This is a genomic window from Yersinia sp. 22-579, assembly GCF_030433455.1.
Lineage (GTDB): Bacteria > Pseudomonadota > Gammaproteobacteria > Enterobacterales > Enterobacteriaceae > Yersinia > Yersinia enterocolitica.
The window spans coordinates 226,111-283,781 of sequence record NZ_JAUJTZ010000001.1 but is presented as its reverse complement, the minus strand read 5'-3'; the positions used below and the strand labels follow the sequence as shown (position 1 = coordinate 283,781).

Below are 57,671 nucleotides of genomic sequence, written 5' to 3'. Positions count from 1 at the left end.
ACTTTCGATATCGGCTCGTCCAGTTTGGCGCAAGGTAACTGTGGCCAGATGGCACAGCTTGAAATTGAAAAGTACACCGGACCAGTGCTGAAAAATACCGCTCACGCAGTTCCGGCTGGGGCTTAGTCTTTAGGTTGAATAACTGAGGGCAATATTATTATCGCCCTCATATTGCTGACAAATTAAACCAAGGGAAATCGTGCCGTTGGGGTCGTAACGGCGTAAGCCGTCGGAGCGCCCCTAGGTGCGGTAAACCCTTGGCTCACCGTGCTTTCTCGCCGAGCCAGTCATCGATTAAGGCGCAGTATCCGCTTCCAGTTTAATCAAATACACCAGCGCCTTTTCGCGCGTATCAAAACACATTTCCGGCAATGCTTGCAGGCTGGCACATACTGCCGGGCGAGATGGCAAATGGAAAATACCGCAGCGCATATTGTCATCCAAATGCAGGCAACGGGTATTGGCGGGCTTGCCGAATGGCATACCGGGGATCGGGCTGGAAATTGAAGGAGCAATACAGCAGGCACCGCAATCTGAGCGACAGTCCATCAGCAGGCTCCTGTAGGCTGGTGGAATAACAGCGGACAATAGCAACCCCCCTCGTTAACTACCAGCACTATCCTTGCTCAACAGCTCAATAACCGATCCAGCACACAGCTTCACCACCTAACTCGATCATTTTCAGTTTACTTTTTAACCTAAAAAGTGCTTATTCAGGCGATATTCAATTGCAACCGAACACCGAATCAAAACTAACCACTGACCAAACAATCCGTATAAGCATATTCATCTGTTTACAGCTCCACCGCCGCCATGTATCATTGAGCTAGTACGTAAGAACCAAAAAGAATAAATTCCCCAAATAACGGAGCAAAATTAAATGTCGATGGGTTTAGTCAAACCACTCTTACGCCCCTCCGTCCTCGGTGGCGCAATGATAGTCGCCGGTACCGCTGTGGGGGCAGGGATGTTCTCAATACCCATCGTAACGGCGGGAGTATGGTTCAGCGGCTCGGTTATGCTGCTGATTTATACGTGGGCCTGCATGCTGATTTCCGGTTTGATGATTCTGGAAGCCAATCTGAACTATCCGAGCGGAGCCAGTTTCCACACCATGGTGCAGGACCTGCTGGGTAAGGTGTGGTGCTCCATTAATGGTGTATCTATCACTTTTGTTCTTTATATTCTGACCTACGCCTATATTTCAGCCGGCGGCTCAATTATTACCCATACGCTGGAAAACACCGTTGGCATTGGTCAAACCGGAGCAGGCTTTATCTTTGCCGTTTTGGTGGCATTTATTGTCTGGTTATCCACCCGCGCCGTTGATCGCTTAAGCACCATATTGATCGGCGGAATGGTCATTACATTCGTCATGTCTGTCGGTGATATGTTTAGCCATGTGGAAAGCGCGGTTTTGTTCAATCAGACTGATAGCAATGCCAGTTATTTACCCTATGCATTAGCCGCACTACCCTACTTACTGACCTCCTTTGGCTACCACGGTAATGTGCCGGGGTTGGTGAAGTACTACCATAAAGATGGTAAAGCGGTGGTGCGCAGCTTGCTATACGGCACGTTGATAGCGTTGGTCATTTATATCCTGTGGCAGTATGCCATTCAGGGCAATATAGCCCGGGATGCATTCAAACAAGTTATTGCTGATGGCGGTAACATTGGTAGCCTGCTGAAACAGATGGATACCGTCTCTGCCAGTCAAGCCACCAGCCAACTGCTAAACGCCTTCTCTTATATGGCATTGGCCAGCTCATTCCTTGGGGTATCCCTTGGTTTGTTCGACTTTATTGCTGATTTCTTTAAATTCACCGATGACCGCGGCGGGCGTACCAAATCAGCACTCATCACTTTTGTTCCACCTACTGTCGGGGCGCTGCTGTTCCCGAATGGTTTTATTTACGCCATTGGTTTTGCTGGTTTAGCCGCCACCATTTGGGCGGTTATTGTCCCGGCATTGATGGCGCGCGCTAGTCGTAAACGCTTCCCACAAGCAAGTTATCGCGCACCGGGTGGGCGCTTTATGATTGGCTTTATTATCCTGTTTGGCCTGATCAATGCTGTGGCTCATATTGCAGCATTAATGGGTCTGTTGCCGGTGTATGCATAAGGCCGATTCTGTCACGAAAATCTTACTCTTTTTTGCGCTATCTCCTTGCCTGAATCACGCGGCACGAGTAACTTGTCGCAACTTATCTTCAATCCTGATTGGCGGTTAATAAATGGCAAGAGCTAACGAAATAAAACGCGGTATGGCGGTCAACCTCAACGGCAAATTACTGCTGGTGAAAGATATCGACGTGCAAAGCCCAAGTGCCCGTGGTGCGAGCACTTTATATAAAATGCGTTTTTCTGATGTGCGTACCGGTTTAAAAGTTGAAGAGCGTTTTAAAGGAGATGAAATCCTCGACACCATCACTTTGACTCGCCGCAGTGTGAATTTCTCTTATATCGATGGCGACGAATATGTCTTTATGGATGACGAAGATTTCACCCCATACAACTTCAAAAAAGAGCAGATTGAAGAAGAACTGTTGTTTATTCCTGAAGGTGGGATGCCAGGGATGCAAGTTCTGACAATGGATGGTCAATTGCTGGCGTTAGAATTGCCACAGACTGTTGATATGGAAATTGTTGAAACCGCGCCGAGCATTAAAGGTGCATCAGCCAGTGCCCGTAACAAACCGGCAGTAATGAGTACCGGTTTATCTATTCAGGTACCAGAATATATCAGCCCTGGCGAGAAAATCCGTATTCATATTGCAGAGCGCCGCTATATGGGCCGTGCAGACTAATACCCTTCATCTTTCAAATTATTAAGGGCCGGAATACCGGCCCTTAACTATTTTATACCCAAACTATGCCCTATAGATTTCAAGATGCAGGAAGGCGGCAAGCGAGATAATCCCGATGAGCTTACATAAGTAAGTGATTCGGGTTATTGAGAGCAGCCAACACACCTGCAGTTTGAAAGATGAAGGGCTATTTAAGCTCAGGGAAGAATGCGCGCTTAAGCGCCAACTCAACTCCGCGAACTTCTGCCAACCCTTTCAGCCGACCAATTGCGGAATAGCCCGGATTGGTTTTCTTATGTAAATCATCCAGCATTTGGTGGCCATGGTCTGGCCGCATCGGAATTGGACGCCTATCTCCCGCGGCCTGGCGACGTTGCTCTTCAGTTAAAATGGCTTTAACCACTGAGTACATATCAACATCACCTTGCAGGTGACCGCCTTCATGGAAGGTTTTTGGGTTCCCTTCGCGGCAAGTCGAACGCAAATGAGTGAAGTGAATACGATCGCCAAAAGTCTCGATCATCTTCACCAAGTCATTATCTGCACGGACACCATAAGAGCCGGTACACATAGTGAAACCATTATGGATGCTGTCAACGGTCTCTTTTAGCCACTGCATATCTTCAATGGTGGAAACAATACGCGGCAGACCAAGAATTGGGCGCGGTGGATCATCCGGGTGAACCGCCATACGCAGACCGACCTGTTCAGCAACCGGTATAATCGCACGCAGGAAATATGCCATATTTTCACGTAGTTGCGCTTTATCGATGCCATCATACTCGGCTAAGCGCGCACGGAATTGATCCAGCGTATAACCCTCTTCAGCGCCGGGTAGACCCGCAATGATATTGCCTGTCAACTTAGCAATATCAGCCTCGGTCATCGCGTCAAAGTAAGCTTTCGCCTGTGCTTGCTCTTCAGCGGTGTAATCCTTCTCCGCGCCGGGGCGTTTCAGGATATGCAGCTCGAAAGCAGCAAAGGCTATCTGGTCAAAGCGCAGTGCCTTGGAACCATCCGGCAATTGATATTCCAGATCGGTACGTGTCCAGTCCAATATCGGCATGAAGTTATAGCACACGATATCAATGCCGCATTCGGCAAGGTTACGCAGAGTTTGTTGATAGTTTTCAATATGTTGATCGTAATTACCGCTATGAGTTTTTATTTCCTCATGAATCGGTACACTTTCCACCACCGACCATACCAACCCTTTAGCCGCAATTTCAGCCTGACGCTGTTTGATTTCACTCACCGGCCAGACTTGACCATTCGGGATATGGTGTAATGCAGTCACTACTCCGGTCGCACCAGCCTGACGGACATCATCTAACGACACCGGATCATTTGGGCCATACCAACGCCATGTTTGTTCCATTTATTTTTACCTTCTACGTAAACTGTTCAGGTGCATACAATTTTGTTATACCGACTAATGCGGTTATCCCACGAATGCTTTTATACCGACAATGTTTTTATACGGACAATGTTGTTATACCGATTTCCAAGAGGTATCACTCAGCTTTATCCTTACTCTTTAAGCGCTGCGTGTCAAAAAGCAAAACCTCATTGGTTGATCCACTTCACGAATATAATCAATATTGGACTTACCAATTTTATTTTCTGTCATATGGCTTTACACTGCAAGCCGTTATTGTATGGCAACAAGCAAAAGAAAACGGTCAGTATGGTGTGGCTTTTTCCTATAGAAGCCAAACGAAACTGGTCTAACAACTTTTTATCTAACACCTTTTATCGCAATCCCCTTTGTTATATCCATGGGGTGAATGATTCTGGAGCCACGAATGAACACTATTGCCAACAGCCGCCTTCCCGACACCGTACAGCAGCCTGCTTATGATAGAACTGCACTGAAAAGCCGCATTGTTCACATCGGTTTTGGCGCATTTCACCGCGCTCATCAGGCGCTATTGACTGACAGGGTATTAAATAAACAGGGAGGCGACTGGGGAATCTGTGAAGTCAGCTTGTTTGGTGCTGATGTCTTGATTCAAAACTTGCGCCAACAAGACCACCTCTTCTCCGTATTGGAAAAAGGCGCGCAAAGCAATCAAGCCATTGTCGTTGGCTCGGTATGTGAATCGGTGCATGCCCGCTTAGACGGCGTTATGCAGGTGCTAGAAAAATTGGCCGAACCACAAGTGGCGATCGTGTCGCTGACTATTACGGAGAAAGGTTATTGCATTGAGCCGGGTACCGGCCAACTGGATCTGCAAAATGAATTTGTCCGCGCCGATCTCGCTATCCCTGATGCTCCCACTTCCGCCCCTGGTATTCTGGTTGAAGCGCTGCGATTACGGCGCTTGCGCGGACTGCCGCCGTTTACTGTGCTGTCATGCGATAACATTCCAGAAAATGGCCATGTGGTGAAAAACGCGGTACTTGGTCTGGCAACAGCCCGCGACCCAGAGTTGGCAAGCTGGATAGAACAGAATGTCACTTTCCCTAATACCATGGTCGATCGCATTGTTCCGGCTGCTACCCCAGAAACATTACAAGAAATAGCCGATACGTTAGGTGTGGCCGATGCTTGCGGTATTGCCTGTGAACCGTTTATTCAATGGGTGGTTGAAGACAAATTTGTAGCAGGTCGCCCTGACTGGCAAGTCGCTGGGGTACAGTTAGTTGATGATGTCTTGCCATTTGAAGAAATGAAGTTGCGCATGTTGAACGGTAGCCATTCTTACCTCTCCTATTTGGGGTATCTGGCCGGTTATCAGCATATTAATGACTGCATGGCAGACGAAAATTATCGACTGACTGCGCGTCGTCTGATGATGGCAGAACAAGCTCCAACATTGCGCGTCACCGGTATTGATCTGAATGCTTATGCTGACCAGTTGATTGAGCGTTATAGCAATCCATCATTGAAACACCGCACCTGGCAAATCGCTATGGACGGTAGCCAGAAATTGCCACAACGGATGCTGGATTCAGTGCGTTGGCATTTACAAAATGGCGGCCCATATCGTTGCCTGGCATTGGGTATCGCGGGTTGGATGCGTTATGTGAGCGGTGTAGATGATAACGGGCAACCTATTGATATTCGTGACCCAATGGTGGATAGCTTTAAAGCCTGCGTTGAGAATAGCGAAGATGGGGTTGCCAGAGTACAGAGTTTATTGTCATTAAAATCACTGTTTGGTGAATCCTTGCCACAACAATCCGAATTTGTTCAAGCTATAACAGAAGCTTATCTCAGCCTTCAGCAGTTTGGCGCGAAAGAAACGGTAAAACGTTTAGCTCAGCAGGATTAATTTAGTGAGCTAACAGGATGAGCCTCAAGAATGAGGCTCATTAAATCCAATCAGAACAGTGATCGCAGCCAACACCCCTGTAGCTTCAAGGCCGCAGGGTAAATTACTCTTCGAGTTGATATGGCGCAGACTCAAACAAATAACCATCAAAATCGGGATGGTTAGCATCCGAGATTTCAAGCAATTTCAATTTTACATTTTCCAAATGCTGCCACATGGCTTGCTTGGCTGCTTTGCTATCCCGGCGTAGCACCGCTTGCAGGATTTTTTGGTGATCTTCCATCCATTGCCAACGGTAACTGAAATCAAGGGTATGACTGTGCGCCCCCTGCCACATGGCGCTGGTTTTTCTCGCCTGCCATGCCTCTGCAACCATATTTGCCAATACACTATTTTGCGTCGATTGGGCCAGCAAGCAGTGAAACAGCTCATCTGCACTTTCATCCACAGCACCAGCATCTAAAGCGTTTTTTTCCTGCTCAATGGCCTGACGCATTTTGATGATGTCTGCTTTAGTCGCTTGCATAGCAGCAAAAGCAGCGACTTCACTTTCCAGTAATTGGCGAGCCTGCAATAGCTCAAATGGGCCATAGCCACTGTCGGCAGACACGACAGACTCCCCATTTACGAGCCTATCGGGAACATTCACCACATAGACGCCAGAGCCCTTGCGCACTTCCACTAATTTTTCCAGCTCCAGCATAATCAATGCTTCACGTACCACACTGCGGCTGACGCTGAAGTTTTCGGCAATATCACGCTCAGGTGGTAAACGATCACCTAAATTGTATTGCCCACTGATAATTGCTTCTCGCAGCTGACTGCCGACTTCCTGATATAACCGCATAACCTTATTTCCTGCATCAGGTATTAGCATTAAAAACGCTAAATTGGCCTGACCAAAGGGTGTCTGAATAACGATCAGTATATCATGTGGTCAAACTATTTCATTGCGGTCAAACAATTTCAATGAAGAAGAAAACATCCGAAAAACTAACACGGCTTATCAGTGTAATAAGCCGTGTTTATAGGATGATTAATTGAGTTTGTAGCATTAGAGGTAAGTAACGGTCAAAATTCCCAAACTACGTTGCGGATTCAACCATTCCAGATTTGAAGACGCCAACTGATTGGGTAACCGAGAAGTTAGAGACATATTACGCGAGAGTGTTTGTCGTTGAGTCAGTGTTTCACCATTGCGATAACAGCGGGTTGTTATCGTTTGATCAGAAAATGAGGTATCACATGGGCTTTCTACAATAGCTCCGGAAAATGTAATTGTTCCACTCACCGACAAGGTAGACTGTGCGCTACTTGCGGCAAAAGATATTGTCCATGAAAACAATATTGCTAATATAATCTGCATCCGATATTTGCTCATAACTACCTCGACTCTCATAACTGTCATTTTAAAGATAGAGGATTCCAGGCTGAGCAATGGAAATGATAGAGCATTTTTTATAGCGCTACTCTTTCAATAACTCACTAAAATCCCTCGATGAGACAAATTATATTTCCTATCTTGATATAACCATTAGGCGCCGTTCCTAAGTCCCCTAGGAAATACTCTGTGTTTTGGCTTTTTCCGTTTCAAAATAAGCCGACTCAGTGTTATATCCTCTACATATAACTACGGCACCAATGGCCTTAAACTTAATAGGGCATTAAAAAAAATTAATATCGGAGACTTCTGATGACAAAAACAAACTTGATTACCGGCTTTTTGGGATGTGGCAAAACCACCACCATTCGCCATTTATTGTCGCAAAAACCGGAACATGAAAAATGGGCGGTTCTGGTCAATGAATTCGGCGAGATCGGTATTGATGGAGCGCTATTGGCTGATAGTGGTGCGGTATTAAAAGAAATACCCGGTGGCTGCATGTGTTGTGTCAATGGATTACCCATGCAAGTCGGCTTGAATATGTTGTTACAACAAGCAAAACCAGATCGGTTACTGATTGAACCAACGGGGTTGGGACATCCAAAACAGATTCTGTCTTTATTAACCTCGGATATTTATCAACCGTGGATCTCGCTGCATGCCACTCTAACACTGTTGGATGCACGCCAGTTAAGTGAGCCTCGCTATACCGAGAATGAAAATTTTCGAGACCAATTGGCCGCAGCCGATGTTCTCGTGGCAAATAAACAAGATGCCTATAGCGAGATGGATTATGCGGTATTAAAGCAATGGCATGAAGAGCAGCCAGTATCACGCCCACTCTATTATGCTAAACAAGGGAAGATTGATATTGCTCTGCTGGATATACCGCACAGTAATAATGATGAATTACCCGACGGCGCACATCATCACAGCTCAACACGGCAAAAAGGGTTAGCTGCATTAAGCTTGAAAGGTAACGAACCTTGGCGTCGCGCCCTTAATCAAGGTCAAGGTTATCTGAGTTGTGGTTGGGTATTTAATGCCGATACCGTATTTGACACAGTACCATTATTGGAGTGGGTACGATTAAATCCGGTAGAACGTATAAAAGGCGTGATGCGCATTCCTGAGGGCACTCTGGTGGTTAACCGCCAAGGGCATGACTTGAAAATTGAAACTCGCCAGGTTCCCCCACTTGATAGCCGGATTGAACTCATTAGCACAACTGACCCTGACTGGAATTCATTACAGCATGAATTACTCGGGACTCGACTACGCAAAGGAGTATAATGCGCCCAAATTTATTTACTGCACCGTTGTTACACTGACAATTTATAGATTAAAGGCCATCGCATGACCCGTCGTAATTTGCCGACAATACTACTGCTCAATTTACTTGGAATAGCCCTGTTTTTCTCTTGGTATATTCCAGCAAACCACGGTTTTTGGTTTAAAATAGATTCAGCAGTATTCTTCTATTTTAACCAACATTTGCTGTCCAGCCCCCCATTTCTGCATTTGGTAGCGATCACCAACAATCGGGCCTTTGATGTTATTTCCCTGATTTGCATGGGGCTGCTTTATTTGTACTTCTATATGAAAGAGACCACCGCAGGTCGACGTCGGTTGATCGTCACGGGATTTGTTATGCTGCTAACAGCAGTTATCCTCAACCAACTCGGTCACTTACTGCCCGTTTCACATCCCAGTCCAACTCTGACCTTTGAAAATATTAACCGCGTCAGTGAATTAACCGGCATTCCGACCAAAGATGCATCAAGCGATAGCTTCCCCGGCGACCACGGTATGATGCTGATGATTTTTGCCTGTTTTATGCTGCGCTATTTTTCCCGAGGTGCCTTTGCTATCGCCCTGCTAATCGTGGTTCTCTTTTCCATGCCACGAATAATGATTGGCGCACATTGGCTTACTGATATTGCCGTCGGCTCGCTCTCAATTGTTTTGGTGGGAATGAGTTGGGTATTAATGACACCGCTCAGTGACAAAATCATTGATGTCATTAACCGAAATCTGCCGGGCTCAAAAAGTCGGTAACCCGCATTCTGCTTTATGATTGAGCAAAAAAGGCTGTTTTTTGCTCAATCTAAAATTAACGCTTTCACTCATTTATTATCACCAAACGGCTACAAATTCAGCTATCCGCTTTTAATATATAATATTACATTATGTAACATTAACATTTTGTAAAATTATGGGTATAAAAGCTCTCGCCTTTTATTAATCATTACGGTAATCTCAAAAACGTTTGTGCTCGGATACCGGCATTTCACCCTTATCCTGATTTATATTGTGCGTTCCTGCACATTTATTTGGTTAAGTGATTGTCTCATCTGACCACAATCAATAATCTCGATTCGTTTGGCATTTTGGTAGCGACATCCGTCGTAAGGACAGCAAGGGAAAACAACAACAATGGTCAAGTCTCAACCTATTATGAGATATATTCTGCGGGTCATTCCTGCAGTTGCAGCAGCGGTAATGTTATCCGCGTGTAGTTCACCACAGACTTCGAACTTACATAATACGCAAACTGAGATGCGTGCAGTTAATGACAAAGATGGGCTTTTACTGCAAGCCTCTCAGGATGAATTCGAAGCAATGGTGCGCAACGTTGACGTCAAGTCGAAGATTTTAGAACAGTATGCAGGGTGGAAAGGTGTTCGTTATCGTTTAGGCGGTAGCAGCAAACGTGGTATTGATTGTTCTGCGTTTGTACAAACGACTTTCCGTGAACAATTTGGTATGGATTTGCCACGCTCAACATCTGAGCAGCAGGATCTTGGCAAAAAAATCCAACGTACTAAGTTGCGTCCCGGTGATTTGGTACTGTTCCGAGCAGGATCGACAGGCCGCCACGTTGGTATCTATTTAGGTAACGATAAGTTTGTACATGCATCGACCAGCGTCGGTGTGACAATATCGAGCCTAAATGAAGATTATTGGAATAAGCGTTATCGTGATGGGCGACGAGTGCTAAGTAGCGGTTCGCGCAGCTAACTGATTTTTATTCCTGTTGTCCGAGATACCAAACGAAACGATGAAACGCTGCCTCGGCAGCGTTTTTTATTGCCGAAATCATTTTATTGCCAAAATATAGTTTTTGTAGTCCCTCTACCCACTCCTTGTAGGAAACGTCCTTTTTTTGATCAAGACACGTAATTCAAGAATTTTCTGTGTAAAATTCGCCCCGCTAAACCAAGAGTTTTCTGGCACTAAGACATATCAACCACCGATTATTCTTTCTAGAATAAAGTAGATTGCGTTACTAAGCTGAAAATTTGTTTTATGGATATGTATTTCTAAAATACGCCAATAGAAATTAAGTTCACTTACACCGCATATTTGATGCATTTACATGGCATCTTTGCTTTATATTGGATTGAATTTCAAATCGATAAGCTTATTAATGTCAATATTGCTCCCTAGCAAATCGGTAGCGCTGTGCTGCTAACTTACTTATACTCATAATACTTTATCGATCTTGCTGAGGAGCGGCGTAACATGGGTTCAAACAGTGCGTTCTCCCGCAATATTTTATCCAGACGTCATCTCGTTAAAAAAAGTGTCATCCTCGCGCTCTGTTTCTTTATTCTTTTTGCTGTTATTACGCTGTCATTACTTTATCGCAGTAGTGAGCGTAAATTAACATTGCAAAGTGACCATATTATCTCCTACTCGTCTCAGTTCCTGAGTGAACTCACAACGTCGATGTCTCAGCTTATCCCACTGAGTGCAAAAAATTGTGAACAGGCCAGTTCTGCGCTGCACTACCGCGCCGCATTTACGAATGGTGTTCGTGCTTTCTTATTGGTGCGGAATGATATCGCTTATTGTTCTTCGGCCACGGGCGAAATGAATGTACCTGTCAGCGCGCTATACCCTAAAATTAATGTCTCTCAGCCATTAGATTTTAAAATTCAGCAAGGTACACCGATGATGCCAGGCAAACCGGCAATAGGTGTATGGTTACGCGAAGCGGGCCGCGGAAATACCGGCGTATTGGCAACACTAGAACTGACTTTACATCCCTACCTATTGCTGAATTATTCGAATAACCAGGTCAACGGCTTAGCTATCATTATTGATGAACTGGCGGTTACCACCTTTGACGCTAAAGTCATTCCTATCAGCCAGCTACCAACTCGCGATGCACGTGAGATCCAGCTCCCCGGCTACCCAATTAAAATATTGATTTATCATACCAGCCTGACCGCAGATGATATCCGTATGACTTTGTTGGGCGGGTTGTTACTTGCAGGCTTAGTTGGCATTCTGGCTTATTATATTTTAATTGCCAGCCAAAGTGCAGAAGCTGAAATCTTACGTGGTATTCGGCGTGGCGAGTTCTTTGTTGAATACCAGCCCGCATTTCGGTCAGATGACCGTTCCATTTCTGGATTAGAAGCACTTATCCGTTGGCAGCATCCTATTGAAGGACGTATTTCCCCTGATCTTTTCATTCCCTATGCGGAAGCTCAACATCTGATTCAGCCTCTTACCCGGCATTTATTTGAATTAATCATAAAAGACAGCAAATTAATGGCAGCTCATGTTCCAGCTGGAGTTAAATTAGCCTTTAATATTTCACCTGTTCACCTTACTGATGATAACTTCCGCAAAGATGTCACTCAGATGTTACAACAATTAAATACCGATGTATTCTCACCAGTATTCGAGATTACCGAACGGGGCATGGTTGAAGAAGAATTGGCAATTGAGCAATTTGCCTGGTTGCGTTCTCAGGGGATACAAATCGCTGTTGATGATTTTGGTACCGGGCACAGTGCACTGATTTATTTAGAACGTTTTACATTAGACTTTATTAAAATCGATCGTGGTTTTGTCAGTACTATCGGTATTAATACTGTCGCTGCACCGGTATTAGATGCTGTATTAATGTTGGCGAACAAACTCAATATTGAAACCGTCGCAGAAGGTGTTGAAACCGAACAACAACTCCAGTATTTAGCGCAACATGGGGTCAACTACCTACAAGGATACCTACTCAGCAAGCCGCTATCTGTTGAGGATCTGGTCAAGTTTTGTCATAAAAAAACTTCGTAACAAAAACTCATTGGCTTAATGTTTGCTTTACCCTTGTAAACTGGTAATTTCATTTGAGATTATTACTACGCAAATAACAGCAGGAGATCACTACCAATATGTTGTTACGCCTATTTGCTGCCTTGGCGCTATCAGCCCTGAGTTTTGGTCTGCAAGCTGAAACTATTAAAGAAGGTAGCTCTTTTGCCATATTGGGCGAACCTAAGTACTCATCAGATTTTAGCCATTTTGATTATGTCAATCCAGCGGCCCCTAAAGGCGGAGATATCACGCTCTCTGCAATTGGCACCTTTGATAACTTCAACCGCTATGCACTGCGTGGCAACCCGGCTGTTCGCACTGAGCGTCTATATGATTCGCTGTTTAGTACCTCAGACGATGAAATTGGTAGCTATTACCCATTAATTGCCGAGTCAGCGCGTTTTGCTCCCGACTTTCACTGGATTGAAGTTGATATCAATCCTCGCGCCCGTTTTCATGATGGCAAGCCCATTACCGCCCAAGATGTGGCATTCACTTTCAATAAATTCATGACCGAAGGTGTGCCGCAATTTCGTATCGTTTATAAGGGCGTACAGGTAAAAGCCATTTCGCGCCTGACCGTGCGTTTTGAATTCCCGGAACCCAATAAAGATAAGATGCTGGGACTATTTGGTTTACCTGTAATGCCAGAGCATTTCTGGAAAGATCATAAACTCAGTGACCCACTGAGTCAGCCGCCGGTCAGCAGTGGCCCCTATCGTATTGGTAAATATAAGATGGGCCAATTTATTACCTATGAGCGAGTCAAAGACTACTGGGCAGCCAACTTGCCAGTCAATCGCGGGCAATATAATTTTGACACCATCCGTTATGATTATTATTTAGACGATAAAGTCGCATTGGAAGCTTTTAAAGCCGGTGCTTTTGATTTCCGTGAAGAAACTTCGCCCAAGAGTTGGGCTACCCAATATGTGGGCGGTAACTTTGCGAAAAACTATATAGTGAAACAAGATATCCTTGATAATTCGGCTCAAAATACCCGCTGGCTGGCGTTTAATGTCCAGCGCCCTATTTTTAGCGACCGGCGAGTTCGTGAAGCACTGACATTGGCATTTGATTTTGACTGGATGAATAAAGCATTTTATTTCGACAGTTATCAACGCACTAATAGCTTCTTCCAGAACACGGAATATGCGGCTAAAGGTTATCCTGACAGCGCTGAATTAGCCTGGCTGGCACCGCTAAAAGGCAAAATTCCACCGGAAGTATTCACTCAAATTTACCAGCCGCCACACACTGACGGCAGCGGTAATGCACGCGATAATCTATTAAAAGCGCGGGAATTATTGAGTGAAGCGGGCTGGGAAATCAAAAATCAGCAATTAGTGAACCGTAAAACTGGTAAACCTTTTGTCTTTGAGTTGTTGTTGCTCAGCGGCAGTAATTTCCAATATGTTCAACCGTTTAAGCATAATTTGCAGCGTTTGGGCATAACGATGAATATCCGTGAAGTGGATAGTTCTCAGTTTGTTAACCGCCTGCGCAGCCGGGATTACGATATGATCCCCACGGTTTATACGGCTTTCCCTTACCCTAGCCCGAATCTGCAAATCTTGTGGAGCTCGGCTTATATTGATTCCAGTTATAACGCTTCAGGTATTAAAGATCCGGCGATCGACCAATTGATTGAACAGATTATTAAACATCAGGAACAGCCAGAAGCGCTGTTATCTCTGGGCCGCGCTCTGGATCGCGTGTTGACCTGGAACTACTTGATGATCCCGATGTGGTATTCCAATCACGCTCGCTTTGCTTATTGGGATAAGTTCTCGATGCCCGCAGACAGACCCACTTATTCGCTCGGCTTTGATAGCTGGTGGTTTGATGTCAACAAGGCAGCTCGCCTGCCAACAGAACGTCATTAGGGGGCGATTGTGGGCGCATATCTGCTACGGCGACTATTGCTGGTTATCCCCACTCTGTGGGCAATTATTACTATTAACTTTTTTATTGTACAAATAGCCCCCGGTGGCCCGGTTGATCAGGCGATTGCCAACATCGAACTGGGCCATTCCAGCGGATATAGCGCCGGAGGCGGCGATAGCGGATTAGGTGGCGCTAAGGTTGGCCTGAATGCCGCACAAGTTGGTGATAGCAACTACCGCGGCTCACGCGGATTAGACCCGGAAGTTATTGCCGAGATTAAACAGCGCTTTGGCTTTGATAAACCACTGCATCAGCGCTATTTCGAGATGCTTTGGAGCTATGTACGTTTTGATTTTGGTGACAGCCTATTCCGTGGTGAATCCGTTATGTCATTGATTAAACATAGCCTGCCGGTATCTATCTCGCTGGGGTTATGGAGCACACTGATTATCTATCTGGTTTCAATTCCTTTGGGAATTAAAAAGGCGGTGCGTAGTGGCTCGGCTTTTGATACCTGGAGCAGTACCTTAATCATTATCGGCTATGCTATCCCTTCGTTTTTATTCGCCATTTTATTGATTGTGCTGTTTTCCGGCGGCAGTTATTTCGATCTGTTCCCGTTACGAGGGCTGGTGTCTAGCAACTGGGATACCCTACCGTGGTACGGCAAAATAACCGACTATTTGTGGCACATCACATTACCGGTTCTGGCCACCGTGATTGGCGGTTTTGCCACACTGACCATGCTGACCAAAAACTCGTTTTTGGACGAAATTCGTAAACAATATGTGGTTACTGCTCGCGCCAAAGGTTTACCCGAAGAAAAAATCCTTTATCGGCATGTGTTCCGCAATGCCATGCTGCTGGTGATTGCCGGCTTCCCTGCCACTTTTATTAGCATGTTTTTTACTGGGTCATTATTGATAGAAGTGATGTTTTCACTGAATGGCTTAGGGCTACTGGGCTATGAAGCCACTTTACAACGCGATTATCCGGTGATGTTTGGCACTCTTTATATTTTCACTCTGATTGGTTTATTGCTGAATATCCTCAGCGATATCACTTACACCCTGGTTGACCCACGGATTGATTTTGAGGGCCGCCAATGATCAAGCGACTAAGTGCAATTAATCAAGCCCGCTGGGCGCGGTTTCGCCAGAACCACCGTGGCTATTGGTCGCTGTGGATCTTTCTAACACTGTTTATTATTAGTTTGTTTGCCGAATTGATAGCCAACGACAAGCCGCTCTTGGTGAGCTATCAGGGTAAATTTTACATGCCCTTTATGGTCAACTACACCGAATCAACCTTTGGTGGCATTTTAACCACGGCAGCGGATTACCAAGATCCATATGTCATTGGCCGGATTAAAGATAATGGCTGGGCCATCTGGGCACCCATCCGCTTTAGCAACAACACCATTAATTTTGCAACAGACGTGCCTTTCCCCTCGCCACCGAGCCGCACTAATTTGCTCGGTACTGACAGCACTGGCGGCGATGTGTTGGCCAAGATCATTTACGGCTTTCGTATCTCACTGTTATTTGGCCTTACATTAACCCTGCTCTCCAGTGTGATTGGGATTTGTGCTGGGGCAGTTCAGGGCTATTACGGCGGAAAAATTGACTTGTTGGGGCAGCGATTTATTGAAGTCTGGTCTGGCATGCCAACCCTGTTTTTAATCATTTTACTGTCCAGCATTGTGCAGCCGAATTTCTGGTGGCTACTCGCCATTACCGTGATATTTGGCTGGATGGGGCTGGTTGGTGTGGTGCGAGCCGAGTTTCTGCGTACCCGAAATTATGACTATATACGTGCTGCAAGGGCGATGGGAGTGCGCGATCGCGTGATTATGTCGCGACATATGCTGCCCAATGCCATGGTTGCCACTCTGACCTTTCTGCCCTTTATTTTGTGCGGTTCGATAACTACCCTGACCTCACTGGATTTCCTTGGCTTTGGCTTGCCAATGGGCTCACCTTCACTCGGTGGGCTGTTATTGGAGGGTAAAAATAACCTTCAGGCTCCGTGGTTAGGAATAACGGCATTTCTGGTATTGGCGGTGCTGTTATCTCTGTTGATCTTTATCGGCGAAGCGGTGCGTGACGCCTTTGACCCAAGCAAGGTGTACTGATATGGCGACCTCCCCACTTCTGGATATTCAAAATCTCAGTATCGCCTTTCGCCAGGCAGGTGTTGAACACCAGGTCGTCAGCGAGTTGTCATTGCAAATAGATGCCGGTGAGACACTGGCTTTGGTCGGGGAGTCTGGTTCGGGTAAAAGTGTCACTGCCCTGTCGATATTGCGCCTGCTACCCTCACCACCCGTGGTGTACCCCAGTGGCGATATTCTGTTTGCCGGTAAATCGCTATTACATGCCGATGAACCGACATTGCGCGGCATTCGTGGTGATCAGATTTCCATGATTTTCCAGGAACCGATGGTGTCATTAAACCCGCTACACACCATTGAGAAGCAGCTATCTGAAGTGCTATCACTGCACCGCGGCATGCGTCCGGAAGCCGCCCGTACTGAGATTATCCAGTGCCTTGACCGGGTCGGTATTCGCAACGCCAAAGGCCGACTGGCTGATTTCCCACATCAGCTTTCCGGGGGTGAGCGCCAGCGCGTCATGATTGCTATGGCAGTCCTGACTAAGCCCAAATTACTGATTGCCGATGAACCCACGACGGCACTGGATGTTTCGGTGCAAGCCCAGATTTTGAGTTTGCTGAAAGAGTTAAAGCAAGAGATGGGCATGAGTTTACTGTTTATCACCCATAACCTGAATATCGTGCGCCGGTTGGCTGATAATGTGGCCGTGATGCGTGAGGGGCGCGTGGTTGAGCGCAATACTCGCCAGGCGCTGTTTAACTCACCACAGCATGCTTATACTCGCCAGTTATTGGATGCCGAACCACAGGGCGAACCACTACCACTCCAAACCGGCCTGCAACCCTTACTTGAAGTCAAAGGGCTGCAAGTGGCTTTCCCGATTAAACGTGGCTTGTTGCGCCGAACTGTCTCGCATCATTATGCTTTGAAAGATCTCAGTTTTGCTTTAAGGCCCGGTGAAAGCTTAGGTTTGGTGGGGGAATCCGGTTCAGGGAAAAGCACCACCGGGCTGGCATTACTGCGCTTATTGCCTTCCCAAGGTGAGATTTGGTTTGATGGTCAACCGTTGCATAATTTCTCGCCCAAACAGATGTTGCCTTATCGCAGCCGAATTCAGGTGGTGTTCCAGGACCCTTACTCGGCACTGAATCCACGCTTGAATATTCAGCAGATTATTGCTGAGGGGCTGGAAGTTCATCAGAAACTCAGTGCGGCGCATCGCGAGCTGCGTGTGATTAAGGCGATGGAAGAAGTTGGATTGGATCCGGTGAGCCGCTATCGCTACCCAACGGAGTTCTCTGGTGGACAGCGCCAGCGCATTGCTATTGCACGTGCATTAATCCTGCAACCTCAACTACTGATCCTCGACGAGCCTACCTCTTCTCTGGACAAATCGGTACAGGCACAAATTCTGGCTTTGCTGAAATCCCTTCAGCAGCGCTACCAACTCAGTTACCTGTTTATCAGCCATGACTTACAAGTCGTACGGTCACTGTGCCATCAAGTGATTGTGTTAAAACAGGGAGAGGTGGTGGAACAAGGGGACTGCCAGGCCATCTTTGCAGCGCCAAAACAGCAATATACCCAGCAATTATTGCAATTTGCTGACTAGTTTGGCGCACAGCAGGAATCAGGGCATACGAAAGCGCCAGCATAAATCACTGACGAAAGCTTAATCGCGAATCAGAAAGGATAAAGCGCAGTCATGGTCTCAGCAATAGCCACACCGACATCTTTCAGACGGCACATGGTCGCACTTTCATCCTGACGATGAACAAACAAGCAAGGCTCGCCTTCCCATTCCACAATGGCGGAGTCCACCTGTATCTCTTGTAGCGAAAGATGGAGCCGCTGCATGATAATTTGCGCATGTGTACCATCATGGCTCAGTAACTTCAGTCCCATGAGGTCATTGTTGCTATCGTCTATCGCGGCTAGTGGCATCGGTTCAACTTTGACGCCGATAAACCCAGATAACCAGCGGTAACTTTGCGGCAGACGATGTACTACCGAAAGTTGGATATTATTCACGTATTTTTCCTAGTCAAAAATAAAATTCAAAAATCACAAAAGCACCACAATGACTCACACTTACTAAAGTTATAGCCGCTAAGTTGTCATTGTGCTTGGTTCAAACCTCACCAAAACACACCTTTGATAACAATTTAGAAACTAAAAATCAACAATGCCATTTTTTGTGCTGTTTTTAACCTTTGGTCAGTCCCCCTTACCAAGCTTGAGACTGCCAGTTTGGGATTTAGATCCCATTTTTCGTTATATTTAACCCTTTATGGCGGCTATCTCAACCATTTTTCTTGCAAACCCATTACCTAATACCAGCCAATATTTTACATTTAACGAACAATTCATCGTCAAACAAACCTAATAAAGTAGATTTAATTAATTGATAAATATATAAATTCACTGATATCAACTTCTCTCTTACGAGCAAGAATAACAGGTAAAAATAACGTTATAACAATTTCATCTTTTTTGATACATCGCTCAAAAAGTTAACAATATGGTGCCAAGCACAACTATGCAATAAATAATGATATGCATGCTTATTATATTGATTGAGCGCAAGAGTTTTGCCTTTTTTAGAGGCAAATAGAGTGATATTTAATGATGTGAAAGGTAAAGCAAGGAGGAGGAACAAATAAGACTGAAATTGACAAATTGGTTACAAATAACAAACGTGAAGGGAGCCCCAAAGGCATTTACCCTTCACATTCTATTCAATCAGGCTATTTTACCGCACTTTTATTCTGCGGACGGCTGGCATACAGATACAACAGCATGGCGACAATAATACAAAATGCCATTGAACTGACCATCGGCCAGGCACTGCGGGAGGGGGCCATCGATAACAGCGTTCCCACTACCGCGCCAATACCAAAGCGCAAAGTACCGGCCAAAGAAGACGCCGTCCCAGCCATATGCGGGAAATCATCCAAAATGACTGCCATCGCATTTGAGGTAATCATCGCGATGCACCCGACATAAGCAGCAACACCCAACACCAGCGCCCAGAATCCTAACCCGGTGGCACAGACCACCAATAGCCAGATCCCCATGACAAATTGAACTAACATACCAAAACGGAACATCTTCAGCGCTCCGAAGCGGCGAACATTACGGCTGTTGATCAAGGTCATCAAGAATAAAAAGACAATATTCAGCGCGAAGTAATAGCCGAAGTTTTGCGGAGAAACTCCATTTAAATCAATATAAACAAACGGCCCAGCACTGAGGAATGAGAACATACCGGCAAAAGAGAAACCGCTGGCCAGCATGTAGCTCAGTACTCGTTTATGACGGAATAAAGCGCCAAAATTGCCAATAGTGGTGCGCAAATGAAACTTCTGCCGTTTCTGTTTCGGCAAGGTTTCTTTGATAAACAACGCGACCAATATCGCCCCCACCAACGCAGCACCCGCCATGCTCCAGAAGATGGCGTGCCAGCTAAACCACACTAACAAGGCACCCCCGATAATCGGTGCCAGCAATGGCGCGATAGTCATCACCAAGACCACAAAAGACATCATTCGTGAGAAATCATCTTTGGTGAACATATCTCGCATCAATGCATTAATCACCACACTGGCAGCAGCAGCTGACAAACCATGTAGGAAACGTAAATTAATCAGTTGCTCAACTGACTGCGCCATGGCACAAGCCATCCCCGCCAGAGCAAAGATAAGCGTGCCCCAGAAGATAACCGGCTTACGCCCGATGCTATCAGCCATTGGCCCATAGAACATTTGCCCGATGGCGAACCCCAGTACATAGGCACTTAGTGTCATCTGTACCGCACCACTTTCTACGCCAAACTCCTGCGCAATGATGGGCATACTGGGCAAATACATATCAATAGCCAGAGGCATCAGCATTGATAGCAAGCCCAAGATAAAGATCAAGCCAACGTGGGATGTCCGGTTCTTTGCTTCATTTGGATTACTGGCATGCACGTTCGACTACTCCTTCAATAACCTACCAACCTACCGCGGGTAATATCAACGGCAAAACAGTGTGGAAACAAAGGCTCCACACTGCAATAGAACATCAATTACAAGTGGGGAGCGCCAACACTGGCAATTTCTTCCGGTGTCAGTGGGCGATACTCACCAGGTGCCAAATCATCATCAAGTTTGATATCGCCAATGCGCTCACGGTGCAGTTCCAACACGCGATTACCCACGGCCGCAAACATACGTTTCACCTGATGGTAGCGCCCTTCACTGATGGTCAGCCGCACCAACTGTGGTTCGATTACCTCAAGTTGAGCGGGTTTAGTCAGAGACTTCTCATTATGCAACTGCACGCCGTCGGTAAACTGCTGCGCGGTATCATCAGCAATCGGCTGTTCCAGCGTTACCAAATAGGTCTTTTCACAATGATGGCGTGGAGAGGTAATGCGGTGTGACCATTGACCGTCATCGGTCATAAGTACCAATCCGGTGGTATCGATATCCAACCGCCCAGCGGCATGAAGTTTGTATGCTACTGGTTCATCAAGGAAATACAGCACGGTCGGATGATCCGGGTCTTCTGTTGAACACACATAACCCTGCGGTTTGTTCAGCATAAAGTAACGTGGGCCAACCGTTTGTTGTAATGGGTTGCCGTCAAATCTCACGTCTTGTTCCGGTGTCAGCTTGATAGCACCACTTTTGACCACTTCGCCATCTATAGTGACGCGTTTTGCCCGCAGCTCGCGCGCAACTAACGCCCGGCTAACCCCTAATTGCTGAGATAAAAACTTGTCCAATCGCATTGAATCTACTTTGCCTATTCATAGAGTCGTGCCACCGAGGGGCACGATACCCGCACTCACACCTGCCAACGATGACAGAATGCTAATTATACGGTGTGAAATTAATAAAACAGTATAGCGGCGGTTGCCATATCATCCTAGGAACAGTTACGCAAAAAGCCGTTATTGAGAAACGACTTATCCGCGCGATCCCGCCTCTCGCACCAGCGGCCACACACAGGCATAATAATAGAAAGTCTTGAAGATCAATGGCACTTATACGTTGCAGGAAAGTGTTGCAAATGGTGAATGAGTTGAACAATTTGAAAATGATGATAAAAATCACCGGGCAGGCTTATTAATGGCCTTTACGTTACGCCCTTATCAACAAGAAGCGGTAGATGCGACCCTCGCTCATTTTCGCCGCCATGCCGAGCCTGCGTTGATCGTCTTGCCCACAGGGGCCGGTAAAAGTCTGGTTATTGCTGAATTAGCAAAATTGGCTCGTGGGCGCGTTTTAGTACTGGCGCATGTCAAAGAACTGGTAGCGCAGAATCACGCTAAATATTGTGCTTATGGTTTAGAGGCAGATGGTTTAGACGCCGATATTTTTGCCGCTGGCCTGCAACAACGCCAAAGTGAAGGGAAAGTAGTTTTTGGTAGCGTACAATCCGTGGCGCGAAACCTGTCTCTATTTGATAGCGCCTTTTCACTGTTGATAATTGATGAATGCCATCGAATCAGCGATGAAGATGACAGCCAATATCAGCAAATTATTCAGCATTTACGTACCACCAACCCACGCCTACGCTTACTGGGGCTGACTGCCACCCCCTACCGTTTGGGTAAAGGCTGGATCTATCAATTCCACTATCACGGTATTACCCGTGGTGATGAAAAATCCCTGTTCCGCGATTGTATTTATGAATTACCCCTGCGTTATATGATTAAGCACGGCTTTCTGGTACCACCGGAACGGCTGGATATGCCCGTCGTGCAATATGATTTCAGCCGCTTGACCAGCAATAGCGACGGTATGTTCCGTGAAGCGGATTTAGACCGCGAGCTTAAGCAGCAGCAAAGAATTACCCCTCATATTGTCAGTCAGATAATGGAATATGCCGCCCATCGACGGGGGGTGATGATTTTCGCCGCCACCGTTGAGCATGCTAAAGAGGTCTATGGGCTGTTGCCTAAAGGTGAGGCTGCGCTGGTCAGTGCCGGAACACCACCGGCCGAACGGGATGCGTTAATTACCGCGTTTAAACAGCAGCAATTGCGCTATTTGGTAAATGTCGCGGTGCTGACCACCGGTTTTGATGCCCCGCATGTCGATCTGATTGCCATTCTTCGCCCGACCGAGTCAGTCAGTTTGTATCAGCAAATTGTCGGGCGCGGGCTGCGGCTCTCTCCGGGCAAAGAAGATTGCCTGATTCTGGATTATGCTGGCAACCCCCATGACCTTTTCACCCCAGAAGTGGGCACCAGCAAACCCCACAGTGACAGCCAACCGGTGCAGGTCTTTTGCCCGGACTGCGGCTTTGCCAATATTTTCTGGGGGAAATGCACTGAGTCCGGCGAGATTATTGAACACTATGGCCGCCGCTGCCAGGGTTGGTTTGAAGATGATCAAGGTGCGCGGGCCCAATGTGATTACCGCTTCCGCTTCAAATCCTGCCCACATTGTGGTGCAGAAAATGATATTGCTGCTCGCCGCTGCCATCAGTGTCAGGAGGTGCTGGTCGATCCCGATGACATGCTCAAAGCCGCGTTGAAATTAAAAGATGCACTGGTACTGCGTTGTGGCGGGATGAGCCTGGAAGCAGGTCTGGATGCAAAAGGTGAGTGGCTAAAAATCACCTATTACGACGAAGAGGGTACCAATACCAGTGAGCGATTTCGCTTAACCACTGCCGCACAACGAATGGCATTCGAGCAAATTTTCCTTCGTCCGCACCAACGGGCTCCGGGTATTGCGCTTAAATGGCAAACTGCTGCAGATATTATCGCCCAGCAAGCGCTATTGCGTTATCCCGATTTTGTTGTCGCCCGCCGTCGTGGACAATGGTGGCAAATCAGGGAAAAGGTTTTTGATTATCAGGGCCGTTTTAGACGCGCTGATTCCCTCGCCTAAGCCGCATTTAGCCTGATAATTTCGCAGTTTCGTTTGCTGTCTGCTCAATACTTCGCTAGAATGTCGCCCGCTTTGCTGTGGGTTTACCCAATCAAAGCCGAGTATCGAACCTGTTGCTGGGTCGCCTGTAGCAGGGTAAATTTTCTTTAAGAGAAAACAAAATGATCACTATCAATGTAGAAGTACGTAACGACCAGGGTAAGGGTGCGAGCCGCCGCCTGCGTGCAGCAAATAAATTTCCGGCAATCATTTACGGTGGTTCAGAAGCAGCAATCTCTATTGCTCTTGACCATGACACCACCAAAAACCTTGAATTGAAACCGGGCTTTTATGATTCTGAACTGACTCTGGTTGTCGACGGTAAAGAAACCAAAGTTAAAGTACAGGCTGTTCAGCGTCACGCTTTCAAACCAAAACTGACTCATATCGACTTCGTTCGCGTTTAATCGCATCGCTGTCGATATTCGGGACGCCGAAATAAAAAACGCCGCTTATGCGGCGTTTTTTATTGGCGATTCAGACAGCTATCATTTACCTGAATTACGCTGTAGCTGGTCACGCAGATTCGGTGGCGTACCTTTAATGGTCAACGTGTCGGTTGCCGCATCCCAAAAAATACGCTCGCCCAATAACAACGCATCAAAATTAATACTCAACCCGCCGCCACTGCCGGCAAATTTGGTCAATTGACGCAACGTACCGCGATCCGCCGGGAAGCTCTCTTCCAATGCATAACCTTGTTCAACGGAGAATTGCTGAAAATCTTTCTCGCCCAACTTCGGCAACTCTTGCGCAAGTTCCTGCAAAGCAATTTCTTCACCGGCCTGCAACTGCTCATTACAGTAGCTATAAACCTGCTGGCGATATGCCTGACGTTCATTTTTACCCAGCTCGGCATCCGCGCAATAATCATCAACTGCCTGTAATAAACCACGGTTCTGCGCTTTAGTATCCAGGCCTTCACTAGCAGCCAGGAAATCCATAAAGAAGTCAGAAACCTTGCGCCCTACCCGCCCTTTCAGGAAGGTCAGATAACGGGTGGATTCCGGGTTGTTTTCCCATTCAGTTAAATCGATACGAGCCACAATATCAGCACGATTAATATCGAGATAATGGGTGGTACTCAGATCAAGTTGCTCATTAACCCGCATGCTATTGCAACTGCTCAGTACTGAAATCAGCAAATATTCCACTGCCAGATAGCGGTATTGGCAAAACAACACCACCCCCCCTTCGGCAAATGGATATTTGGCTAACTCATCACGCAAACGTCCAGTCGCTGCACGGCTAAAGCTGAGGAAGTCTTCATCACCCTTACGGCTTCGTTTCAGCGCATCAGCTAGCTCGCTTTGTTCATTAAACAATCCATAAGCTTTGCTTTTGGCACTGTAAACCCGATGCAGCTCGGCCATCATTTCTTCAACTACAGCATTGGCAGGTAACAATGAATCGCGCAACACCACATCAAGCGTTTGTTCATCACGTTTGACAAGCTGGTGTAAGGCTATCTGGTCAATATCCAGACTCATGATAAATACTCCTTTTGGCTAGTGGCGTATTCAATCACTGATGCCTGAGGGCTGCAACCCAAAAGCTATCCCGCCCCCCAATTAATGGCTAATGATTCTTAATGCTATAAAATAGCGGAAAAGCGCGTCTCTATACGGTAAGATATGGGACTTTGTCAGGTGTTGAGTTCAATTTTTATGCCACAATCATCCCGTTACAGTGACGAACACGTTGAACAATTGCTGTCTGAATTGGTCAGCGTACTGGAAAAACACCGTACCCCAACCGATCTTTCTTTGATGGTTTTGGGGAATATGGTAACAAATCTGATCAATACCAGCATTGCCCCCGCGCAACGCAAAGTATTGGCTCGTTCTTTCGCTGAAGCCCTTCAAGCTTCAGTACGTGAAGACAAAGCTCATTAATTTATCGGCCAAGACTGCAATTTCAATATGGTGACAAATCGTCAGCGCTATCGTGAAAAAGTCTCCCAGATGATCAGCTGGGGGCACTGGTTCGCCTTGTTTAATATCCTGTTCAGCCTGGTGCTGGGTAGCCGCTATTTGTTTGTTTCCGATTGGCCCTCATCGCTGATTGGCCGTGTCTATGCCCTTGTCAGTTGGCTGGGGCACTTTAGTTTTATCGTGTTTGCCGCCTATCTACTGGTGATATTCCCGCTGACCTTCGTGGTGATGTCACAGCGGTTGCTCCGATTCATCTCCGCCGCTTTCGCTACCGCGGGTTTGACCCTGTTATTAGTGGATACCGAGGTCTTCACCCGTTTCCACCTACATCTTAACCCCGTCGTGTGGGAATTAGTGGTTAACCCGGATCAAACTGAGCTGGCGCGTGATTGGCAATTGATGTTTATTGCCGTGCCGGTCATTTTTCTGGTCGAGATGCTTTTCGGCACTTGGGCATGGCAAAAACTTCGCAGCCTCAACCGGCAGCGCTTTGTTAAACCATTGGTTGCCGTATTTATTTCAGCCTTCTTTGCCTCGCATCTAATTTATATCTGGGCAGATGCTAATTTCTATCGGCCAATCAGTATGCAGCGCGCAAACTTGCCGCTCTCATACCCGATGACTGCACGTAAATTCCTTGAAAAACATGGTTTGCTTGACCAGGAAGAATATCAACGACGCTTGATAGAACAAGGTAATCCAGACGCCCTAACGGTGGAATATCCTCTCAGCCCCATTGTCTTTAGTGACAACGGCAGTGGTTACAACCTGTTATTAATTGTGGTTGATGGTATCCGTGCTAATAGCCTGCAAAAAGATATGCCAGCTTTGTCAGAGTTTGGTCATGCCAACATTCAGTTTGACCGGCATTACAGTTCAGGTAATCGCCAGGATACGGGTCTGTTTGGCCTGTTTTATGGTATCTCCCCAACCTACCTCGACGGTATTCTTTCTGCGCGTAAACCTTCGGCATTTATCACGTCATTAAGTGCGCAAGGGTATCAATTTGGGTTGTTCTCATCCGATGGCTTTGCCTCACCGCTCTATCGCCAGGCATTGTTATCCGATTTCACCTTACCTGCGCCAGCAGAGCAAACAGACAGTGAAACCACCGCACAATGGCAGCAATGGCTATCAACACTCAATAGCAATGCGCCGTGGTTCTCATACATTAATTTGAATGGCGCTGTTGAAGCGCAAGATCCGGTCATAGGCCACAAAGTTGCCCTCCCAACTGATTTTATTCATAACTATCAAACGGGTGCCAAGGATGTTGATCAGCAGATTGCGACCATTCTGGATACGCTGAAACAACGTGGCCAACTTGATAAGACCGTGGTTATTATTACTGCGGCCCACGGTGTCGAATTTAATGACACTGGCAATGATAACTGGGGTGCTGGTAGCGGCTTTAATCGACAGCAACTACAAGTTCCATTAATTGTTCATTGGCCGGGCACTCCCGCACAGAAAGTGAATAAGCTAACGAACCATGAAGACATCATGGCGACACTGATGCAGCGGCTATTACACGTCAAAACGGCCTCAGAAGACTATTCGCAAGGGGAAGACTTGTTCGCGGCACAACGTAACAATAACTGGGTGGCGACGGGCGATAATGGCACACTGGTGATTACTACACCAACACAAACCATCGTGTTAGATAATAATGGTGAATATCGCACCTATGATGTGCAAGGCAATGAAATTAAAGATGAAAAGCCACAACTTCCGTTACTGTTGCAAGTGCTGACTGATATAAAACGTTTTATTGCGAACTAGCTCTAAAAAATGAGTATGTCACGGTTAAAAAAACAGCAAACGTATTGGCATAGTCTTGCATTAGTCACTGTAAAATGTAGTATAAATGCCATTGCATCGGCATGTAGCGCAGCTTGGTAGCGCACCGTCATGGGGTGTCGGGGGTCGGAGGTTCAAATCCTCTCATGCCGACCAAATATCCCAAAGAAAACCAATCCGTTAGGGTTGGTTTTTTTGTTTGTGGGATTTGGCAGGGGAAACTCAGGGAAAAAAATGACTCATTTGCGAGTAGCTAGAAACCATTAACTTCAATTACTAATAAAATAAAAATACATAAATACTATTAATTATTAAAAACCAGAATTTTCATTGTATTGCCCATCAATTCCTCATCAATATGCTTAATTAGCAAAACATACCATTTGCAATAAATCAATTTCGTGAACTACATTTTTGATGGATATATTCATTATCCTAATGAATATGGTTGCATTTGTATTTATTGCAATTATATATAATCACATCGATTACCAGAGGGTGTTATTACCATGGGCAATAATAATCAACTGAAGAATGAAGATGATACTGCGGCATTAGATTTATTGGAGCAAGCGATGGGGTTTACTTTTCAAGCCTCATTGCGTGCTGCAACAATTTTAGGGGTAGCGGATTATCTGACAGAAGAGGCAAAAACTGCGGAGGAACTTGGACAGACAGTAGGGGCAGACTCACGTCATTTAAATCGCGTATTACGCATGCTAGCATCGCGAAATATCTTTGCAGAATCAGCAGATGGTCGATTTTCACTGACCCCAGCGGCACAGTATCTTCGCTCAGATCATCGTGACTCACTGCGCGCGGCGGTATTAATGCTGACGGATAAAACATTCTGGCTCCCACTCGGTAATCTTGTCGAAAATCTACGAGGTGAATCGGCCTTTAAAAAGGCATTCGGAATGTCTTTTTATGAATACTGGTCACGAGATAACATTCCCGAATCAGAAGGTGATTTTCATACTGGTATGTCATCGATGTCCTCAGTAGAAAATAACTTCTTGGTGCGCAGCTATGACTTTCCAAAACATGCCACAGTGATTGATATTGCCGGTGGTTTTGGGGGATTACTGTTAAAAGTACTGCAAAATAATCCCACATTACAGGGTATTTTATTCGATCGCCCTGCGGTCTTGGCGAAGAACCGTCTTGGTGAGTTAGGAGATGATTCACGTTGGGAAACCCAGACAGGTAATTTCTTTGAAAGCTGCCCAACAGCTGATATTTATTTATTAAAATACATCACAATGGATTGGCCGGAAGAACAAGCAAGTCAGATATTGCGCAGTTGTCGTAATGCAATGCGGCCCAATTCAAAAGTGCTTATCTTTGAACCTGTTATATCCAGAGAAGATACCAGGCAAGGTGGCAAAGAGATCGACCTTTTGTTATTAGGTAGTTTTGATGGAGGACAAGCACGCACTGAGGAGGAACTTAAAACACTGCTGGCCAGCGCAGATCTGAAACTTAATCGTATTATCGATACCGGAAGCTATGTATCAATTATTGAGGCTATTCCAGCCTAAATATAAGCATCTATTTTAAAGAAATACGGCCTAATTGAAGATTAGGCAAAAATTTATTCGGATAATGACCATCTATTAAATAATAAAGGAAAACGGGCAATGTTATGAAATATGGCGGTATAACATTGTCTATTTTATTAACAATTAAATATTAATAATAACAAGATTAAGAAGTCTTTCAATATTAAATGGGGGAAGTTATTTTTACAATTATAGCTATAAGTCTTTTTGCCAACCCTTGGCTATAAACATATTTGATGATCTTACTCACCACTCCCAGAAAACAGAGTGGCGAGAATCATACAAACATTAATCAACTATAATGCGACCATTAAGCGGCTGTATTGGCCGATTATTGTTATGATGAACAACAGACTGGAATTGATGTATTTGTTCAGCAGAAACATTAACAGGCTGATCAAGCACTAACCAGGTTACACCTTCAGAACAAGGTGGTGTGGTAAGTGAACCACTAAAACGGTAAAAATTGAACTGTTTTGGTAGCAACTCATTAATATCCAAAGGTCTATTCAGTATTGTTAATTGGTCTACCACTGTTGGCATTTGCTGCCAGGCTAGTGCCAATTGTGTATTAGCTTTTCCCAACTGGAACAGCAGCGCCAATACTACCAACTCACCCTTGTTATCTTTATAAACAAAATGAGCTTCCAATGGGAAGTGTTTGCCATCAATTTCGTTTTCACTGGGGGCGTGAAAATGGAATTGTTGCAATGTAAACGTATCGCCATCCAGCTTTAACGTATTACCAGCGCTAGTATTAATCTGAATCGTATGGCCATTATTAACGATTTGTTGCTTGCCTTGCTGGAAATTTAATTCCAATTGACCATGATGAGTTTTCAATGCGCCATGAATATTGATTGGTGACTGATTTTTACCCGTTTCACAAAGAGAGAAATCAGGGGAAAGTTTCCCCCAATGTGCCGGGTCTTCCTGCCCCTCATATCCCCAGTGAGCATGTTCCGCAGCACTGGCAGAAAAACTGGCTACCAACATTGCAGCGAACAATAATTTTCCTTTCATTTCTTATCCCTATTAAGCAAAAACTAAATTACACCTGACGAACAACCATACAAAGCATGGCAATAGCCGTCGGAGTAAAAGAGTAACTCAGCTTTTTTTTAGGATATGTCAGTTACTTCCTACAAAACGATAAAATTATTGTAATAGCTTAAATTTAAACTATTTTTTCATTAATGAAAAATGTAACCAACTGCGTTTGGGAGGGTGTAAAGGAGAAAATGGTGAGAAAGGCCGGTGTTAAACGGCCCTTCCCTGTTGGCTGGTTTATCAGAGAGTTAAAGCTCTTCACCATTGCTGGCAATCACTTTTTTATACCAATCAAAACTTTGTTTACGTGAACGCGCCATCGTGCCGGTGCCGTCATCATTTTTATCCACGTAGATAAAACCATAACGCTTGCTGTATTCACCGGTTGTGAATGATACACAATCGATACAACCCCACGGGGTGTAGCCCATCAGGTCTACGCCATCTTCAAACACTGCTTTCTTCATCTGCTCGATATGGGCTTTAAGATACGCAATGCGGTAATCATCATGAACCATGCCGTCATCAGCCACTTTATCGATAGCACCAAAGCCATTTTCAACAATAAATAGCGGCTTCTGGTAACGTTCATACAATACGCTCAGTGAATAACGCAAGCCGACGGGATCGATCTGCCATCCCCAATCGGATGCTTTAACATGTGGATTCGGTACACTGCCCTCAAAGCCAGAAAGGGAGTTGCCGCTACCGGGATTAACCGCAGAAACTGCGTTACTCATGTAATAGCTTAAGCCCATGTAATCGGCGCAGCCCTCACGTAGAGTATCAAGGTCGCCCTCTTCCATATTGATAGTGAAACCGCGGCGCTCCCATTCATTCAGAATATATGAAGGGTAGTAACCACGCATGTGGACGTCACCGAATAGATAACGCTCACGCATAGCCTCCACCGAATACATCATGTCATCTGGATGGCAGGAGAATGGATAGAGCGGCACCATTGCAACCATACACCCGATTTTGAACTCTGGATTAATAGCATGGCCCAGTTTGACTACTTTGGCACTAGCGACAAACTGATGATGCAGAACCTGATACATCGTTTCTTCAGGATTTTCTTGCTCAGTGAACACCACACCAGAGCAGCAGTAACCAAATAGTGGATATTTCCAGTTACGTTGGTTATTGATCTCGTTGAATGTCATCCAATATTTGACTTTGCTTTTGTAGCGCTCCATGACCACTTCACTGAATTTCACGAAAAAGTCGACCACTTTCCGATTTTTCCAGCCACCGTATTCTTTAACCAAGTGCCACGGCATTTCAAAATGAGATAGCGTAATAACCGGTTCGATGCCGTATTTCAGCAACTCATCAAACATATCATCGTAAAATTGCAGACCCGCTTCATTCGGTTGCAGCTCATCACCTTTCGGGAAAATACGCGTCCAGGCAATGGAAGTACGGAAGCATTTGAAGCCCATTTCGGCAAACAGCGCAATGTCTTCTTTATAATGACCATAAAAATCAACCGCTTCATGGTTTGGATAGCGATACCCCTCTTGCACACCATCAGTCATAACTCGGTCAACACCGTGAGCGCCGCCGGACAATACATCGGCAATGCTTACACCTTTGCCGCCTTTATTCCAGCCGCCTTCAACCTGATGTGCCGCAACTGCGCCGCCCCATAAAAAATCTTTCGGTAATTGTTTGTGGCTCATAACTCTCTCCCTTAATACTGTGGGCAATTGTTCACCCTGGAAATAAAAATCAATGGCGGATAATTAACCCGCCCGAACATTAAATATTCTAGCCTTGATTCATTTGTGCCTGAGCAATAGGTGCTTCAGATGCTTTAGCACTGCCTGGTTGTTCCACATTCTCTGGTTCATCGGTAAACCCAACCAGCCAGGTGAAAACCGCTCCCAAGACGAAAGCGACGGTAATAGACAGCAGAAATCCCAAGAACTGTGCCATATGCCCTTCTTTAAAGAAGACCGGCAACACCGCAATGCCCGGCAGGCAATAGCTCCATGACACCGCATTAAAAGACCCCGCGATAGCTCCACCAATCCCCCCTGCGGCGCAGCTGCATAAGAAAGGTTTCTTCAAACGTAATGCCACACCGTAAATAGCAGGCTCGGTAATACCGAATAAAGCGGTAATCCCCGCGGACAATGAAATTCCTTTCATTTCACGGTTACGCGTTTTTAAGTAAACACCAAACATGGTTCCGGCCATGGCAAAGACTGCGGAGGCTTGCAAGCCGGTAAAAGTGTCATAACCCAATGTCGCATAGTTCCCTACAGTGACCGGAGTGATGCCCCAATGAACACCCAATGTGACCAGTGGCTGCCAGAATGCACCAACCATAAACCCTGCTATCGCTGGGCTGAGATTATAAAGTGTGTTGTAAACGCCGCCAATTGCCCCACCGATCAAGTTACCCACTGGGCCAAATACCAACAAGGTTAAGGGCACCATAATGGCAATACAGAACATCGGGGTAAACAGGTTACGCACCACCATTGGCAGTACTTTTTCAAAGAAGCGCTGCACATAAGACATGGCCCAAACCATCAAAATAATCGGGATAACCGAGGCGGTATAGCTCAGGTATTGCACGGGAATACCGAAGAAATCCAAGGTGGGTGATGATAATGGAATACCAGCAATAGTATTCAAAATGTGGGCAACCTGCGGATTATTTAGCGCTTCATGCATCAATTGCTGAACGGCAGGGTCTGCGGAATTCACCGTAACAATTTTATTAGCCGTCAGCATGTTCATATAATCAGGGCTGATCAACGCACAAGCAGTAATTACGGCGGTAAAAGGGTTAACATTGAATTTTTTGGCCGCCGTAAAAGCCACCATCACAGGCAAGAAGGTAAATCCGGTCCAGGAGACAAAATTTAAAATTCGATACGTACCGCTGGCGGCATCCATCCAGCCAATCGCAGCCAGGAAAGAAATAATCCCTTGTAAAATACCGCAGGCGGCCAGTGGATAAAGGAAAGGTGCAAAAATACTGGAGATAATATCCATCAACCGGCTAACGATACCGACTTTAGGTGCTGCCACCGGTGCACTTTCATCGATATTAATCAGGTTCGTGACATGCTTATAGGCATCGCCGACGTGGTTACCGATAACCACTTGCATTTGCCCACCCGCTTCAATAACGGTAATAACCCCTTTAACACGATTTAATTTTTCTTTATCGACAGCTTTATTATCTTTCAATATAAAACGTAAACGTGTTGCACAATGTGTGACGGTAATCACATTATTATCACCGCCAATATACTTAATAATTTCTTGGGCGGTTAATGCGTAATCAATTGCCATTATTAATCTCCTGTCACGAATGCTGAGTATAAGATAAACAGAGTGTTATCGGATTATTATTAATATTTTTTCGATTGAGACTGGAGTTTAGCAAAAAGAAAGATGAAGTCACGATATAACAAAAACCATGAATTGGAATATGTAACATGTAAAAAACACCCTGTTTTATTGGGTGTTTTTATTAACTAATTGCGGGAGTTTTTTGCCTATAGTTTCAATAATATATAAAACGGGGATCTGAGTAGTAATATTATATTGACCTTCTAATACAATAGGAGGCATGTGATAAGAGATATTTAAATCAGCCATCTTAGCCAAGGTCGAATTATCACTATTGGTCAAGCTAATAATCTTGCAGTGTTGCAGGCTAAACTGATTGGCGATACGGATGATTTCTTCCGTTTCACCAGAAACAGAGAGGATAATCGCAATCGCATCCTGATACATATCACTATTGATTGGATAATAAGGATCATCGATATAAGTGCTGTATTTTCCTACATTAGAAAAGAAACGTGCACTGTATTTTCCTAATGCACCCGATGTTCCTATTCCAACAAAAATAATTCTACGTGTAGCCGCTATTTGCGCGGCAGCGCTCTCAATAAGTTCGTCAAACTCACTATTATTAATACTTTTGAAATAGCTAATTATTTCGCTAATACCGAAACTGACCGGTGGTTTTTCGTCATGTTCTAAATAGAGTTTAAAACGAACACGAAATTCAGAGTAACCATCACAATTCATTTTTTTACAAAAACGCAAGACGGTGGTAGTAGAAACACCCGCGGCGTCTGCCAACTCCCTGATGGTCATGTACATCACTTTATCAGTATTTTTTATGATGTAGTTATAGACGATCAATTCCAGTTCGTTCAGCGATGATATTTCTTTATAGGTAAACATACTGGTACCTGAAATCCCGTTAGATGCTAGAAACCATGGTACAAATACCATGGTCCAAGATAGATGAATTTAGCATGAAATGCAGGAAGTAACGAGGCAGTTATTGCAGGTTGGTTCCGCCATTTATTGTGCTTACGTTCGCAGTTGTAAAACTTGGTTAAACTGAGCACTATCCGCATCAATATCAGCGGCAGAAAGCACGCTCATCAATTCTCGCTGAATTGTATTAAACCATTCAGCCGGTAATATCGTTGGGGGAACACCGCCGGTGACATTGCCGTCAGTAAACTCGCCGTGACTGTCGGCGCGTGTATTAGGAATATCTCCAATTTTTTGCATAGAAAATCCTCACCCGTTAAGGTGCTAAAAATGAATAAAGAGATTAGTTAGCTAACGTAACCGAACTTCAAAATAGTATGAGATGGGTTTAGCACGGCTAAACGGCATTCCAACTGTTTATTCCCCCATGTACGCAAGGGGTCACTGCAATAGGTCAAGCCACACTGGGCATGGTTAATGGTGGTTTTAGGAGCCGTAATTAGCCAGGTAAAAGGCCATTCCTCACAGTTCAAAGCATCGCGACGCACTGCCATTCCGGCGCAGGCTTGCCGGTATTGAGTGATGCTGATGGAGTAACCCAGCGCCTTTGCTACGCGAATAAAATAGGCTGCTGATTGCTCAACAACGGAAGCCACCGATAAATCTGGCTGCCGTCCGCTTGTGCGAACCAGAGCAACTCATGCTGCAGATGCCTCTGACACTGATCACAGAGCCTGTTGCCGGTGCGATTACATGCGTTTCTCTTATATATTTCGATTGATTATTACCGCAAGTAATTTTACGATCAATACCGCAGGTGATTGGATATCATTGCTAACGGTAATAACATTGACTCATGAAAAAGAAGCCATTGACGCCAGAACAGTTAGATGACGCTAAACGGCTGAAAGAGCTGTTTAATGCCAAGAAAAAAGCACTGGGTATATCCCAGGAGTCTGTCGCGCATGAATTAGGGGTGGGCCAAAGTGCGGTGAACCAATTCCTAAACGGTATAAACCCGCTCAATGTGACCAATGCAGCTGCTTTTGCCAAAGTGCTTAATGAGCCTATTAGTAGTTTTAGTCCTTCTTTGGCAACAGAATTGGCGAAAATGGCTGAAAGTTTGTCTATCTCATCCCCAAACCGACTCAATGACAAACCCACAGGGACAGTCGCTAACAGTTACCCGTTAATCAGTTGGATTAGCGCAGGAAATTGGTATGAGGCCATAGAACCCTATCAATTACGTGATATAGAAATTTGGCCTGAGTCGACCAAAAATGCGCATGACAGTGCATTTTGGTTGAGCGTAAAAGGCGACTCTATGACTTCACCGTCAGGAATCAGTTTTCCGGAAGGAATGATTATTCTGGTCGATCCGGAAAAAGAACCCATGCCAGGTAACTTTGTTGTCGCCAAATTAACTGACGATAATGAAGCGACATTTAAAAAATTAATTGTTGATGCTGGCGTTAAATACTTGAAACCATTGAATCCTGCTTACCGTTTAATTGAGCTGAATGGCAACTGTAAGATACTTGGCGTGGTGGTTGATGCCCGCTGGTTAGAGATAGATTAGCCAAAGCCGCCTATTCTTAGATTTGTATTTGTGTGTCACAAAAATCTAAATCATGTGTATAAACAAGAAGATAAAGTCCCGCATAAAAATAACCGCAGGTGATTAGCCGTCAAATCACTTGCGGTTATTTTTCATATCACTAAAATAATTATTTGACCTCATTTCACATTAAAATGGCTAAAACTCGGTTGTTTTATGCTAAATAGAACTGTATATTAATACAGTATTAATCACCCAGGAAAGAAATCATGCGAGTAGAATTAATTTATGACAAGCGGAATGTCGCCGGCCTGACTAACGCCAATGAAATGATTAAAGCTGAATTGACCAAACGTGTGCATCAAGTGTTTCCCGGTGCCGAGGTTAAGGTCAAGCCGATGCAAGCCAATGGCATTAATACTGATGCAACTAAACAAGAAAAATCAGTGCTCAACCGTTTAGTAGAAGAAATGTTTGAACAAGCCGATGAATGGCTAGTCCATGAGTTTTAAACACAATTAAGCCGGGTAACCAAACCCGGCTCATATTAAGTTTGATAAAATTGTCATACTGGAATTTAATCTTTTTAATTTTTTTTTAATCTTTAATTAACGCCTTTAAATTCTTAGCAATGTTAGCTTTCTCCATGAACATTTAAACAAATTAAAGGTTAATTATGGAAGCTAATATTGCCGTAAAACAAATTCTGAGCGCATCAGTTCTTCTCGCACTGTCTCACTCTGCTGTCGCCAGTCATCATACCAATATTACTGATAGTTTAACTGTCAGTACCTCGCTAGGCTTATTAAATACAGAAGCAAATGAATATGTTTATGACAGCAATAATCGGAAAGTTAGTCAATTAGACTGGAAGACGGAAAACACCCCTATTATTAAAATGGATGTATCATGGGATCTGTTATCCCGTTTAACCTTAACGGCTCGTGGATGGTCTACATTATCTTCCAGCACAGGAACCATGGATGATTATGATTGGCTAAAGCCTGATCAAACCAAATGGACTGATTGGTCTCACCATGACAAAACCAATTTGAATTATGCTAATGAAATTGATCTTAATGCGAAATTTTGGTTTTTAAAGCAAAAAAATTATCGTATTGCGATGATGTCCGGTTATCAACGTAATAACAGCAGTTGGACCGCTTATGGTGGAAACTATAATTATGATAACGGTAAAAATATTTTTACAACTTCGGATACTGTTACCGTTATCGGATATAAACAAAAGTTTGATATGACCTATCTTGGCCTGGCGGGAAGCTATCATTATCAAAAATTTGAGTTTAATACCTTGCTAAAATACAGCCGTTGGGTAAATGCCAATGGGCATGACGAACACTATTCGCGCAAACTTTCATTCAAAGACAGCAACAAAAACTCTCGCTATTACGCCATAGTGGTAGATGCCGGATATTACATCACCCCAAGCACCAAATTATTTGTGGAAGCAGCCTGGAACCAGTACACCGAAGGTAAAGGAGCAACACAAATCCTCAACCGTACTACCGGCACATCTCAGAATCATGCTGATAGCTCCGGTATCGCTCAGAAAAACCACACCATCGGCTTTGGCCTGCTGTATAAGTTTTAACCCCTCACCTCATCATCACCAATTACAGCATCAATCTTGCTGACACGCCCCGTTTCAGCAAGATTGATGCTGATTTTGCAGTTTAAATGTCACTATTTTTTTCAACTTTATTTGAATTTTCACCACGAAGTTAAGATTAAATTGATTACCAAGCTTTTGTTTTTATTAGATATCGAGATCAACAAAAAAACCCTATCCCGTCACTGTTACATAAAGAAGTATTAACAATAGCGCACTAATTACAGTTTGTTACTGTGACCCAGCTCAAGTTTATCTCAGCCAAGCCGTTACTTGAATTACGCCTTCCCCTTTATTTAGGACGCTCTATGCTTGATTCCATTCGTTCACGTATCTTGGCTGCCTGCGTTATCATCGTGGCGGGCTCCCTTGCCATTAATACTTACTTTAACTACTCCGTTGCTAACAAATATAACAGTAGCGCAATCGATAACACCTTGAAGGCGGTCACCGCCAGTCATGGGGTTGGAATTGCCGATTGGGTAGCGATGAAGACACAAATGATCGTGTCTCTTAAAGAGAGCGCACTGGCAGCGGACCCTATTGCAGCCTTACGCCAGGTTGCTGCCGCAGGCAACTTCATTAATGTTTATATTGGTTACGCAAATAAGACGGCCGTTTTTTCTAATCCTGATGGTATTCCTGCTGGCTACGATCCCACCGGGCGCCCTTGGTATTTACAAGCAGTGAAAGCGGGTAGCCCGGTGGTGACTCCCCCTTATATTGATGCAGGGACTAATCAATTAGTTGTGACTTTTGCATTGCCTATTATTCAAGATGGCAGTGTGAAAGGCGTGTTAGCTGCTGATGTCACCATGGATAGCGTGATTGCTAACGTGAAATCCATCCATCCAACAGATGATAGCTTTGGTATGTTAATTGATGCGGATGGCACCATTATCGCACACCCAGATTCACAGTTAACCCTTAAGCCGTTGAGTGAGATAGCGCCAACATTGGATCTTAAAACGCTGCTAACTGCAACCTCCCCTACCGCTGCAGAGATCGGTGGCAGCACTAAGTTGTTGCTCGCACAAGCGGTACCTGGTACCCAGTGGTTTACCGTGGTCGCCCTGGACAAAGCCCATGCCACTGCGGGTATGCGCTCATTGTTGACGACATCTTTAGTCACCCTGATCGTCATTATCTTAATTGCTGTAGTCATTATTAGTCTGATTACGCAACGTGCGCTGACGCCATTGACACATGTACACCAAGCGATGGATGCCATCAGTTCAGGTACCGAAGACTTAACTCAGCGCTTACCGGTCGAAGGTCGCGATGAAGTCGCCAAAATAGCCCTTTCATTCAATAATTTTGCTGACAAGCTCAGCGGCGTCATGGCACAAATCCGCAATACCAGCGAGTCTGTCAGTATTGCCGCTAATGAAATTGCAGCGGGTAATCAGGATTTGTCGGGCCGAACAGAATCAGCCGCCGCCAGTTTGCAACAAACCTCGGCGGCATTAGAACAAATCTCAGCAACCGTGGCACAGTCTGCCAGTGCGGCAAGACAAGCCAATACAGCGGTGCTTTCTGCGGCTAATGATGCTTCTCGTGGTGGCGAGGTTATCGCTAAAGTAATTACTACAATGGAATCTATTGAGGCTGCTTCGGGCAAAATCGGCGATATCACCAGTGTTATCGATGGTATTGCTTTCCAGACCAATATTCTGGCACTGAACGCAGCGGTGGAAGCGGCTCGGGCTGGTGAGCAAGGCCGTGGGTTTGCGGTAGTCGCAGGGGAAGTTCGCACCTTAGCCCAACGCAGTGCGCAAGCGGCGAAAGAGATAAAAACACTGATTGACTCGACGGTTAGCAGTGTCGCCTCTGGCTCTGGTCAAGTGCGCCAGGCGAGTAATACCATGACTGAAATTGTGAGCAGCGTATCTGATGTCACGACAATAATGTCAGAAATCACTAACGCCGCAGATGAACAAATGCGCGGTATTCATGAGATCAACAGTGCGGTGACGCAATTAGATACTATGGTGCAACAAAATGCCGCATTAGTGCAGGAATCGACCGCAGCCTCTGCAGCATTACAAGCTCAGGCGGCTGATTTGACCAGTGCCGTCAACCAATTCAGAATCTAGCGCGCCAGTTCAATAGCATGTGCTTTTGTTGGTTTCAGCGGGTGACCTTTAACCCGCTGAAACACAACGCTATTCAAGTAATATTCGCGCACCAATTTTAAGCGGTGCAAAATTATCTCCCGCAACGCCTGCCTCGGTTAATGCGAGCTTCAATTGTTGCGGCGGCTCATCCAGTGATTCATCAGCCAACTCAAACACTCCCCAGTGGATAGGCACCGTCGTAGGCTGCTGTAATTGCTTAAATAACTGCACCGACTGCTGCGGGTCCATATGCTGCGCATTCATAAACCAGCGCGGGGCATAAGCGCCAATCGGTAAAGCGGCATAGTTAAATGGCCCCAATCTTTCACCAATACTCAGCAATTGCGGGCAATACCCCGTATCACCGGTGAAGTAGAAATTAATTGCATTGCGTTTAACCACCCAGCCTGACCACAAACTTTGGTTGCGATCCCAAGGTGTGCGCATGCTCCAATGGCGCGCGGGCACACAATGAAACTCAAATTCAGCCGCGAGGTGGGTGTCCCACCAATCCAATTCGTGAACATGGCGAGCACCGTGATGCAGGAACCAATTTTTCAGCCCCAGCGGAGCCAAAAATATCACGTCGGGGAATCGACGCAATAACTGGGTGATGGTCGTGACATCCAGATGGTCATAATGATTATGGGAAATCACCACCACATCAATATGTGGCAAGGCCTTTACGCTGGCCGGTACCGGTGTTCTGCGGGCTGGCCCGTAAAAATTGAGCGGTGAAGCCCGATTGGAAAGCACCGGATCAAACAGAACAGTTTTGCCGCTAACGCGCAATAATAACGAAGCATGGCCCAGCCACCATAATGCATCTTGTTGACCGCTAAAATCTGCCCGTTGCCACCAGTCCGCAACAAACTGCTCATACCCTTGTTGCGGAGGCTTAGGCAATGACAGGCGCTTTCGTTCCTCACGCCAGCGTTTCAAATCTTGCGGATGGTGGACGACTGGCTCCAGATTTTGAAAACCAAACTCGGTGTGGTGTGGCTTACTGGCATCATAATAAGGGTTTTTCTTCGCCATTTTACATCCTTCACTGCCAGCCACTGTTGCAGCCAGAAATATTCATGGGCCATGCCCGTAACCGCCCCACATGCCCAATATTGATATCTGAGCACAGCGAGCCACAAATCTTAATGCTGATAATGATATTTCAGGCGACTGATTAAAATCTTGCCACACCTATCACGGTCATGATTGACGCAAGCGTGCATTATCACTCATTCGTATTCTTATGGATATTTTGTTTTTTACCGAATATTCCCACCCACCGCTAATTTGATTCATATCAACTTTTACTGTAATACGCGCCGTTTCAGGCCACAAAACCCTTTTTCGTGATCAATCACTCATTTTTAAAAACGCCGTACCCTTATAAAGAAAACGATTATCCATTATTAATGAAACATTGTTTTAATTTGAGGTGGCGGTAAAAATGAGTAAAACGATTACAACAAGACACACACTGGCGTATGGGAGCGCCAACTTACTGGGGAGTGGGGCGCTGGCAATCAGCGGTGCCTGGTTGATGTATTTCTACACTACTTTTTGCGGCCTTTCTGTCGTCGAAGCAGCCACTATCTTTTCAATCGCCAGTATTCTCGATGCAATCAGCAACCCGGTAATGGGTTATATCACTGATAACTTTTACAATACTCGACTGGGCCGCCTGTTTGGCCGCCGTCGCTTCTTTATCTTGTTAGGTATTCCACTGGTATTGGTCTATCCAATGCTTTGGATGAGCGGGTTTGGTTTCTGGTATTACCTGCTGACCTACGCATTGTTTGAACTGATTTACACTTCCATCATGGTGCCTTATGAAACACTGGCCACCGAGATGACAACCGACTTCGCCAAACGCTCGAAACTGACCGGTTCTAAAGCCATTTTCGGCAAAGTTGCCAACTTCCTGGCAGCCTTTATCCCCGGCCAGTTTATTGCTATCTATGGCAAAGATTCGGCAACACCTTTCCTCTATACCGGTATCGCTTATGGTTTGATTATGTGCTGCGCCATGATCTGGCTTTACAGTTCATCCTGGGAGCGCCCGGCCAGCGAAGTCGTCAGGGAAACTACCAGCAGTTTAGGTCAGGCCTTGAAAAAACTCTGTATTGATATGGCCTCAACTTTCCATCTGCGCATTTTCCGCAAACATCTGGGTATGTATTTGTTCGGCTTTGGTGCTGAATGGCTGTTCGCATCTGCATTCACCTACTTTATTATTTTTGGCTTAGGTCAGGATGCCGCGCTGGTTTCTCAACTCAATAGCTTCAGTTCAATCATGCAGTTGATTTCTACCGCTATCTTTATCGGTATTTGCGTCAAAATGGGCTTTGCGCGCCCGTTCCGTATTGCTCTGCACGTCGTGATTGTGAGTGTGATTGCCTATGCGGCACTCTACTTCACGGGCTGGTCTCAGGCCACCACCGTGATTGTGCTGTTCTGCATCACTGCTGTTTTCGGTTTAAGTACTGGCGGTATCTACTACATTCCCTGGACGGTTTATACCTTCCTGGCGGATGTAGACGAAGTGCTGACTGGCCGCCGCCGTGAAGGGATCTATGCTGGAGCCATGACGTTTGCCGGTAAGATGGTGCGTTCGATTATCGTCTTCGCTATGGGCTGGACATTAAGCCGCTTCGGCTTTGTCTCCGGGCAATCGAGCCAGCCAGAAGTGGCGGTGCAAGCCATTGTCGGTGTCTTTGCCATTGGCGTTGTCTCACTGGCCCTGGTCGCTATTTATTACACCACGCAGATGAAACTGGACCGCAAGAATCACAAGATCCTGCTGGAAGAGATTGATCGGATTAAAAGTGGCGGTGCTATGGCCGATATCCCGGCTCATGCCAGAGCAGTGGCGGAAGAACTCACCGGCTGGAAGTATGAGCAGTGCTGGGGGAACAACCCTCTTGGCATGAAAGAATCATCGAATGTGATACCTAAGCCGGTCACTGAAAGCTAATGGAATAAGATTGTCACCCCAAACCGCAGCGGCCCGACTGCGTTGCGGTTTGGTTTCCTCGCCACTCCCGACACCGCTTTTCCACAGTGTAAATTATTCACTTACCCGCAAATTTCAGCAGGTTTTATACCAATATCCGATTACTATAAGCCTACGAACACTTATTTTGCTTTTTGCACATGGATAAAAGATTGCTGAAACATTTCTCCCCTCCGCTACTGGCCGCAGCTCTGTTCGCCATGCCATTACACAGCTATGCCAACACCGAGCTTTTGACATCACAAGTTGTTGATCAATATGCCGAACATATCTTCTATAACAGCGGGGCTATGGGGATGGCGCTAGTGGTTATTGATAACAATCAGGTGGTCAACCGTAGTTTTGGCGAAACCAAACCCGGTAACAATCTGCGCCCACGGCCTGACTCATTGATCCGCATTGCCTCTATTACCAAGCTGATGACCAGTGAAGTGATGGTCAAACTGGCCGAGGACGGCACGGTAAAACTGACTGATCCTTTGCAGAAATGGGCGCCTAAAGGTGCCCGAGTCCCGGCTTATAATGCTAAACAGCCGATTACTCTGCTCAATCTGTCCAGCCATACCAGCGGTCTACCGCGCGAACAGCCCGGCGGCCCACAAAAAAGGCCGGTATTTACCTGGCCGACCAAAGATAACCGCTGGCAATGGCTGAAACTGGCTAAGGTCACAGTGCCACCCGGCGTCAAAGCGGCTTATTCCAATTTAGCTTACGATTTGCTGGCCGATGCGCTCTCTCGCGCTTCCGGAAAGCCTTATACCAGTCTGCTGCGCGATAAAATCACCGCACCGCTGGGCATGCGTAACACCACCCTCACCCCAACGGCTGAACAATGTAGCCGTTTGATGGTCGGCGTGGGTAGCAGTCGCTGTGAAAACACCATTGCTGCGGCGGGCAGCGGCGGGGTTTATTCAACACCAGAAGATATGCAGCGCTGGATGCAGCAATTCCTGGCTTCCAATAACAGCGCGCGCAAAAGTACCGCTAAACGCGAGCAAGCACTGTATTTCCAACGGCGCGATTTGGTTTCATTAAAAGGTATGGATGTTGCTGGTCAAGCTGATGCACTGGGGCTAGGTTGGGTCTACATGGCACCTAATGCCGAACTGCCGGGTATCATGCAAAAAACGGGCGGCGGTGGCGGGTTTATTACTTATATGGCGATGATCCCGGAGAAGAATATTGGGGTTTTCGTGGTGGTCACCCGTACGCAACTGACTAAGTTCACCAATATGAGTGATGGTGTCAATCGGTTGGTCGCTCAATTAGCCAAGAATAGCTGACACCAGCAGCGGCAGAGAGAAATCCTGCCGCCATGCAAATTTGTCGGAAAGCAAAAAGCCCGTTATCTTATGCAGATAACGGGCTTTTAATTGGTGCCGGCACCAAGAGTCGAACTCGGGACCTACTGATTACAAGTCAGTTGCTCTACCAACTGAGCTATGCCGGCGTAATTTGGCGGAAGGATAGAGATTCGAACTCTAGGACCTGTTACAGTCGACGGTTTTCAAGACCGTTGCCTTAAACCACTCGGCCATCCTTCCAATGAGCGGGATTATCATCTATAGCGTGATGATATGTCTAGTGTTTCATTCAAAAAAAATTGGAATTTAGTTCGTTTGGTTAAACTTCACGCCAAAACTGGTCAAAAAAAGTCAAAATGGTTAAAAATACACCCGCGTTATGCGATGATGCCCGCAACCAAAATCCCCAATAAAATTGACCGCTAGCCAATTAGCAGGCACAAAAAACGCGGCCAAGTGACCGCGTTTTATCAGAACCTATCCTGTCAGCAGGATTAGAACTGGTAAACCAAACCAACCGCTACGATATCATCAGTATTGATACCGGCATTTTTAGTAAAGGTGTTTTCATCCAACAGGTTGATTTTGTAATCAACATAGGTGGACATGTTTTTGTTGAAGTAGTAAGTCGCACCGACATCAACATATTTCAGCAGATCCTGGTCACCATAGCCGTTGCCAAGGTCTTTACCTTTAGATTGCAGGTAAGCCACGGATGGGCGCAGGCCGAAATCAAACTGATACTGAGCCACTAACTCGATGTTTTGCGCTTTGTTGGCAAAACCGGAGTCATCATTTTTGAAGTTACCGAAGCGAGTCAGGTTGTAAGTCTGGGCATAAGTTGCAGCCAGATAAACATTGTTCGCATCGTATTTCAAACCGCCAGAATAGGCATCAGCACGGTCACCATGACCAAATGCCAGGTTATTTTGGTCATCGGTACGTTTAGAACTGCTCATTGCAGCAGCGGCACTCACACCCCAGCCCAGATCATAAGATACGGACATACCGTAACCGTCACCATTCTGGCCTTGCACATCACGGCCATTGTTGGTTTCTTCAGGGCCGCCATTTTTACCCTGATATTGCAGAGCAAAGTTCAGACCATCCACCAGACCAAAGAAGTTGGTGTTACGGTAAGTCGCCAAACCGTTAGCACGTTGCGACATGAAGTTGTCCGCACCGTAAGTATCACCACCGAACTCTGGCAGCACGTCAGTCCAAGAAGTTACGTCGTACAGCACACCGTAGTTACGACCGTAATCGAAAGAACCGTAGTCAGCAAATCTCAAACCGGCAAAGCCAATACGGGTAAAGTTACCTTGGTCTTGGTCTTCTGCTTTATTTAAATTTGCCTGATATTCCCACTGGCCGTAACCAGTCAGTTGATCATTGATTTGTGTTTCGCCTTTCAGGCCAAAACGCATGTAAGACTGGTCGCCATCTTTACTATTGTCGTCAGAAAAATAATGCAGACCATCAACTTTGCCGTACAAGTCCAGTTTGTTGCCGTCTTTGTTGTAAATTTCAGCCGCGCCTGCACTACCGGCAACTAATAAGGCGGGAACCAGCAGGGAAAGAACTCGAAGTTTCATCGTTATTATCCTCTAATTATTAGGTCTAACTATGCCACTGCTCTTGCGAGCATATAATCCCAATAGGGTTACGCTATTGTGGTAATAAGATTCGGATTAATCTATACAGAAAATGCTACGAAGTCTCGGATAATGTTTCATAACTCCAAAAAGCATTTCAAAATGTAAATACCAGCGAACTTTCACAGAATTTAAAAACACGACAAATATAGCACTCATAATCAAAATAAATTAATTATCCATATAAAACAAATATTTATGAAAACACTAAAACAGCACAAATTGACAAGTGACATCTGCAAATCAGGAACTATAATAATCGCGCTATCATCATTATTTTACTATTTCCTTCATTGTGGCCCCAGCGGCCAGATAATTCGTTAGTGTTACGGCCGGTCTTTGACCGGCTTTTTTATTGCCTGCAATATATATAATTCAGTATATTTATAATGGCGGGTATATTTACAAAATGAAATGATAGCCAAGAGATATAGTTTCATGTTTTTATTTAAGCACGAATAGCTTAAGTTGTTAAGAATAATAAATAGCCAGATAGCTTAACTATTACCCGACTATTTATTGGTTTTAATTCATATTTTTCTGCAGATAAATGCCCTATTTGGCCCATCCCCGGCACAAATAGGGGCAAAAAATGCGGTAATAATATTAACGCTCTCTCAATGATTCCTTCACTTTATTCAGCGGTTTTATCAGATAATCCAAAACTGTTTTTTGCCCGGTTTTAATTTCTACGCTGGCCACCATGCCCGGTAATATTGGGAATAATTTGCCAGCCTTATTAGTCAGATCAGCCCGATTAGTGCGAACATAAATGCGATAGTAAAACTGATCTCGTTTGACCTCATCCTGCAATGTGTCCGGTGACACGGTTTCCACGACCCCGGTCAGATTGCCGTAGATGGATGAATCATAAGCGGTTATTTTGACTGTCGCCGGTAACCCTGGCCGGATGTAAGCAATATCGCGCGGGTTGATACGCGTTTCGATCAGCAGTTGCTCTTCGATGGGGACGATTTCCATCAGTTTGCCACCGGGCTGTAACACGCCGCCAACTGTTGAAACCTGAATATCTTTAACGATCCCACGCACCGGTGAAATAAGCGTGGTTCGCGTAAGCTGGTCTTGCTTACCGGAAACCACCTGCAACTGTGCGTCTAAATCTGCATTATTCTTGACCTGCTCTTCTCTGGCTCTAACGGCATACAGGTTGCGTGCTTCATCAATTTTACCGCGCAAGTCACTTATCTGGCGTTGTAACCGAATCACCTCCACCTGACTGGCCGCCCCTTTAGCCACCAGCGGCTCAGTCATCCGCAACTCTTGCTGCACCAGTTTCAGGGATTGCTGTAAATTGCTCACGGTTTCATTGAGGTTCTGCCGCCGTGAAAGATAAAATTGCGTTTCCCGTGCTACCAACTCCGGTTCTTTTAAAGTGTCCGCACTGAAAGCCAATGCGGCTCCCGTTAGCTCGGCCCGTAGGCGTTCCGATGACGCGCGCAATGTCCGCACGCGGGCGGCAGCCTCACCATAATTAGATTGAAAACGGGTTGGATCGAGGCGAGCCAGAATTTGTCCTTTATTAATGATGGCCCCTTCATGTACCAATAACTCATTGATAATGCCGCCATCAAGGCTTTCTATTAACTGCGCGCGGCTGGATGGTGTGACTTTCCCAGTGCCCACCGTGACCTCATCGAGAATGGCGAAATAAGCCCAAATGAACATCACAATCATCCCAACCAACATCAGCCAAACAATGGCTGACATGCGCCGCTCCTGATGCGCCCTCTCTTGTTGCAGGCTTAGACTGCTCATGGCTCACTCCTGTTAGGCAGCACCTTGTTGCGATTTATTCGCCATTGAATTGAGGATATGGTCGCGTGGGCCATCGGCCACCACCCGCCCGTTATCCATAACAATGATGCGATCTACCAACTTTAATAACGCTGGTCGATGAGTCACCAACACCAACATGCGGCCATCTAACCAGGCATGCATCTGACGAATGACATAATCTTCCAAATACTCATCCATTGACGCAGTGGGTTCATCCATCAAGACAACTTGTGGATTACGTAGAATCATGCGGCTCAGCAATACCATTTGGCGCTGTCCACCCGATAACCCCTGCCCACCTTCATTAATAATCCGGTCAAGACAGGCTGCATCCTGTTGCACCATCGCTATCGCACCACTGATCCGCAGCGCCTGTATCATCTCCTGCTCCGTGGCATGCGGGTGCCCCAGCATCAGGTTTTGCCGAAGTGAGCCAAAGAATAGGCGGGAGTCCTGCGATAAAAATCCCAGCTGGCGGCGTAAATCAGCTGGTTCAATGCGTTTGATATCCACGCCATCAATCACTACTTTGCCCTGTGTGGCACTGGCCTGACCGGCCAATAATTTCAGTAAGGTGGATTTACCTGCCCCCACCTTGCCCAGAATCGCCACTTTCTCCCCCGGCTTGATTTCCAGTGCAGCGATGGCAACCACGTTTTGCCCTTTTTCCTCATCATAGGTGTACTGCACATTACGCAATTGGTAGTGACCGTTCAGTATTGGGCAATGCGCCAACTCCCCCTCCTCGGGGCGATCTAACGGTTTTTTAAGCAGTTCATTCAGGCCGGTCATGGCACTTTTTGCATGCTGCCAGCGCGAGAAAACCATGGTCAGTTGCATTAATGGCGCGATAGTTCTGGAAGAGAGCAAGCTGCTGGCGACCAACGTACCGGTGGTTATCTCACCAGCCAGTACCAGATAAGTGCCAAAAACCAACATTCCGGCATAAGTTAATTGCGATACAGTCGATGCCCACCCGGTCAGGCGCGCTCCCCATAGCCGCTGTTTCATCCCGACAGCAGCACTCACCTCGTGGGTTTGCTCCCATTGGCGCTGGAAATAAGGTTCGGCCTGTAAAGCTTTAATATCTTCAATACCTTCAATGGTTTCGACCAAAATGGCATTGCGCAGTGCTCCTTCCCGCATGCCCTCTTTCGCCAGTTTCGCCATCGGGAATTGAATCAATAAACCGGGGATAACAATGAGTGGAATAGCTAAAAGCGGAATGACCACCAGCGGGCCACCGATAAAGGCCATGATCGCCAGAAACAGCAGGACAAACGGCATATCTGCCGCCGCCCCTACCGTGGTGGAAGTCAGCAGTTCACGCACCTGATCGATTTCACGCAACTGGGAAATAAAGGATCCCGTCGATTTAGGGCGTGCTTCATTCTTGATGGCCATCGCCCGCACAAATAGCATCGACGACACATTAAGGTCGATTTTTTTACCCATCAAATCAGAGATCTGAGTGCGAGTCAGCCGGATGATATATTCCATAAATGCGGCGAGCAAAACACCAAAAAACAGGACCCATAATGTGGCGTAGGATTGCGCCGGGATCACCCGATCATAAACCTGCATTGAAAACAGGATCCCACCCAGCGCCAGCACATTACCCAGCACCGAAGCGAGTGAGATTTCCGCAATTTTGCGCCCGGCACCGCGAAAATTCTGCCAGAACCAGTGCTGCTGGTAAGGCCTGATAAATTCATCAATGCGGCTATCGCGACCACGGTTGGCAACCCCGACCATGACCACCCGCCCCTGGCTGCGCGCCACTAACTCTTCCAGGCTGGTTTCACGTACCACATCGCCGCCATCACTGAGCCAATAGCTCACCAACCCGTCGTCATTGATGTGTTCCAACACCGCCACACTGCCGGGTTCTAACTCCAGTAATACCGGCAGTAATTCATTGCGCCAGCGGACTTTTTTCAGCGGCATCACGTTGGTCTGCAAGCCCAGCAAACCACTGAGTCGTTCCAATTGACGTAAGCCACTTAATTGCTCAAACCAGCGCATTTGCTGGGCCAAAAAGTTCATATCAGCGGGTTTACCATAACGGCTGGCCACTCTCGCCATTGCTGTTATCCAGACCTCTGTTGGCGTAGATTGCATTGTCATGTTACCCCTGCCTTGTGGGCTATAATTTTTCCGGCGGTAAAGCGGCCTGTCATACCCTAAATAATTCGAGTTGCAGGAAGGCGGCAACTGAGTAAATCCCCTGGAACTTACATAAGTAAGTGACTGGGGTGCGCGAAGGCAGCCAACGCACATGCGGCTTGAAGAATGACGGGTATTAGAGAGTGGGTAACCTTTCACCACTCTGAGCAACCCGGTCAATTCCCAACATATCCACCAAATTATCGACGGCGGAGGCATAGCGCGCAGTGGCGTCCCAGCCGTCATACAGCGCCATCAGCCGCATCGAGTCGGCTTGTAACACATCCTGCTCCACACTCAGCAAGTCATTCAGGCTGCGTTTGCTTAACTTATATTCATCCTGATAGACACTGCGGGTGTGCACGGCACTTTGCAGTTGCTGCTCGCCTGCCTGTTGGCGCTGTATGGCACCAATCATGTCGGCATAAGCCGTGGCTGCTTTTTGATTCACATCCAGCTTGGCTTTTTCCACTTCAGCTTGCGCCGCAGCGCGCATACCCTCAGCAGCCCTGACTTTGGCACTGACCGCTCCCCCTTGATAAACCGGCGCTTCAACCGCCAGTTGCACCTGATCATCCCAATAAGAGCGTGATTCATTTTCGTAACGTGTTCTACCCGCCTGGATTTTTAAGGTGGGCCAGTGCTGCGCCTGACTTTGCCGCACCCGCTGCATCGCGGCCTGTTGTTTGGCCTCGGCACTGCGCACCGCGCTGCTGGCGTCATAAGGAATGGCATTCAGAGTGACTTTTTGTTTGAGCAGATCTTTGGGCAGATCCGGCAGGTTATCGGACACCACGCCAGTCAGCACCGTGAGTTGCGCCTGAGCCGAACGTTGCTGCGCCCGATATTGTTCCAGCGTCGCCACCATACCGGCGATGCGGGTTTCAGCTTGCAGCACATCAGATTGCGAACTGAGGCCAGCATCAGCTCTCAGTTGGGCGGTTTGTTTGACTTTCTCCAGAGAGGCAATATTGTTACGCGCCACCACACTTAACGCCTGATAGCGTTTGACTTGTAAATAAGCCTGAACCGTACTCAGCCCCACCGCAGTCATGGTGTTGAACAGGTCATAGCGATAGGCCTCCGACAAAGAGGCCTGCTCATCGATACTGCCGCCGGTTTTGCCAAAGTCATACAGCAATTGGCTCAGTTGGATTCCGGCTGACGCATTACTATTCAAGCTGCCCGCTGAGTCAGTTTGATGTGATTTCCCCGTGGTTCCTTGCAAAGAAATCTGTGGATACCAACCACTTTCGGCAACCTCTAAATCCCCTTTTCCCACTCTTATCTGCGCCGCCGCCTGTGCAATCTGTGGATTACGGGCGAAAGCACGCAAGATAGCCTCGCGCAAACTCAGCTCTGCCAGTTGCTCTTCGCTCGGCGCAGCTTGCCAGTTAAAAGCCGGTGCCGTCGTAGAGTCAGCCGCCTGTACTGAAGGCGGCCCCATCACCGATAACACCGTTATCATCCACCATGCGCCGGAGAGACTCCGGCTAGCAAAATACCCAGTTGTTTTTTTCATCGCCGACATACTCCTGTGCCGATCATTTTTATGGTCTTTTTGCTCTTATCCGAGCCGGTGATTTCACACCAAATGCACCTGCAAACCGTGCTGAATCAACACATCTCCCAATGTGTTACTGCTGTCTAGCGATGAGTTGTGATAGACATCGAATGCCTGTCCATCAATGCTGCGTTGACCCACGCTGCTCCACACCCCATCCGGGGTATTACTGAGCGTGACTTGTCCGCCTTGTGCGCCCTTAATCAACAAATCATCCTCTGGCTTGTCGGTTAGCGTGAGCGCATCCTGTAAATCAAGCCGGATACTGTTGCTGCCGCTCTGACCTAAATCAATGATTTCGATATGCTCCACCTTCAGGCCTAAATGGGTCAGATCCAATGTTTGATTCACCCCACCCAGCAGCAAGGTATCCATGCCCAAGCCACCATCTATATGGTTGAAGTTCAACGAGTTAACAGTGAAAACATCGGCACCACTGCTGCCAGTAAGCGCCTCGCCGGACATCACTACGCCATCAGCCAGATTCAGCGTAACACCACCGATGGTATAGCCGCCCTCCGTCACCGTGGTGGTCAGAATGCTGTCGATAGGTTGTGCCAGTGGTTCGACTAAATGAGAGGTATCCGTGTCATGGGTAACCATCATGCTGGTGGCCTGAATATCATGATCGGCTGACAACAATTGGATACCAGAGCCGGAGAGCAGGCCAACCGATATGGCTTTGTAGTTACCAGCTTCATCGGTGACCGATACCGCTACCGGGGTGGTTAAGATGCTGACAACATTCAGCGCTTTGAGGAAAGAGCCAAAGAACTGCACACTCCAGTGACCACTACTGTCGACGGTGCCTTCTAAGGTTTGACCCAGTAGCGTCACTTTAACTTTGGTATTGGCCAGCACATTTAAGCTGGAACCAGAAACAATCAGGCCATTGGTTGGCAGTTGCAGTAAGTTGCCGACATTACCCAATGCATCCACCCCTAGCAAAGGTAACGCATGAGTTTTCACAGTAAAATCAGTGTTAACAGCGACATGGTTGCCCACGGCATCAGTGACTGACACACCAATTTTAGCGGAACCGTCTAACAAACCGGTCAAGGCCGAAGGCGTAATCGGCACACTCCAGTGGCCATCACTACCAATAATGCCAGTCAAGACCGCACCACCCACAGTCACGGTGATTTGCGAGCCAGCGGCGTGGGTGCTGGTGCCAGAAATCACTTGGGCCGTGGTCGATTCAGCCCCACTGAGATAGCTATCTGAAGCAAAGAATGGGTTCAGTGTTAAGGTCGGCAAACTTATGCCAACCGTGACCGGTGCTGTAGCGCTGGCACTGTGTCCGGCGGCATTGGTCAGGTTGGCGCTGGCGGTAAAGCTGCCATCCAGCAGGCCTGCCAGCGCCGATGGCGGCACCGCAATGCTCCAACTACCATCGGCTTTGACGATGGTATTCAAGGTGAGATTACCCACTTTCACCGTCACATTGGCTCCGGCAGCAGAGGTACTGTGACCGCTGATGGTTTGGGTTAACAGTGCATCAGCAGCATTGAGCAGACCGTCACCAAAAACAGGGTCCAGTGACAGGGTTGGCAGCGCATTGGCGATGACACTCAACGCGCCAGAAGTGTTGGCCTGGTTGCCCACTGCATCTTGCAGCGAAACATTCACTGTCAGTGGGCCATCGGTCACCAGCGTTTTTAAATCCACCGGCTGGATAAGCACACTCCAATTGCCCCCCGCCCCCACCGTCGCGGTGTAGGGTTTGCCATTGAGAACCACATTGATTTGAGTTCCCAGCGCCACATTGGTGGTGGTGCCGCTGATAGTTTGCGCTACCAGCAAATCCGCCACACTGAGGATGCCATCACCAAAAATAGGATTAACAGACAGTGTCGGCTGGGCATGAATCAACACATTGACCAATCCATTGTCGCTGGTGGCATTTCCGGCACTGTCCACCAAGGATGCGCTGATGGTTTGGCTACCATCCAACAATCCGTTCAATATATTGCTCGGAACCTGAACACTCCAGCCACCACCCGTGCCGACGATTGCTGTCAGTTGATTGCTGCCAACTTGCACCAGCACCTGCGCCCCCACAGTGCCATTAACCACCGTCCCGCTGATGATTTGCGTCGCTTTGCTATCGTCAATACTCAATAGCCCGTCGCCAAAAATCGGATTTAAAATCAACTTAGGCACATTATTAATAATGACATTGACGCTGCCGGAGGTTGTTCCAGTGTTACCGGCGGAATCGGTCACCGACACTCCTACGGTCAGATTGCCATTCAATAATGCGGTTAAATCCGTTGGTTGAACCGCAATGGTGAAACTGCCGTTTGCCGTGGTGGTGCCAAAGAAGGTTTTCCCCCCTAGCGTAACTTTCACCTGAGTCCCCGCCTCCACCCCGCTGACCGTACCGCCGATGATTTGCGCAATGGCGGTATCCGCCAGGCTGAGCTTACCGTCGTCAAAAACAGGATTCAGCGAAATGACCGGCAGGGTGACATCCACCAGCAATGGGCGGGTTGCTGTATTGGTATTCCCCGCAGAGTCGGTCACCGAGGCGGTGACATTGAGTGAACCAGCCAGCAATCCATTCAATGTCAGGCTATCAACCGGCACAGTGAATGAGCCATCAGCACCGATAATGGCTTTTAGCAGCGCCGTACCCAGCTTGATGGTGACTTCCGCGCCTGCTGGCATATTGTTAACTGTTCCGCTAATAGTCTGATTTAACAGCAAATCAGCCGCATTCAGGATACCATCACCAAAGATAGGGTTCAGGGTGACCAGTGGTAGATCGTGGGTTAACACCGTAATCCCCACTTGGGTATTGACGATATTCCCGGCGACATCTTTCACCGAAATGCCCACTTGCAAGCTGCCATCCTGTAATCCACCTAATAGTGAAGGCAGCAAATCAACATGCCACACCCCACCAGCCTGTACTTGGGTGGTCAACACTTGAGTGCCGATGGTGACAGTCACTGTCGCCCCCGCGGCGACATTATTAATCACCCCACCCAGCGTCTGAGTCAGTGCAGACTCCACACCATTCAGGATGCCATCGCCACCAAACAGTGGGTCCAGCGCGCCGAAGGTCGGTAAGTTATGCGTCAACACATTGAGCACCGGTGCGGGAAGGAGCTGCACCACGTTGTTATTAGCATCGGTTACGCTGATGTTCAGTGTTAACGCGCCATCTGCCAATTGACTTAAATCGCCAGCGGGGAGAGTCAGTGTCCATTTACCATTAGCCCCCACCTCAGCAATCTGTTCGTGCCCATTAATGGTGACCTTCACTTTGGCCCCCAAACCGGCATTCAATACGGTGCCGGACAAGGTTTGATCGACCAACGCACCGATAGCATTGAGATAGCCGCCATTGAACAGCGGGTCGACTGTCAGTGCCAATGCCGGATTGAGCGCCACATTCACCGTGACATTACTGCTGCTAGGGTTACCGGCGGTATCGGTCACACTCAATCCCGCCACCAGCGGGCCATCCACAATTCCGCTCAAATTGCCCGGCAAAACAGTAATGCTCCATTTACCATCATTACCGACAACAGTGGTGAGTATGGTGCTGCCCAAGGTGAGGGTTAAGGTTTTACCCTCCGCCCCCAAAGCGGTGCCGGAGAGTATTGAGCCAAGTACATTACTGTTAAGAATCGGTGCCGCGACATCCAGTGTGATAAGCGCCGGGATAGTATCAACGACGATGGTGGCCGTTTTCTCGGCAGGATTACCCGCCAGATCAGTCAGTGTCACTTTCAGAGTATGAGAGCCTTGCGCCAGCACCTGTAGATCAGCGGTTGGGATGCTGACACTCCACTGACCCTGCGCCCCAATCAGGGCCGAATAGTTTTTACCGTTTAGCGTCACGGTCACGGTGCGCCCAATATCATCGGTTGAAGCCACACCACTCACTAACTGTGGCGATTTGGATTCAAGAGCATCCAGGATGTTATTGTCGGCAAAAGGCGAAAGCGTCAAGGTCGGCGGCGAACGGTCAACCAGCAATCCGACCTGTTCAGAGGCTGTGCCCCCCACTACGCTGGCCGTTATCTGATAATTGCCATCGGGGAAGCTGAGCTTCGGTAATGTCACCGACCAGTTACCATCTGCGCCGAAAACAATCGGGGCAATCAGTGGAATACCATTAATATTCACTAGCACTGTGCCGCCCAATGCTCCCGCCCCCGTGACCTTACCGCTAATAGTTATATTCAAGGGATCATCAGTAGCATTGATAATATTGTCAGTGGCGATGGGATTAATGGTCAGCACTACCGCTGGTGGGCTGAGATTAACGTTAACATTGATTGGATTAGTGGTATGGCCCTCGTTACCAGCGCTGTCGGTCACCGTGGCGCTGATGGCAGCAGAGCCGCTCAAAGTGCCCAATTGAGCACTGTTTACCAGCGCGCTCCATTTACCATCTGCCCCCACAATTGCGGTGAGATTGAGGGTACCGAAGCTAATATTGACCAGACTTCCCTGCGCTATATTAGTGGTGGAGCCACTCAACAGTTGGGGGATTTTGCTTTCAGCAAAGTCCAGCTCCGCGCCAAATAACGGCGCATCGACGGTGACGGTCGGTAAGTTATGGGTCACGACGCCGATATTGAGTGAATTGCTGCCGCTATTACCGCCGCCATCAGTGACATCCACTCTGATCGGTTGCTGTGCGCCATCAGGGATCTGTTTTAAATCAGCCGTCGGTACAGTGACGTCCCACGCTCCGGTGGCGATATTGACATTGGCGTTATACACCACTCCATTTATTGTCACTTTCACGGTTTGCACCGTGTTAAGCAGGCCGGTGGTGCCGGTCAGTAATTGATCGGTTCCGGCCTCAGCCAGATTCAAGGTCGCACCAAACAGAGGGGTGCTAATGGTGGGTGCGGGCAGTGTCAGGAAGCTGTCAAAATTGGCTGACTGGCTGCTGCTGTTACCGGCGGAGTCAGTCACAGTGACATTAATTTGATGCTGCCCATTGGTCAGGCCATTTAAGGATCCGGCGGGAATAGTCACCGTCCAGTTACCGGTGTTAGCATCGACCACTCCGCTATAGCTGATACCCCCCACATCAATCTTCAACTGCACATTTTGATTATTGCCGGTTATCCCGGTTTTACCGCTGATAGTGGTCGCCAGTGCGGCTTCGGCAATATTGATACTGGCACCGAAGGAAAGCGTATCGATAGATGGCGTTGGCACCTGCTGTTGTGAGGTAAATGTAATCTCGGGTGAAATAGTGACTTCATTACCACCACGGTCCGTGACTTTTATCCCAATGGTATGTGGCCCATTTGCCAGCCCGGCGAGTAATCCGGTCAGTAGCGGTAATGACCAACTGCCATCAGTGTTTGCCGTAATGGTTTGTACCAATTTGCCATCTATTGAGATAGCCACTTGTTGACCGACGCCGGTTACGCCGGTGCTACCACTCAATGTCTGACCCAGCAATGCCTCAGCATGATTGAGCACCCCATCACCAAACGGTAATACCAGTGTCGGATGGGGTAAATTGTGAGTCAGCACTTCAACCTGACTGGTCAGTGAACCGCTATTACCGGCGGCATCTTTGGCGGTGACCGTAACATCCCAGGTCCCCTCGGGTAAGGCTTGCAGTACATCGGGTGACAAGGTTAATGTCCATTTTCCGTCTGCGGTCACCGTCGCCGCATAACCGGTGCCATTGATGGTCACGGTGACCTGTTGCAACTTATCGCCGACAATCCCGGTGTTGCCGGTTAATTGCCCGCCCGCCGCCGCTTCAGCCGCATTGAGAATGCCACCAATAATTGGCCCGGCGTCAAAGGTCGGTGCAGGGCTAATGTTCAATGCAGAATTGAAGGTCACTGACTCGGTATCACTGTTACCTACCCGGTCAGTCACGGTGATGGAAATAGTGTGCGAGCCATCAGTTAAACCATTTAATGCCCCCGCCGGTAGCGCACAGATCCAGGTACCATCCAAGGCCACCGTGGCAGGATAGGTCACCCCATCAATTTTCAAGGTAATGGTCTGCCCGCTGCCGGTCGCTCCGGTATTGCCAGTCAGAATTTGGCTGGCGGCGGCCTCTAACTTGTTCAGATAACCATCACCAAACGGCAATGCTGGCAGGGTAATGTTCGGCACATTATGAATTAAGATATCCAGATCGGCGCTAGCCGAGGCTTTGTTACCCGAATCCGCATCCGTGGCACTCACCGTCACTTTGGTCATACCGTCGTTCAAGCTTTGCAGAGCTGCGGCACTGATATTGACCGACCAGACACCATTCGAAGTCACACTGCCGCTATAATTTTTACCATTAATTGACACCACCACCGCAGTACCGACCGCTAAGTTGCTACAGCTGCCGGTCAGAGTGGCATTGGCACTTATCTCACCGACACTTAATACGTTATCGCCAAACAGCGGCGCTAAAGTCAGTGTCGGCAGAGCATTGATGGCCACATTGAGGTTAGTAATATCGTGGCTTTCATTACCGGCGGCATCGGTCACACTGACCTTCACGCCACCCGCTAATGGGCCATCCCCTAACAGCAACAGATCAGCGGAAGGTATGGTCAGGCGCCAACTGCCATCACTTTGTACCTGCGTCTTATAATTATGACCATTTAGCGTCACGGTGACGGTGAGTCCGGACTCACCGGCGCAAGTGCCCTTCACCACTAGCCCCAGCAAGGCATCGGCCAGATTCAATACATTGTCGAGATTGGTTTGTACATCAACAGTCAGTAGCGGAGCCTGAGTATCGACTGTG

43 protein-coding genes and 3 tRNA genes (2 of these 46 only partly in view) are annotated in these 57,671 nt (G+C 47.0%); 24 read left to right on the top strand and 22 right to left on the bottom strand.

Going from position 1 to position 57,671, the window contains the following annotated elements; all coding sequences use genetic code 11:
* A protein-coding gene (torA, locus tag QSV56_RS01325; protein ID WP_019079943.1) for a trimethylamine-N-oxide reductase TorA crosses the window boundary here: on the top strand, positions 1 to 126 show its 3' portion. The gene continues 2,355 nt to the left of window position 1, outside the view; 126 of the gene's 2,481 nt are visible here — the last part of the coding sequence; the start codon falls outside the window, past its left edge; its stop codon occupies positions 124 to 126.
* 168 nt (positions 127 to 294) lie between these two features.
* On the opposite strand, the gene QSV56_RS01320 is transcribed toward torA, so the two are convergent.
* Positions 295 to 549, bottom strand: coding sequence for a YkgJ family cysteine cluster protein (locus QSV56_RS01320; protein WP_005171402.1), 255 nt, complete (start codon positions 547 to 549; stop codon positions 295 to 297).
* A 331-nt stretch (positions 550 to 880) separates the two neighbouring features.
* On the opposite strand from QSV56_RS01320, the gene mtr reads away from it, so the two are divergent.
* Together mtr and yeiP are read left to right on the top strand one after the other, a co-directional pair.
* Entirely contained in the window at positions 881 to 2,125 is a 1,245-nt protein-coding gene (mtr, locus tag QSV56_RS01315) for a tryptophan permease (RefSeq protein ID WP_046050664.1), read from the top strand.
* A gap of 112 nt (positions 2,126 to 2,237) precedes the next feature.
* Complete coding sequence (gene yeiP / locus QSV56_RS01310) at positions 2,238 to 2,810, top strand: elongation factor P-like protein YeiP (protein WP_004389501.1); 573 nt, start codon at positions 2,238 to 2,240, stop codon at positions 2,808 to 2,810.
* A gap of 187 nt (positions 2,811 to 2,997) precedes the next feature.
* On the opposite strand, the gene uxuA is transcribed toward yeiP, so the two are convergent.
* Complete coding sequence (gene uxuA / locus QSV56_RS01305; protein ID WP_019083491.1) at positions 2,998 to 4,188, bottom strand: mannonate dehydratase; 1,191 nt, start codon at positions 4,186 to 4,188, stop codon at positions 2,998 to 3,000.
* Positions 4,189 to 4,615: 427 nt separating this feature from the next.
* Here uxuA and QSV56_RS01300 point away from each other — a divergent pair, with 427 nt between their 5' ends.
* Positions 4,616 to 6,088, top strand: a complete 1,473-nt coding sequence (locus tag QSV56_RS01300; protein WP_046694828.1) for a mannitol dehydrogenase family protein — start codon at positions 4,616 to 4,618, stop codon at positions 6,086 to 6,088.
* A 103-nt stretch (positions 6,089 to 6,191) separates the two neighbouring features.
* Here the strand turns inward: QSV56_RS01300 and QSV56_RS01295 are convergent, their stop codons facing one another.
* Positions 6,192 to 6,935, bottom strand: a complete 744-nt coding sequence (locus tag QSV56_RS01295) for a GntR family transcriptional regulator (RefSeq protein ID WP_019079947.1) — start codon at positions 6,933 to 6,935, stop codon at positions 6,192 to 6,194.
* A gap of 207 nt (positions 6,936 to 7,142) precedes the next feature.
* Positions 7,143 to 7,469, bottom strand: coding sequence for a hypothetical protein (locus QSV56_RS21915; RefSeq protein ID WP_005171415.1), 327 nt, complete (start codon positions 7,467 to 7,469; stop codon positions 7,143 to 7,145).
* 312 nt (positions 7,470 to 7,781) lie between these two features.
* Between QSV56_RS21915 and QSV56_RS01290 the strand changes: the two genes are divergently transcribed.
* The 8 genes from QSV56_RS01290 (at position 7,782) to yejF (ending at position 18,196) form a co-directional block, all read left to right on the top strand.
* Positions 7,782 to 8,765: a GTP-binding protein gene (locus tag QSV56_RS01290; RefSeq protein ID WP_046050662.1), complete on the top strand. Its 984-nt coding sequence runs from the start codon at positions 7,782 to 7,784 to the stop codon at positions 8,763 to 8,765.
* 63 nt (positions 8,766 to 8,828) lie between these two features.
* Positions 8,829 to 9,530 carry a phosphatase PAP2 family protein gene (locus QSV56_RS01285; protein WP_046694827.1) on the top strand — a complete coding sequence of 234 codons (702 nt, stop codon included), beginning with the start codon at positions 8,829 to 8,831 and terminating at the stop codon, positions 9,528 to 9,530.
* A gap of 378 nt (positions 9,531 to 9,908) precedes the next feature.
* Entirely contained in the window at positions 9,909 to 10,493 is a 585-nt protein-coding gene (mepS, locus tag QSV56_RS01280; protein WP_005161836.1) for a bifunctional murein DD-endopeptidase/murein LD-carboxypeptidase, read from the top strand.
* Positions 10,494 to 10,997: 504 nt separating this feature from the next.
* The gene (locus tag QSV56_RS01275; protein WP_019083496.1) at positions 10,998 to 12,560 is read left to right on the top strand and encodes a cyclic di-GMP phosphodiesterase; all 1,563 of its coding nucleotides are present in this window, start codon (positions 10,998 to 11,000) and stop codon (positions 12,558 to 12,560) included.
* 98 nt (positions 12,561 to 12,658) lie between these two features.
* Entirely contained in the window at positions 12,659 to 14,467 is a 1,809-nt protein-coding gene (locus QSV56_RS01270; RefSeq protein ID WP_046694826.1) for an extracellular solute-binding protein, read from the top strand.
* A 9-nt stretch (positions 14,468 to 14,476) separates the two neighbouring features.
* On the top strand, positions 14,477 to 15,577 hold the full coding sequence (locus tag QSV56_RS01265; RefSeq protein ID WP_005171436.1) for a microcin C ABC transporter permease YejB: 1,101 nt from the start codon (positions 14,477 to 14,479) through the stop codon (positions 15,575 to 15,577).
* On the top strand, positions 15,574 to 16,602 hold the full coding sequence (locus QSV56_RS01260; RefSeq protein ID WP_301210328.1) for an ABC transporter permease: 1,029 nt from the start codon (positions 15,574 to 15,576) through the stop codon (positions 16,600 to 16,602). Before QSV56_RS01265 ends, QSV56_RS01260 begins: the two co-directional genes overlap by 4 nt.
* Before the next feature lies 1 nt (position 16,603).
* Positions 16,604 to 18,196 (top strand): microcin C ABC transporter ATP-binding protein YejF, encoded by a 1,593-nt coding sequence (gene yejF / locus QSV56_RS01255; protein WP_050915370.1) that lies wholly within the window; start codon positions 16,604 to 16,606, stop codon positions 18,194 to 18,196.
* Positions 18,197 to 18,267: 71 nt separating this feature from the next.
* Here the strand turns inward: yejF and QSV56_RS01250 are convergent, their stop codons facing one another.
* The 3 genes from QSV56_RS01250 to rsuA form a co-directional block, all read right to left on the bottom strand.
* Positions 18,268 to 18,615, bottom strand: coding sequence for a YejG family protein (locus QSV56_RS01250; RefSeq protein ID WP_019079954.1), 348 nt, complete (start codon positions 18,613 to 18,615; stop codon positions 18,268 to 18,270).
* A 716-nt stretch (positions 18,616 to 19,331) separates the two neighbouring features.
* The gene (locus QSV56_RS01245) at positions 19,332 to 20,555 is read right to left on the bottom strand and encodes a Bcr/CflA family multidrug efflux MFS transporter (protein WP_046694824.1); all 1,224 of its coding nucleotides are present in this window, start codon (positions 20,553 to 20,555) and stop codon (positions 19,332 to 19,334) included.
* 98 nt (positions 20,556 to 20,653) lie between these two features.
* Positions 20,654 to 21,361 (bottom strand): 16S rRNA pseudouridine(516) synthase RsuA, encoded by a 708-nt coding sequence (gene rsuA, locus QSV56_RS01240; protein WP_013650136.1) that lies wholly within the window; start codon positions 21,359 to 21,361, stop codon positions 20,654 to 20,656.
* A gap of 340 nt (positions 21,362 to 21,701) precedes the next feature.
* On the opposite strand from rsuA, the gene QSV56_RS01235 reads away from it, so the two are divergent.
* Together QSV56_RS01235 and rplY are read left to right on the top strand one after the other, a co-directional pair.
* Positions 21,702 to 23,474 carry a DEAD/DEAH box helicase gene (locus tag QSV56_RS01235; RefSeq protein WP_046694823.1) on the top strand — a complete coding sequence of 591 codons (1,773 nt, stop codon included), beginning with the start codon at positions 21,702 to 21,704 and terminating at the stop codon, positions 23,472 to 23,474.
* 161 nt (positions 23,475 to 23,635) lie between these two features.
* A complete protein-coding gene (rplY, locus tag QSV56_RS01230; protein ID WP_019079957.1) occupies positions 23,636 to 23,920 on the top strand; it encodes a 50S ribosomal protein L25 in 285 nt (94 codons plus the stop codon).
* 81 nt (positions 23,921 to 24,001) lie between these two features.
* On the opposite strand, the gene yejK is transcribed toward rplY, so the two are convergent.
* Positions 24,002 to 25,003: a nucleoid-associated protein YejK gene (gene yejK / locus QSV56_RS01225; RefSeq protein WP_005161874.1), complete on the bottom strand. Its 1,002-nt coding sequence runs from the start codon at positions 25,001 to 25,003 to the stop codon at positions 24,002 to 24,004.
* A gap of 177 nt (positions 25,004 to 25,180) precedes the next feature.
* On the opposite strand from yejK, the gene QSV56_RS01220 reads away from it, so the two are divergent.
* The 4 genes from QSV56_RS01220 (at position 25,181) to QSV56_RS01205 (ending at position 28,788) form a co-directional block, all read left to right on the top strand.
* Positions 25,181 to 25,408 carry a YejL family protein gene (locus tag QSV56_RS01220; RefSeq protein ID WP_002208836.1) on the top strand — a complete coding sequence of 76 codons (228 nt, stop codon included), beginning with the start codon at positions 25,181 to 25,183 and terminating at the stop codon, positions 25,406 to 25,408.
* A gap of 27 nt (positions 25,409 to 25,435) precedes the next feature.
* Positions 25,436 to 27,229, top strand: a complete 1,794-nt coding sequence (gene yejM / locus QSV56_RS01215; RefSeq protein ID WP_219650224.1) for an LPS biosynthesis-modulating metalloenzyme YejM — start codon at positions 25,436 to 25,438, stop codon at positions 27,227 to 27,229.
* A gap of 97 nt (positions 27,230 to 27,326) precedes the next feature.
* Positions 27,327 to 27,403, top strand: a tRNA-Pro gene (locus tag QSV56_RS01210).
* Positions 27,404 to 27,756: 353 nt separating this feature from the next.
* The gene (locus QSV56_RS01205) at positions 27,757 to 28,788 is read left to right on the top strand and encodes a methyltransferase (protein ID WP_019079959.1); all 1,032 of its coding nucleotides are present in this window, start codon (positions 27,757 to 27,759) and stop codon (positions 28,786 to 28,788) included.
* A gap of 309 nt (positions 28,789 to 29,097) precedes the next feature.
* Here QSV56_RS01205 and QSV56_RS01200 read toward each other — a convergent pair whose 3' ends face one another.
* From QSV56_RS01200 to QSV56_RS01175, 6 genes are all read right to left on the bottom strand, one after another.
* Positions 29,098 to 29,832: a carbonic anhydrase gene (locus tag QSV56_RS01200; RefSeq protein ID WP_046694822.1), complete on the bottom strand. Its 735-nt coding sequence runs from the start codon at positions 29,830 to 29,832 to the stop codon at positions 29,098 to 29,100.
* Between the two features lie 275 nt (positions 29,833 to 30,107).
* The gene (locus QSV56_RS01195; protein WP_050164358.1) at positions 30,108 to 31,544 is read right to left on the bottom strand and encodes a 6-phospho-beta-glucosidase; all 1,437 of its coding nucleotides are present in this window, start codon (positions 31,542 to 31,544) and stop codon (positions 30,108 to 30,110) included.
* A gap of 88 nt (positions 31,545 to 31,632) precedes the next feature.
* Positions 31,633 to 33,174, bottom strand: a complete 1,542-nt coding sequence (locus tag QSV56_RS01190) for a PTS transporter subunit EIIC (RefSeq protein ID WP_046694821.1) — start codon at positions 33,172 to 33,174, stop codon at positions 31,633 to 31,635.
* A 165-nt stretch (positions 33,175 to 33,339) separates the two neighbouring features.
* Positions 33,340 to 34,080: a MurR/RpiR family transcriptional regulator gene (locus QSV56_RS01185; RefSeq protein ID WP_046050606.1), complete on the bottom strand. Its 741-nt coding sequence runs from the start codon at positions 34,078 to 34,080 to the stop codon at positions 33,340 to 33,342.
* A 132-nt stretch (positions 34,081 to 34,212) separates the two neighbouring features.
* Positions 34,213 to 34,419 carry a hypothetical protein gene (locus QSV56_RS01180; protein WP_046694820.1) on the bottom strand — a complete coding sequence of 69 codons (207 nt, stop codon included), beginning with the start codon at positions 34,417 to 34,419 and terminating at the stop codon, positions 34,213 to 34,215.
* A 47-nt stretch (positions 34,420 to 34,466) separates the two neighbouring features.
* On the bottom strand, positions 34,467 to 34,775 hold the full coding sequence (locus tag QSV56_RS01175; protein ID WP_113773025.1) for a putative phage tail protein: 309 nt from the start codon (positions 34,773 to 34,775) through the stop codon (positions 34,467 to 34,469).
* Positions 34,776 to 34,975: 200 nt separating this feature from the next.
* On the opposite strand from QSV56_RS01175, the gene QSV56_RS01170 reads away from it, so the two are divergent.
* The 4 genes from QSV56_RS01170 to QSV56_RS01155 all read left to right on the top strand — a co-directional run bounded on the left by QSV56_RS01170 (position 34,976) and on the right by QSV56_RS01155 (position 39,403).
* Entirely contained in the window at positions 34,976 to 35,698 is a 723-nt protein-coding gene (locus tag QSV56_RS01170) for a LexA family transcriptional regulator (protein WP_011815980.1), read from the top strand.
* 248 nt (positions 35,699 to 35,946) lie between these two features.
* The gene (locus QSV56_RS01165) at positions 35,947 to 36,189 is read left to right on the top strand and encodes a DinI family protein (protein ID WP_005159352.1); all 243 of its coding nucleotides are present in this window, start codon (positions 35,947 to 35,949) and stop codon (positions 36,187 to 36,189) included.
* Between the two features lie 164 nt (positions 36,190 to 36,353).
* Positions 36,354 to 37,289 (top strand): omptin family outer membrane protease, encoded by a 936-nt coding sequence (locus QSV56_RS01160; RefSeq protein ID WP_019083515.1) that lies wholly within the window; start codon positions 36,354 to 36,356, stop codon positions 37,287 to 37,289.
* 326 nt (positions 37,290 to 37,615) lie between these two features.
* A complete protein-coding gene (locus QSV56_RS01155) occupies positions 37,616 to 39,403 on the top strand; it encodes a methyl-accepting chemotaxis protein (protein WP_019082060.1) in 1,788 nt (595 codons plus the stop codon).
* 69 nt (positions 39,404 to 39,472) lie between these two features.
* On the opposite strand, the gene QSV56_RS01150 is transcribed toward QSV56_RS01155, so the two are convergent.
* Positions 39,473 to 40,462, bottom strand: coding sequence for an MBL fold metallo-hydrolase (locus tag QSV56_RS01150; RefSeq protein ID WP_019082059.1), 990 nt, complete (start codon positions 40,460 to 40,462; stop codon positions 39,473 to 39,475).
* A 412-nt stretch (positions 40,463 to 40,874) separates the two neighbouring features.
* Here QSV56_RS01150 and QSV56_RS01145 point away from each other — a divergent pair, with 412 nt between their 5' ends.
* The gene (locus tag QSV56_RS01145) at positions 40,875 to 42,401 is read left to right on the top strand and encodes an MFS transporter (protein WP_301210308.1); all 1,527 of its coding nucleotides are present in this window, start codon (positions 40,875 to 40,877) and stop codon (positions 42,399 to 42,401) included.
* A gap of 179 nt (positions 42,402 to 42,580) precedes the next feature.
* Positions 42,581 to 43,723, top strand: coding sequence for a D-alanyl-D-alanine-carboxypeptidase/endopeptidase AmpH (ampH, locus tag QSV56_RS01140; protein WP_005171542.1), 1,143 nt, complete (start codon positions 42,581 to 42,583; stop codon positions 43,721 to 43,723).
* Between the two features lie 91 nt (positions 43,724 to 43,814).
* Here ampH and QSV56_RS01135 read toward each other — a convergent pair.
* The 7 genes from QSV56_RS01135 to QSV56_RS01105 form a co-directional block, all read right to left on the bottom strand.
* A tRNA-Thr gene (locus QSV56_RS01135) sits at positions 43,815 to 43,890 on the bottom strand.
* A gap of 6 nt (positions 43,891 to 43,896) precedes the next feature.
* Positions 43,897 to 43,984: transfer RNA gene (locus QSV56_RS01130), tRNA-Ser, on the bottom strand.
* A 254-nt stretch (positions 43,985 to 44,238) separates the two neighbouring features.
* A complete protein-coding gene (locus tag QSV56_RS01125) occupies positions 44,239 to 45,339 on the bottom strand; it encodes a porin OmpC (protein WP_301210303.1) in 1,101 nt (366 codons plus the stop codon).
* A gap of 666 nt (positions 45,340 to 46,005) precedes the next feature.
* Positions 46,006 to 47,175 carry an HlyD family efflux transporter periplasmic adaptor subunit gene (locus QSV56_RS01120; protein ID WP_026018275.1) on the bottom strand — a complete coding sequence of 390 codons (1,170 nt, stop codon included), beginning with the start codon at positions 47,173 to 47,175 and terminating at the stop codon, positions 46,006 to 46,008.
* 12 nt (positions 47,176 to 47,187) lie between these two features.
* Positions 47,188 to 49,323 carry a type I secretion system permease/ATPase gene (locus QSV56_RS01115; RefSeq protein WP_050122500.1) on the bottom strand — a complete coding sequence of 712 codons (2,136 nt, stop codon included), beginning with the start codon at positions 49,321 to 49,323 and terminating at the stop codon, positions 47,188 to 47,190.
* Positions 49,324 to 49,498: 175 nt separating this feature from the next.
* The gene (locus QSV56_RS01110) at positions 49,499 to 50,809 is read right to left on the bottom strand and encodes a TolC family outer membrane protein (RefSeq protein ID WP_227747490.1); all 1,311 of its coding nucleotides are present in this window, start codon (positions 50,807 to 50,809) and stop codon (positions 49,499 to 49,501) included.
* Between the two features lie 138 nt (positions 50,810 to 50,947).
* Positions 50,948 to 57,671 carry the 3' portion of an Ig-like domain-containing protein gene (locus tag QSV56_RS01105; RefSeq protein ID WP_301210299.1) on the bottom strand. 5,942 nt of this gene lie beyond the right edge of the window, so the window shows 6,724 of its 12,666 coding nt (coding positions 5,943-12,666); its start codon lies beyond the right edge, outside the window; it ends in the stop codon at positions 50,948 to 50,950.

Coding starts and splice junctions, on each gene's coding strand:
- QSV56_RS01115 (WP_050122500.1), bottom strand. CDS start 49,323: ATGACAATGCAATCTACGCCAACAGAGGTCTGGATAACAGCAATGGCG.
- rplY (WP_019079957.1), top strand. CDS start 23,636: ATGATCACTATCAATGTAGAAGTACGTAACGACCAGGGTAAGGGTGCG.
- QSV56_RS01200 (WP_046694822.1), bottom strand. CDS start 29,832: ATGAAAGGAAAATTATTGTTCGCTGCAATGTTGGTAGCCAGTTTTTCT.
- yejK (WP_005161874.1), bottom strand. CDS start 25,003: ATGAGTCTGGATATTGACCAGATAGCCTTACACCAGCTTGTCAAACGT.
- QSV56_RS01290 (WP_046050662.1), top strand. CDS start 7,782: ATGACAAAAACAAACTTGATTACCGGCTTTTTGGGATGTGGCAAAACC.
- QSV56_RS01320 (WP_005171402.1), bottom strand. CDS start 549: ATGGACTGTCGCTCAGATTGCGGTGCCTGCTGTATTGCTCCTTCAATT.
- QSV56_RS21915 (WP_005171415.1), bottom strand. CDS start 7,469: ATGAGCAAATATCGGATGCAGATTATATTAGCAATATTGTTTTCATGG.
- QSV56_RS01185 (WP_046050606.1), bottom strand. CDS start 34,080: ATGTTTACCTATAAAGAAATATCATCGCTGAACGAACTGGAATTGATC.
- QSV56_RS01120 (WP_026018275.1), bottom strand. CDS start 47,175: ATGAGCAGTCTAAGCCTGCAACAAGAGAGGGCGCATCAGGAGCGGCGC.
- QSV56_RS01150 (WP_019082059.1), bottom strand. CDS start 40,462: ATGGCGAAGAAAAACCCTTATTATGATGCCAGTAAGCCACACCACACC.
- QSV56_RS01220 (WP_002208836.1), top strand. CDS start 25,181: ATGCCACAATCATCCCGTTACAGTGACGAACACGTTGAACAATTGCTG.
- QSV56_RS01300 (WP_046694828.1), top strand. CDS start 4,616: ATGAACACTATTGCCAACAGCCGCCTTCCCGACACCGTACAGCAGCCT.
- QSV56_RS01295 (WP_019079947.1), bottom strand. CDS start 6,935: ATGCGGTTATATCAGGAAGTCGGCAGTCAGCTGCGAGAAGCAATTATC.
- QSV56_RS01155 (WP_019082060.1), top strand. CDS start 37,616: ATGCTTGATTCCATTCGTTCACGTATCTTGGCTGCCTGCGTTATCATC.
- QSV56_RS01145 (WP_301210308.1), top strand. CDS start 40,875: ATGAGTAAAACGATTACAACAAGACACACACTGGCGTATGGGAGCGCC.
- QSV56_RS01160 (WP_019083515.1), top strand. CDS start 36,354: ATGGAAGCTAATATTGCCGTAAAACAAATTCTGAGCGCATCAGTTCTT.
- yejM (WP_219650224.1), top strand. CDS start 25,436: ATGGTGACAAATCGTCAGCGCTATCGTGAAAAAGTCTCCCAGATGATC.
- QSV56_RS01125 (WP_301210303.1), bottom strand. CDS start 45,339: ATGAAACTTCGAGTTCTTTCCCTGCTGGTTCCCGCCTTATTAGTTGCC.
- QSV56_RS01260 (WP_301210328.1), top strand. CDS start 15,574: ATGATCAAGCGACTAAGTGCAATTAATCAAGCCCGCTGGGCGCGGTTT.
- QSV56_RS01165 (WP_005159352.1), top strand. CDS start 35,947: ATGCGAGTAGAATTAATTTATGACAAGCGGAATGTCGCCGGCCTGACT.
- QSV56_RS01285 (WP_046694827.1), top strand. CDS start 8,829: ATGACCCGTCGTAATTTGCCGACAATACTACTGCTCAATTTACTTGGA.
- QSV56_RS01270 (WP_046694826.1), top strand. CDS start 12,659: ATGTTGTTACGCCTATTTGCTGCCTTGGCGCTATCAGCCCTGAGTTTT.
- yeiP (WP_004389501.1), top strand. CDS start 2,238: ATGGCAAGAGCTAACGAAATAAAACGCGGTATGGCGGTCAACCTCAAC.
- QSV56_RS01110 (WP_227747490.1), bottom strand. CDS start 50,809: ATGGGGCCGCCTTCAGTACAGGCGGCTGACTCTACGACGGCACCGGCT.
- uxuA (WP_019083491.1), bottom strand. CDS start 4,188: ATGGAACAAACATGGCGTTGGTATGGCCCAAATGATCCGGTGTCGTTA.
- QSV56_RS01190 (WP_046694821.1), bottom strand. CDS start 33,174: ATGGCAATTGATTACGCATTAACCGCCCAAGAAATTATTAAGTATATT.
- rsuA (WP_013650136.1), bottom strand. CDS start 21,361: ATGCGATTGGACAAGTTTTTATCTCAGCAATTAGGGGTTAGCCGGGCG.
- yejF (WP_050915370.1), top strand. CDS start 16,604: ATGGCGACCTCCCCACTTCTGGATATTCAAAATCTCAGTATCGCCTTT.
- mtr (WP_046050664.1), top strand. CDS start 881: ATGTCGATGGGTTTAGTCAAACCACTCTTACGCCCCTCCGTCCTCGGT.
- QSV56_RS01275 (WP_019083496.1), top strand. CDS start 10,998: ATGGGTTCAAACAGTGCGTTCTCCCGCAATATTTTATCCAGACGTCAT.
- QSV56_RS01205 (WP_019079959.1), top strand. CDS start 27,757: ATGGGCAATAATAATCAACTGAAGAATGAAGATGATACTGCGGCATTA.
- QSV56_RS01170 (WP_011815980.1), top strand. CDS start 34,976: ATGAAAAAGAAGCCATTGACGCCAGAACAGTTAGATGACGCTAAACGG.
- ampH (WP_005171542.1), top strand. CDS start 42,581: ATGGATAAAAGATTGCTGAAACATTTCTCCCCTCCGCTACTGGCCGCA.
- QSV56_RS01180 (WP_046694820.1), bottom strand. CDS start 34,419: ATGCAAAAAATTGGAGATATTCCTAATACACGCGCCGACAGTCACGGC.
- QSV56_RS01195 (WP_050164358.1), bottom strand. CDS start 31,544: ATGAGCCACAAACAATTACCGAAAGATTTTTTATGGGGCGGCGCAGTT.
- mepS (WP_005161836.1), top strand. CDS start 9,909: ATGGTCAAGTCTCAACCTATTATGAGATATATTCTGCGGGTCATTCCT.
- QSV56_RS01235 (WP_046694823.1), top strand. CDS start 21,702: ATGGCCTTTACGTTACGCCCTTATCAACAAGAAGCGGTAGATGCGACC.